52 protein-coding genes and 3 pseudogenes (2 of these 55 only partly in view) are annotated in these 57,078 nt (G+C 67.5%); 24 read left to right on the forward strand and 31 right to left on the reverse strand.

Annotated features, from left to right (window positions below; genetic code table 11):
- Positions 1-388, forward strand: partial view of a glutathione S-transferase family protein gene (locus tag KEC55_RS28005; RefSeq protein ID WP_282508342.1) — the 3' portion only. It extends 236 nt beyond the left edge of the window; the window shows 388 of its 624 coding nt (coding positions 237-624); the start codon falls outside the window, past its left edge; the stop codon is at positions 386-388.
- 81 nt (positions 389-469) lie between these two features.
- Here the strand turns inward: KEC55_RS28005 and KEC55_RS28010 are convergent, their stop codons facing one another.
- Positions 470-1,882, reverse strand: a complete 1,413-nt coding sequence (locus tag KEC55_RS28010) for a serine hydrolase domain-containing protein (protein WP_282508344.1) — start codon at positions 1,880-1,882, stop codon at positions 470-472.
- A 192-nt stretch (positions 1,883-2,074) separates the two neighbouring features.
- Positions 2,075-3,247, reverse strand: a complete 1,173-nt coding sequence (locus KEC55_RS28015; protein WP_282508345.1) for a hypothetical protein — start codon at positions 3,245-3,247, stop codon at positions 2,075-2,077.
- Between the two features lie 289 nt (positions 3,248-3,536).
- Here KEC55_RS28015 and KEC55_RS28020 point away from each other — a divergent pair, with 289 nt between their 5' ends.
- From KEC55_RS28020 to KEC55_RS28040, 5 genes are all read left to right on the forward strand, one after another.
- Positions 3,537-3,956, forward strand: coding sequence for an HIT family protein (locus tag KEC55_RS28020; protein WP_282508347.1), 420 nt, complete (start codon positions 3,537-3,539; stop codon positions 3,954-3,956).
- 253 nt (positions 3,957-4,209) lie between these two features.
- Positions 4,210-4,374: a hypothetical protein gene (locus tag KEC55_RS28025; RefSeq protein ID WP_174917998.1), complete on the forward strand. Its 165-nt coding sequence runs from the start codon at positions 4,210-4,212 to the stop codon at positions 4,372-4,374.
- Positions 4,375-4,530: 156 nt separating this feature from the next.
- The gene (locus tag KEC55_RS28030) at positions 4,531-5,190 is read left to right on the forward strand and encodes a methyltransferase family protein (RefSeq protein WP_282508348.1); all 660 of its coding nucleotides are present in this window, start codon (positions 4,531-4,533) and stop codon (positions 5,188-5,190) included.
- A 377-nt stretch (positions 5,191-5,567) separates the two neighbouring features.
- Complete coding sequence (locus KEC55_RS28035) at positions 5,568-6,005, forward strand: hypothetical protein (RefSeq protein WP_176047635.1); 438 nt, start codon at positions 5,568-5,570, stop codon at positions 6,003-6,005.
- Between the two features lie 759 nt (positions 6,006-6,764).
- Entirely contained in the window at positions 6,765-7,601 is an 837-nt protein-coding gene (locus tag KEC55_RS28040; protein WP_176047634.1) for a bifunctional allantoicase/(S)-ureidoglycine aminohydrolase, read from the forward strand.
- A 154-nt stretch (positions 7,602-7,755) separates the two neighbouring features.
- Here KEC55_RS28040 and KEC55_RS28045 read toward each other — a convergent pair whose 3' ends face one another.
- Positions 7,756-8,682 carry a LysR family transcriptional regulator gene (locus KEC55_RS28045; protein WP_282508349.1) on the reverse strand — a complete coding sequence of 309 codons (927 nt, stop codon included), beginning with the start codon at positions 8,680-8,682 and terminating at the stop codon, positions 7,756-7,758.
- A gap of 119 nt (positions 8,683-8,801) precedes the next feature.
- Here KEC55_RS28045 and KEC55_RS28050 point away from each other — a divergent pair, with 119 nt between their 5' ends.
- The 3 genes from KEC55_RS28050 to KEC55_RS28060 all read left to right on the forward strand — a co-directional run bounded on the left by KEC55_RS28050 (position 8,802) and on the right by KEC55_RS28060 (position 13,451).
- Positions 8,802-10,235: an aldehyde dehydrogenase family protein gene (locus KEC55_RS28050; protein ID WP_282508350.1), complete on the forward strand. Its 1,434-nt coding sequence runs from the start codon at positions 8,802-8,804 to the stop codon at positions 10,233-10,235.
- 475 nt (positions 10,236-10,710) lie between these two features.
- On the forward strand, positions 10,711-12,831 hold the full coding sequence (locus KEC55_RS28055) for a penicillin-binding protein 1A (RefSeq protein WP_282508351.1): 2,121 nt from the start codon (positions 10,711-10,713) through the stop codon (positions 12,829-12,831).
- An 8-nt stretch (positions 12,832-12,839) separates the two neighbouring features.
- On the forward strand, positions 12,840-13,451 hold the full coding sequence (locus KEC55_RS28060; protein WP_282508352.1) for a trimeric intracellular cation channel family protein: 612 nt from the start codon (positions 12,840-12,842) through the stop codon (positions 13,449-13,451).
- 31 nt (positions 13,452-13,482) lie between these two features.
- On the opposite strand, the gene KEC55_RS28065 is transcribed toward KEC55_RS28060, so the two are convergent.
- From KEC55_RS28065 to KEC55_RS28110, 10 genes are all read right to left on the reverse strand, one after another.
- Positions 13,483-13,866, reverse strand: coding sequence for a VOC family protein (locus KEC55_RS28065; RefSeq protein ID WP_282508353.1), 384 nt, complete (start codon positions 13,864-13,866; stop codon positions 13,483-13,485).
- Between the two features lie 105 nt (positions 13,867-13,971).
- Positions 13,972-14,793 carry a heme ABC transporter ATP-binding protein gene (locus tag KEC55_RS28070; protein WP_282508354.1) on the reverse strand — a complete coding sequence of 274 codons (822 nt, stop codon included), beginning with the start codon at positions 14,791-14,793 and terminating at the stop codon, positions 13,972-13,974.
- Positions 14,794-14,812: 19 nt separating this feature from the next.
- A complete protein-coding gene (locus KEC55_RS28075; RefSeq protein WP_282508356.1) occupies positions 14,813-15,901 on the reverse strand; it encodes a FecCD family ABC transporter permease in 1,089 nt (362 codons plus the stop codon).
- Positions 15,902-15,916: 15 nt separating this feature from the next.
- Positions 15,917-16,834, reverse strand: coding sequence for a heme/hemin ABC transporter substrate-binding protein (locus tag KEC55_RS28080; protein WP_282508357.1), 918 nt, complete (start codon positions 16,832-16,834; stop codon positions 15,917-15,919).
- Complete coding sequence (locus tag KEC55_RS28085) at positions 16,831-17,922, reverse strand: hemin-degrading factor (RefSeq protein ID WP_282508358.1); 1,092 nt, start codon at positions 17,920-17,922, stop codon at positions 16,831-16,833. The genes KEC55_RS28080 and KEC55_RS28085 overlap by 4 nt, the downstream gene beginning before the upstream one ends.
- Positions 17,923-17,971: 49 nt before the next feature.
- Positions 17,972-20,239 (reverse strand): TonB-dependent hemoglobin/transferrin/lactoferrin family receptor, encoded by a 2,268-nt coding sequence (locus KEC55_RS28090; protein WP_282508360.1) that lies wholly within the window; start codon positions 20,237-20,239, stop codon positions 17,972-17,974.
- Between the two features lie 239 nt (positions 20,240-20,478).
- Entirely contained in the window at positions 20,479-20,706 is a 228-nt protein-coding gene (locus KEC55_RS28095) for a hypothetical protein (protein WP_282508361.1), read from the reverse strand.
- A 191-nt stretch (positions 20,707-20,897) separates the two neighbouring features.
- Positions 20,898-21,290 (reverse strand): DUF6232 family protein, encoded by a 393-nt coding sequence (locus tag KEC55_RS28100; RefSeq protein WP_282508362.1) that lies wholly within the window; start codon positions 21,288-21,290, stop codon positions 20,898-20,900.
- 124 nt (positions 21,291-21,414) lie between these two features.
- Positions 21,415-21,675: a DUF2866 domain-containing protein gene (locus KEC55_RS28105; protein WP_176047859.1), complete on the reverse strand. Its 261-nt coding sequence runs from the start codon at positions 21,673-21,675 to the stop codon at positions 21,415-21,417.
- A 208-nt stretch (positions 21,676-21,883) separates the two neighbouring features.
- A complete protein-coding gene (locus tag KEC55_RS28110; RefSeq protein ID WP_282508363.1) occupies positions 21,884-23,041 on the reverse strand; it encodes a porin in 1,158 nt (385 codons plus the stop codon).
- 308 nt (positions 23,042-23,349) lie between these two features.
- Between KEC55_RS28110 and KEC55_RS28115 the strand changes: the two genes are divergently transcribed.
- A complete protein-coding gene (locus tag KEC55_RS28115; RefSeq protein ID WP_176047619.1) occupies positions 23,350-24,156 on the forward strand; it encodes a MetQ/NlpA family ABC transporter substrate-binding protein in 807 nt (268 codons plus the stop codon).
- Between the two features lie 147 nt (positions 24,157-24,303).
- Here KEC55_RS28115 and KEC55_RS28120 read toward each other — a convergent pair whose 3' ends face one another.
- The 3 genes from KEC55_RS28120 to KEC55_RS28130 form a co-directional block, all read right to left on the reverse strand.
- The gene (locus KEC55_RS28120; protein WP_176047618.1) at positions 24,304-25,419 is read right to left on the reverse strand and encodes a succinylglutamate desuccinylase/aspartoacylase family protein; all 1,116 of its coding nucleotides are present in this window, start codon (positions 25,417-25,419) and stop codon (positions 24,304-24,306) included.
- Positions 25,420-25,644: 225 nt separating this feature from the next.
- A complete protein-coding gene (locus tag KEC55_RS28125) occupies positions 25,645-26,427 on the reverse strand; it encodes an ABC transporter substrate-binding protein (protein ID WP_282508364.1) in 783 nt (260 codons plus the stop codon).
- 226 nt (positions 26,428-26,653) lie between these two features.
- Positions 26,654-27,574 (reverse strand): LysR family transcriptional regulator, encoded by a 921-nt coding sequence (locus KEC55_RS28130; protein ID WP_282508365.1) that lies wholly within the window; start codon positions 27,572-27,574, stop codon positions 26,654-26,656.
- 102 nt (positions 27,575-27,676) lie between these two features.
- Here KEC55_RS28130 and KEC55_RS28135 point away from each other — a divergent pair, with 102 nt between their 5' ends.
- Positions 27,677-28,012, forward strand: coding sequence for a hypothetical protein (locus KEC55_RS28135; RefSeq protein ID WP_282508366.1), 336 nt, complete (start codon positions 27,677-27,679; stop codon positions 28,010-28,012).
- Here the strand turns inward: KEC55_RS28135 and KEC55_RS28140 are convergent.
- The 10 genes and pseudogenes from KEC55_RS28140 to KEC55_RS28185 all read right to left on the reverse strand — a co-directional run bounded on the left by KEC55_RS28140 (position 27,942) and on the right by KEC55_RS28185 (position 37,273).
- Positions 27,942-28,535 carry a hypothetical protein gene (locus KEC55_RS28140; RefSeq protein ID WP_282508367.1) on the reverse strand — a complete coding sequence of 198 codons (594 nt, stop codon included), beginning with the start codon at positions 28,533-28,535 and terminating at the stop codon, positions 27,942-27,944. The genes KEC55_RS28135 and KEC55_RS28140 overlap by 71 nt on opposite strands.
- A gap of 216 nt (positions 28,536-28,751) precedes the next feature.
- The gene (locus KEC55_RS28145; protein ID WP_059238711.1) at positions 28,752-30,140 is read right to left on the reverse strand and encodes an NCS2 family permease; all 1,389 of its coding nucleotides are present in this window, start codon (positions 30,138-30,140) and stop codon (positions 28,752-28,754) included.
- Positions 30,141-30,679: 539 nt separating this feature from the next.
- Positions 30,680-30,841, reverse strand: a pseudogene (locus KEC55_RS28150) (TetR/AcrR family transcriptional regulator); the annotation flags it as partial.
- 138 nt (positions 30,842-30,979) lie between these two features.
- Complete coding sequence (locus KEC55_RS28155) at positions 30,980-31,498, reverse strand: DUF3455 domain-containing protein (RefSeq protein ID WP_282508370.1); 519 nt, start codon at positions 31,496-31,498, stop codon at positions 30,980-30,982.
- A gap of 138 nt (positions 31,499-31,636) precedes the next feature.
- Positions 31,637-32,599 (reverse strand): cyclase family protein, encoded by a 963-nt coding sequence (locus KEC55_RS28160; RefSeq protein WP_282508371.1) that lies wholly within the window; start codon positions 32,597-32,599, stop codon positions 31,637-31,639.
- Positions 32,600-32,618: 19 nt separating this feature from the next.
- A complete protein-coding gene (locus KEC55_RS28165) occupies positions 32,619-33,734 on the reverse strand; it encodes an alkene reductase (protein WP_282508373.1) in 1,116 nt (371 codons plus the stop codon).
- Between the two features lie 62 nt (positions 33,735-33,796).
- Complete coding sequence (dkgB, locus tag KEC55_RS28170; protein ID WP_282508375.1) at positions 33,797-34,603, reverse strand: 2,5-didehydrogluconate reductase DkgB; 807 nt, start codon at positions 34,601-34,603, stop codon at positions 33,797-33,799.
- Between the two features lie 151 nt (positions 34,604-34,754).
- Positions 34,755-35,705 (reverse strand): LLM class oxidoreductase, encoded by a 951-nt coding sequence (locus KEC55_RS28175; RefSeq protein ID WP_282508376.1) that lies wholly within the window; start codon positions 35,703-35,705, stop codon positions 34,755-34,757.
- Between the two features lie 12 nt (positions 35,706-35,717).
- Complete coding sequence (locus tag KEC55_RS28180) at positions 35,718-36,041, reverse strand: MoaF-related domain-containing protein (protein WP_282508378.1); 324 nt, start codon at positions 36,039-36,041, stop codon at positions 35,718-35,720.
- 29 nt (positions 36,042-36,070) lie between these two features.
- Positions 36,071-37,273: an MFS transporter gene (locus KEC55_RS28185; RefSeq protein ID WP_282508380.1), complete on the reverse strand. Its 1,203-nt coding sequence runs from the start codon at positions 37,271-37,273 to the stop codon at positions 36,071-36,073.
- Positions 37,274-37,374: 101 nt separating this feature from the next.
- Here KEC55_RS28185 and KEC55_RS28190 point away from each other — a divergent pair, with 101 nt between their 5' ends.
- Positions 37,375-38,319 carry a LysR family transcriptional regulator gene (locus KEC55_RS28190; protein WP_282508382.1) on the forward strand — a complete coding sequence of 315 codons (945 nt, stop codon included), beginning with the start codon at positions 37,375-37,377 and terminating at the stop codon, positions 38,317-38,319.
- 83 nt (positions 38,320-38,402) lie between these two features.
- On the opposite strand, the gene zwf is transcribed toward KEC55_RS28190, so the two are convergent.
- Positions 38,403-39,878, reverse strand: a complete 1,476-nt coding sequence (gene zwf, locus KEC55_RS28195; protein WP_282508383.1) for a glucose-6-phosphate dehydrogenase — start codon at positions 39,876-39,878, stop codon at positions 38,403-38,405.
- A 202-nt stretch (positions 39,879-40,080) separates the two neighbouring features.
- On the opposite strand from zwf, the gene KEC55_RS28200 reads away from it, so the two are divergent.
- Both KEC55_RS28200 and KEC55_RS28205 read left to right on the forward strand, forming a co-directional pair.
- Positions 40,081-40,659 (forward strand): TetR/AcrR family transcriptional regulator, encoded by a 579-nt coding sequence (locus KEC55_RS28200; protein WP_282508385.1) that lies wholly within the window; start codon positions 40,081-40,083, stop codon positions 40,657-40,659.
- Between the two features lie 162 nt (positions 40,660-40,821).
- On the forward strand, positions 40,822-41,697 hold the full coding sequence (locus tag KEC55_RS28205; RefSeq protein ID WP_282508387.1) for an SDR family NAD(P)-dependent oxidoreductase: 876 nt from the start codon (positions 40,822-40,824) through the stop codon (positions 41,695-41,697).
- 156 nt (positions 41,698-41,853) lie between these two features.
- Here the strand turns inward: KEC55_RS28205 and KEC55_RS28210 are convergent, their stop codons facing one another.
- Positions 41,854-42,630, reverse strand: a complete 777-nt coding sequence (locus tag KEC55_RS28210; protein ID WP_282508389.1) for a hypothetical protein — start codon at positions 42,628-42,630, stop codon at positions 41,854-41,856.
- A 274-nt stretch (positions 42,631-42,904) separates the two neighbouring features.
- Between KEC55_RS28210 and KEC55_RS28215 the strand changes: the two genes are divergently transcribed.
- The 3 genes from KEC55_RS28215 (at position 42,905) to KEC55_RS28225 (ending at position 46,549) form a co-directional block, all read left to right on the forward strand.
- Positions 42,905-43,801, forward strand: a complete 897-nt coding sequence (locus KEC55_RS28215; RefSeq protein WP_282508391.1) for a LysR substrate-binding domain-containing protein — start codon at positions 42,905-42,907, stop codon at positions 43,799-43,801.
- Between the two features lie 169 nt (positions 43,802-43,970).
- Positions 43,971-45,161, forward strand: coding sequence for a M20 aminoacylase family protein (locus KEC55_RS28220; protein ID WP_282508393.1), 1,191 nt, complete (start codon positions 43,971-43,973; stop codon positions 45,159-45,161).
- Positions 45,162-45,217: 56 nt separating this feature from the next.
- Positions 45,218-46,549 (forward strand): MFS transporter, encoded by a 1,332-nt coding sequence (locus KEC55_RS28225; RefSeq protein ID WP_282508395.1) that lies wholly within the window; start codon positions 45,218-45,220, stop codon positions 46,547-46,549.
- Positions 46,550-46,583: 34 nt separating this feature from the next.
- On the opposite strand, the gene KEC55_RS28230 is transcribed toward KEC55_RS28225, so the two are convergent.
- Positions 46,584-47,504: a LysR family transcriptional regulator gene (locus KEC55_RS28230; protein ID WP_282508396.1), complete on the reverse strand. Its 921-nt coding sequence runs from the start codon at positions 47,502-47,504 to the stop codon at positions 46,584-46,586.
- A gap of 137 nt (positions 47,505-47,641) precedes the next feature.
- Between KEC55_RS28230 and KEC55_RS28235 the strand changes: the two genes are divergently transcribed.
- On the forward strand, positions 47,642-48,415 hold the full coding sequence (locus KEC55_RS28235; protein ID WP_282508397.1) for a transporter substrate-binding domain-containing protein: 774 nt from the start codon (positions 47,642-47,644) through the stop codon (positions 48,413-48,415).
- A 56-nt stretch (positions 48,416-48,471) separates the two neighbouring features.
- Complete coding sequence (locus KEC55_RS28240) at positions 48,472-49,587, forward strand: succinylglutamate desuccinylase/aspartoacylase family protein (RefSeq protein ID WP_282508398.1); 1,116 nt, start codon at positions 48,472-48,474, stop codon at positions 49,585-49,587.
- A gap of 177 nt (positions 49,588-49,764) precedes the next feature.
- Here the strand turns inward: KEC55_RS28240 and KEC55_RS35145 are convergent.
- Positions 49,765-50,710, reverse strand: a pseudogene (locus KEC55_RS35145) (LysR family transcriptional regulator).
- Between the two features lie 142 nt (positions 50,711-50,852).
- Between KEC55_RS35145 and KEC55_RS28255 the strand changes: the two are divergent.
- From KEC55_RS28255 to KEC55_RS28270, 4 genes and pseudogenes are all read left to right on the forward strand, one after another.
- Complete coding sequence (locus KEC55_RS28255) at positions 50,853-51,833, forward strand: amidohydrolase family protein (protein ID WP_176047592.1); 981 nt, start codon at positions 50,853-50,855, stop codon at positions 51,831-51,833.
- Between the two features lie 231 nt (positions 51,834-52,064).
- Positions 52,065-53,414, forward strand: coding sequence for an MFS transporter (locus KEC55_RS28260; protein WP_282508399.1), 1,350 nt, complete (start codon positions 52,065-52,067; stop codon positions 53,412-53,414).
- An 85-nt stretch (positions 53,415-53,499) separates the two neighbouring features.
- The gene (locus tag KEC55_RS28265) at positions 53,500-54,576 is read left to right on the forward strand and encodes a porin (protein WP_282508400.1); all 1,077 of its coding nucleotides are present in this window, start codon (positions 53,500-53,502) and stop codon (positions 54,574-54,576) included.
- A 361-nt stretch (positions 54,577-54,937) separates the two neighbouring features.
- Positions 54,938-55,264 (forward strand): annotated as a pseudogene (locus KEC55_RS28270) (DUF1016 N-terminal domain-containing protein); the annotation flags it as partial.
- A gap of 127 nt (positions 55,265-55,391) precedes the next feature.
- Here the strand turns inward: KEC55_RS28270 and KEC55_RS28275 are convergent.
- Positions 55,392-56,180 (reverse strand): IclR family transcriptional regulator, encoded by a 789-nt coding sequence (locus tag KEC55_RS28275; protein WP_282508401.1) that lies wholly within the window; start codon positions 56,178-56,180, stop codon positions 55,392-55,394.
- A 226-nt stretch (positions 56,181-56,406) separates the two neighbouring features.
- Between KEC55_RS28275 and pcaF the strand changes: the two genes are divergently transcribed.
- Positions 56,407-57,078, forward strand: the 5' portion of a protein-coding gene (gene pcaF, locus KEC55_RS28280; RefSeq protein WP_282508402.1) for a 3-oxoadipyl-CoA thiolase. The gene runs 531 nt beyond the window's last position; only the first 672 of its 1,203 coding nucleotides appear in the window; the start codon lies at positions 56,407-56,409; its stop codon lies off the right edge, out of view.

Here is a 57,078-nt window from a genome sequence, read left to right on the forward strand (position 1 = left end):
CGATGCGCTGTATCCGGCCGAGCCGCAGGCGCGCGCACGGGTCGACCAGTGGATCGACTGGCAGGGCGCGGACCTGAACCGCTCGTGGGTCGGCGCGTTTCTCGGCCTCGTGCGCAAATCGCCCGATCATCAGGATCCGGCCGGCATCGCGCAGTCGATCGCAGGCTGGACGAAACACATGCACGTGCTGAACGCGCAGCTCGAAAAGACGGGCGCGTACGTGGCCGGCAACACGTTCACGCTCGCGGACATTCCGATCGGCCTGTCGGTGAACCGCTGGTTCGGCACGCCGTTCGAGCATCCGGATCTGCCGGCGGTGTCGCGCTACATCGAACGTCTCGCGACGCGCAAAGGCTTCAAGCAATACGCAGGCAGCGCGAATCCGTAAGGCCAGGCAGGTCGCGCGTGAAGCGGCAGTGTTGCGATCGCCGCCGCTTCACGCCTGATTCATCGATCCACGTACCCGCCATCACGCGCCAGGCGCCGGCACCGCATCGAGCACGCGCGCGAGAAACGCCTCGTGATTCCACGCCGATTCCGGCCGCGACAGCCCGAGCCGCACGACCACCAGCTGACGGCTCGGCACCACGCTCACGAACTGGCCTTCATGGCCGACCGCATGAAACGCATCGGCCGGCATCGCGACCGCGTGTGGATCGCGATCGTTGAACGGCTCCGGCACCTTGACCCACAGCTGCGCGCCGAACTCCTGCCGCTCCGACTGCGGCGTCGCGCGCGTCAGGTAGCGCACCCAGCCTTCCGGCAGCAGCCGCTGCCCGTTCCACGCGCCGTCCTGCAGCAGAAGCTGCCCGAAGCGCGCCCAGTCGCGCGCACTCGCATACATGTATGACGGGGCGACGAGCGTGCCGGATGCATCGGGCTCGAACACCGCGCTGCGCATCCCGAGCGGCGCGAACAGCGCGCGGCGCGGATACGCAAGGTAGTCGTCCTCGCTGCCGCCCAGCGCTTCGCGCATCACGCGCGCGACGATCGCACTCGTGCCGCTCGAGTAGTACCACTGCGTGCCGGGCGTCGCGGCGAGCGGTTTCGCCGAAGCGAACCGTGCCATGTCGGGCTGCGTGAACAGCATCACGGCGACGTCGGACAGCGGGTCGTCGTAATCCTCGTTGAATTGCTGGCCGCTCGTCATCCGCAGCAGCTCGTCGAGCGTGATGGCCGTGCGCGGATCGCCGCTGCCGCGCCATTCGGGCAGCAGCGCCGACGCATCGGGCGACAGCTTGTGCTGCGCGACCAGTGTGCCGATCAGCGCGGCCGTGACGGTCTTCGTCATCGACCAACCGGGCAGCGGCGTGTCGGCCGTGAAGCCGGGCGCATAGCGTTCGGCGATCACCTGGCCGCGCCACATCACGACGACCGCGCGCGTGCGCCGCGGCCGTGCCGGATCGGGCTCGTCGAACGCGCGGTCGAGCGCGGCTTGCAGCTTGTGCGCATCGATGCCGGCGGGCGGCGTGGCCGGCGAGGGCGGGTCGGACGGCGGATCGGCGAGCGGCGGCAACGCGGCCGGCAAGGTGGTCGACGCCGCGCCGGGCGAGGCGCCGGGCGCGAGCGTGCAGCCGAGCCCCGGCCGGAAGTCGGCTGCGCGTTCGGCGAAACCGGCGAAGGTCGCCGTCGCGCGATGATGGTCGCGATCGAGCGACGGGCGCACCAGCTTCAACAGCGGATGGACGCCGGCCATGATGTCGACGTCGATCACCGACGCGGCCGGCCGGCCCGACACGAATACGCCGGAGCACAGCGCCTTCGCCGCATAGCCGGTCGCGATCGGCGCGAGCCGGGACAGCATGTAGCCGGTGTAGCCGACCGCGGCAACGAGCGCGAGCGCGACGCCGCGCAGAATCAGCTTCTTGAGGGGGATCGTCATGCGCGAGCGTCCTCGGTTGTCTGCGGCAGGCCAGGAACCGGCAGTGTCGCAGGTTCGGGCAAGCGGTGGCAATCGCGGGAGCGGGCGATGCCGGGCCGTGCCAATCGTGCGCATGTTGCCCGGCGTGTGCGACCCGGTTGTGTCGGTCGCGGAGGGGCGAACGGGCCGCGTGTGGCCCGTTCGGGCGACGTGTCATTGCATGTTGCTGTCCGGTCGCAGGGTCCAGACCGTCGCGGTATTCGTGTTGTCGTCGACGGCCGCGAACTGCGGCTGGCCTTTGCTGCCTTGCCCGAACGCCAGGCCGAATGCCGACCCCGGCGCGGTATCGACCTGCATTTGCGCGACGAAGCGGCCATCCACCGTGAATTCGACGATCTCGCTCGGCTGCAGCGGGTCGGGGTTGACCGCGTCGCCGTTGGCGGTCACGAGATGGCCGTTCGGTGCGAGCGCCAGCGCGAGCGGCCCGTGCAGGTGGGCCGCGTCGAAGTAGATCATCCGTCCGACGCCGCCGTTACGGTTCGTCGACGCGGCGTTCTGGATCGCGAACACCGCGTTGTCGCCGGTGGAGGCGACATACAGGACGTCGCTGTTCGGGTCGTACGCGAGACCGGTCGGGCCGACGACGAGCGCACTGGGATCGGTCCGGTTCACGTAGCCCGACGCGATGATGCGCGAGCCCGGCAGCATCGTGACGCCGTCGCTGCCGATCGCCAGCTCGATCCGCGCGACCGTCCCGTTCAGCACGTTCGACACGAATGCGGTGACGCGCTGGCCGCGATCGATCACGGTCATGTCCCATGGCCCGTCGAGCAGCGTGGAGCTGACCAGTTGCGTGACGAGGCCGCCTTGCGGATTGATGACGAGCAGCGAGCCCGGGGGGACCACGGTCTTGCCGTCCGGCGCCGGGACGTTGCCGACCAGCACGAAGCCGCTGCGCAGCACCGCGAGCGCGGTCGTCAGGCCGAGATTGGTGCCCTGGAAGAACGTCGCCGGCGTATGGCCGGGCGACAGCTTCACGATCGTCGTGCCGGTGCCTTGCGCGTTCGACGCCGCGTTGAAGTTGGACACGACGACGTCGCCCGGTTTCAGCGTGCTCCACGACGGCACGCCGCGCGGCACGAATGCGATGCCGTACGGATTGAGGTCGCCGTTGGCGGGCACGGTCGACGCGGTGACCGACGAAATCGGCAGGATGACGTCGCTGCCGCCGGCCCACGCGAACGCCGACGACAACGCGACGAGCCCGGCGCCGCAAGCCGCGCGGCGTAGCGTGCGGGCCATCGCGCGACAGGCATGCGCGACGCGTGGCGGATGGGCGGCGAAGTCGGTCGGGGCGGGCGAACGACAGGAAGGGAGAGGGTCCATGGCATGTCTCCGGTTGATGATCGCGAGCAGTCATCCGGGCTGCCGGCCTGCGCAGCCGACGGGTGTCCGGTGCGGTTGCGCGCGCTTGCCGAGCGAAACCGCACTCGAAATAAACGGATGGCGACGGCCGGATATTCCATTCGGCGGCACACGTTGCGCGCGAATCGTCGTCGATTGTTCGCCGCGACGATGCCAGCGCCTGACAAGTTGAAATCCGGCCCGCCATCGGTCGATAATCGTCCGGCATTGCACTCCCGGTCCAACTGTCCAACCGATATCGGAAAACGCCATGTCCTATGACAACAACAACCCGTTCGCCAGGATCCTGCGCGGCGAACTGCCTTGCGTGAAGGTCGCGGAAGACGACGCGACGCTCGCGATCATGGATCTGATGCCGCAGGCCGACGGTCACGTGCTCGTGATCCCGAAGGAGCCGGCCGCGCAGATCTTCGAACTGTCCGGCGACGCGGCCGCGGCCGGCATCCGCATGACGCAGCGCGTCGCGACGGCGGTGCGCGCGGCGCTCGAGCCGGACGGTGTGTTCATCGGCCAGTTCAACGGCGCGGCGGCCGGCCAGACGGTCCCACACGTGCATTTCCACGTGATCCCGCGCTGGGAAGGCGCCGAGTTGCGGATGCACGCGCGCGAGATCGCCGACGCGGCGACGCTCGAAACGCTTGCGCAGCGCATTCGTGCGCGTTTCGTGTAACGGGTCGATTGCACTCGGCACGGCAATGGCCCGCCGGCCGGACGCCGCGCCACCTCCGGTTGTTTCAGCGGTCACGCGAGGTAACACGTGTAACCGCTGGCGAAACTCGGCCGGCCGGGCCCGGCGCTAGACTCCGCGCATTGCATCATCGAGCGACAGGAAGGGCGGATTGCCTCTTCGTGCCGACCGCCGCCAGTTGTGGCGGTGCGGCTTCCGCGAGGTGCCATTCGTCTTTCGCGCCGGGAATCGAGCCATGACCAGACTTCTCATCACGCTTGCCCTGATCGGCGGCCTGTCCGGCTGCTACATCGCGCCGCCTTACGGCTATGCGCCCGCGCCGGCCTACTACGGCTATGCGCCTGCGTATTACGCGCCGCCCGTCAGCGTCGGGATCGGCGGCAACTTCCGCATCCGCTGATCCGGCATCGCGCGCGAGCCTCGGCCGCACCGGCGCGGTTCGCCGCCTTGCGCCGGAGGATTCGCGCGGGTTCGCGCGCCGCATGACGGCCGCGCACGGCACTTCGTGCGCGCACTTCCTATACTTCACGGGAAAGCGCATCCCCGCGAGGCCGTCATGACCGTCACCCGCAAGGTCGCCGTCCTGTCGGGCGTCTCCACGCTCGTCTATCTCGGGCTCGCCGTGCTCGGCAGCGGCGGGTTCACCGCGTTCTTCTCGCATTCCCAACTGACCGTCGTCGTGATCGCGACGCTCGTGATGGCCGTCGCCGCGCTGTTCACCGAAGGCAACCTGAGCAGCGGCGAGCGCGAGAATCGCGACAACCGCTGGGTGCTCGCCGCATTCGCGGTGAGCGGGTTCCTGCTCGCGTACCTGCCGGCGCTGACCGACCGGCTGGAGGTCTGGACCTTCGGCGGCGATACGGTGCGCTGGATCGGCGTCGTGCTGTACATCGCGGGCGGTGCGCTGCGGATCTGGCCCGTGTTCGTGCTCGGCAAGCGCTTCAGCGGGCTCGTCGCGATCCAGCCGGGCCATACGCTCGTGACCGACGGCATCTACCGCCGCATCCGCAATCCGAGCTACCTCGGCCTGCTCGTCAATTCGGTCGGCTGGGCGCTGGCGTTCCGCTCGGGTGCCGGCGTGCTGCTGGTCGTGCTGACGCTGGTGCCGCTCGTCGCGCGCATCCGCTCGGAGGAGGCGTTGCTGCGTTCGCAATTCGGCGCCGAATACGATGCCTATTGCGCGCGGACCTGGCGGTTGCTGCCCGGCGTGTACTGACCCCGTCATCTCTCCCTGATCGTCGCCCGGGGCGCGCGCTCACGACGCGTGCCCGATGTGTTGCCACGTGTGTCTCAAACGCGCGACGCCGCGCATGGCGGGACTGTCGCCGCACGGGTCCGGACCGTTGCCGGAGTCAATGCCGGCGCGGGTTTCAGGCGAATTCAGCGGGCCCGTCCGACATCCTTTATTCGTAAACAACTTGTTACCAGAATGTCCACGGCAAGGGGGCGGGACCGGTGCTATTCTTCGCCGCAAGCTCATTGAAATGAATTGGTCCGCGGTTCGGCGAATGCCTGACCGGATGTCGATCGATTCAGATCGTCGTACCGAGCGGACCTTCAATAACCAGATTGTGAACAAGGAAGAATACGGGAATGTGGAAGAAAATCGCCCCCACTCTCGTCGTCGCCGTGCTGACCGGCGCGACGTCGTTGCCGGCACTGGCCGGTGACCTGAACAACGCACTTGGCGGCGCACTCGGCGGGGTAGCCGGTGCAGCAGTCGGTGGTGCAGTCGGTGGTAGCACCGGCTCGGTGATCGGCGGCGCGATCGGCGGCGGCGCCGGCGGCGCGGTGACGTCGAATCGTCGCGAGCGCACCGGTGCGATCATCGGCGGCGCCCTCGGCGGCGGCGCGGGTACCGCGGCAGGTAACGCGATGGGCGGCCGCACGGGCGGCCTGCTGGGCGCGGCCGTCGGCGGCGGCGCTGGCGCGGCACTCGGCGGCAACATGTCGCGCAGCTCGTACGAGCGCGATCATGGCGACCGCGGCTATCGTCACCGCAAGCATCGTCATCACCGCGACTGGGACTGATCGCCGCGGGCGCGGCACGGTGCGCGACCTGCGCACCGGCGCGCCGACGGCGTCGGCACCCGACGCGAGATTCGGCCCGGCAGCCTGCCGGGCCGTCATCGCCGACCTCACCGGCGACCCCTTCCGGCTTCATCAGCCGCTGCCATCCGCCCGATCGACGGGCCGGCCATCACCCTCCCGCAGCGTTTCCCCATTGCTCGACGACCTGACCTGCCGCGTATGAACGCGCCCGGGCAGAATCCGCGTGCGTCATCACGAATCGTTCATCCGTCTGTTCCGGCCTGACGAGCATGTCGCTTCCCGCTCGATTCGCGCGACCGGATGGGTCGTGGCCGCTGTGCAGCCGTCAGGATTTCCCTGATAGCCAGCGCGCCTCGGAACGCCCCTTCGCCGCGCATCGCGGGCGTCGGCGGGTAGTGGGAAATCGAATGGATGTCATCGCAACATTTAATTGGTCGATCTCGATCGACTTCGCTATCGTCAACGATGCCCGCGTACGGAGTCGACCGTGCCGCCGGCCGCGCCTCGCCGCATGATCGCGAGCGCCGCGGCCCGGCCACCGGACCCAACAACCTGGGCCGCCGCGTCCGATGAACCGGACGGACCCGACGCGAAGCCTGGCCGACCGAACGAAGGCGCATGCGCTTTCAAGCCACCCCGGCAACGATGTCCCGCCGCCGCATGCGTGCCCCACGCGCGTGCGAACCGCCCGATGCCGTTTGCACCAGGGGCCGGACCAACCCATTGCCTGGATGCAATATGTCTAAGACAACGTATTACGCGCCGCATGGCGGCCACCCGCCGCAGACGGATCTGCTGACCGATCGCGCGATGTTCACCGAGGCGTACGCGGTGATCCCGAAGGGTGTGATGCGCGACATCGTCACGAGCTGGCTGCCGTTCTGGACGAACACGCGCCTGTGGGTGATCGCTCGCCCGCTGTCGGGTTTCGCCGAAACCTTCTCGCAGTACATCGTCGAAGTGAATCCGGGCGGCGGCAGCGACAAGCCCGAACAGGACAAGAACGCCGAAGCCGTGCTGTTCGTCGTCGAAGGCGAAGCCGAGCTGACGCTGCAAGGTACGAAGCACACGCTGAAGCCGGGCGGCTACGCGTTCATTCCGCCGGGCGCGGACTGGACGCTGCACAACGTCAGCGATGCTGCCGTGCGCTTCCACTGGGTGCGCAAGCATTACCAGGTCGTCGACGGCATTCCGCTGCCGGAAGCGTTCGTGACCAACGAGCAGGACGTCGAGCCGATCCCGATGCCGGGCACCAACGGCGCATGGGTGACGACGCGCTTCGTCGACATGAGCGACATGCGTCACGACATGCACGTGAACATCGTGACGTTCGAGCCGGGCGGCGTGATTCCGTTCGCGGAAACGCACGTGATGGAGCACGGCCTGTACGTGCTGGAAGGCAAGGCCGTCTATCGCCTGAACCAGGACTGGGTCGAGGTCGAAGCGGGCGATTTCATGTGGCTGCGCGCGTTCTGCCCGCAGGCATGCTATTCGGGTGGCCCTGGCCGCTTCCGCTACCTGCTGTACAAAGATGTGAACCGTCACATGAACCTGACGCTGAATCCGGCGCGATAAGCGCTGCGTCCGCAGTCGAACGAGAAAACCCGCCGGTGCATGCCGGCGGGTTTTTTTCATGGGCGGCGGTTGTACGGGGCGCCGGGGCGCGCATGTCGATTGCAAGGCCGTAACCTTGCCGTCGCCCGAACGGTTGCGCGAGCCACCCCGTGCGTCATCCCTTGCGCCCGTCGCGCAACGATGCATCGGTCAGGCGCAGCTCATGCGCGAGGTCGATCAGCGCGCGCAACCGCGCGGGCACGAAGCGATGGCCCGAATAGTAGAGCCGCAACCCGCCGAACGACGGGCACCACGGCACCAGCACCGGCACCAGCGCGCCGGTCTTCAGTTCTTCGTCGATGAACCATTCGGAAATGAAGCCGATGCCCAGCCCGAACAGGATCGCCTGCTTGATCGCTGCCAGTTCGTTGAGCGCGAAGCGCACGGGCAGGTCCATCTGCAGCTTCTGCCCGTTGCGTTCAAGCTCCCAGTGATAGATGCCGCCGTGCGACATGCGCATGCCGATGCTCTGGTGCTCGAGCAGGTCGCGCGGATGGCGCGGCGTGCCGTGGCGCTTCAGGTACTCGGGCGTTGCCACCACCAGCATGCGGATATCGCGCGACAGCGCCACGGCGATCATGTCCTGCGGCACGGCTTCGGCCAGGCGGATGCCAGCGTCGAATCCCTCGGCGACGATGTCGATCAGGCGCGGCTCGCTCACGATGTCGATGCGGACGTCGGGGTAACGCTGCGTGTACGGATGGAACAGCGGCCCCAGCAACAGATGCGCGGCCCCCTGTGGCGCGTTGATGCGCAGCGTGCCGCTCGGCGTGTCGGGCCCGGTGGCGGCTTCCTCGCCGGCGCTCCTGATCTCGGCAAGCGCGGGCGCGATGCGATCCACGTAGCGCTGGCCCGCATCGGTCAGTGACACGCTGCGTGTCGAGCGGTTGAAGAGGCGCACCTTCAGGCGCGCTTCCAGTCCGGCCACGGCGCTGCTCACCGCCGTCGTCGACATGCCCAGCTCCAGCGCCGCGCCGCGAAAGCTTGCGCGGCGCGCGACGGCCAGGACCACTTCCAGCTCGGTCATTCCGGTGCGGTGCATCGATTATCCTGATTTTCTGGATGGGTCATCAGTGATAAAGCGGCTTATCAGAACAGTAATGTATTCCTAGACTGCGTGTCATGACGGCTTGTCGGATACGCACACAAGGAGTACGCACCATGCAACGCATCGAACAGATCTACATCAACGGCGAATTCGTGACGCCGCACGGCGACGAATGGTTTGACCTGCACGACCCGAGCACCGAGCAGGTGATCGGGCAGGTCCGCCTCGGCGACGCGCAGGATGCCGAACGGGCGATCGCCGCGGCCAAGGCGGCGTTTCCCGGCTGGTCGCGTACCACGCGGGCAGAACGGATCGCCGCGCTCGAGCGCATGCGCGACGCCGTCGTTGCGCGGGAAGACGACCTGATGGAGGCAGTCGTGACCGAATACGGCGCGCCGGTCGAGCGCGGCCGCTGGATGGCGACCTTTCCGGCCGACTCAATCCGGCAGGCCGTCACCGCGCTGGAGACGTTCGCGTTCGAGGAGCAGGCCGGCTCGGCCCGCGTGATCATGACGCCCGTCGGCGTGGCCGGCCTGATCACGCCGTGGAACAGCGATGCGGGGTTCATCTGCAACAAGCTGGCCACCGCGCTGGCGGCCGGCTGCACCGCGGTCATCAAGCCCAGCGAGATGAGTGCGATGCAGACGCAGATCATCACCGAGGCGCTGCATGCGGCGGGCTTGCCCAAGGGGGCGTTCAATATCGTCAACGGGCGCGGCGACGTGGTGGGCGATGCGATCTCGCGCAGCCCCGACGTCGCGAAGATTTCGTTCACCGGCTCGTCGGCGGTGGGCCAGCATCTGGTGAGTGCCGGCGCGGCCACGATGAAGCGCGTGACGCTGGAACTCGGCGGCAAGTCGCCGACGGTGGTGCTCGACGATGCGGATTTCGCGAGCATCATGCCGCTCGTGCTGCAGGCGGGATTCATGAACAGCGGCCAGGCATGCATCGCGGGTACGCGCGTGCTGGTGCCGTACCATCGGCTCGCGGAATTCGAAGACGTGATCAGGCAGGCGGTGGCGCGCGTGCGCTCCGGCAATCCGCGCGATGCCGGTACCGACATCGGGCCGATGGTCAGCGCGAAGCAATGGGCGCGTGTGCAAAGCTACATCCGCATCGGGCAGGAAGAGGGCGCGGTGCTGCTGGCGGGCGGTGAAGGGCGGCCCGAAGGCCTGCACGCCGGGTGGTTCGTGAAGCCCACGGTGTTTTCTCGCGCGAACAACCGGATGCGGATCGCGCAGGAAGAAATCTTCGGCCCGGTGCTGACCATCATCCCGTACGAAGACGACGCTGATGCGATCGCCATCGCCAACGATACGCGCTACGGCCTGAGCGCAATGGTGCTGGGCAAGGATCAAGCACGCTGCGAGCGCGTGGCGCTGCAGATCGATTCCGGCCGCGTGCTCGTCAATACGCTGGCCCACGAGCCGCTTGCGCCGTTCGGCGGCTTCAAGCATTCGGGGCTCGGGCGGGAATTGGGCCGATGGGGCATCAGCGCTTATCTGGAACCCAAGACCCTGATCGGGAGCGCAAGCCGGGGTGCGTGAGCAGGCACTCGCATTCGATGCCCCTGTACGCCGTGCAGGGGCGTTTGCGTTTTTCATGCTGCTGCATCACACAGGTATCGCCGGTAATCGGGAGCGCAAGCCGGGTCGCGTGAGCACGCACTCGCATTCGATGCCCCTGTACGCCGTGCAGGGGCGTTTGCGCCTCTCATGCGGCTGCATCCCGCACGTATCGCAGGTGAAAGGGCGCTGCCGGTGCTTGCAAGCCTCGGAGGCGGAACGGGCGCATGCCGCGCGTCCTGACGATGCGCGTACTTTGCCGCGACGACATGCCGCAGGCCCGCACATGCCGCGCGAACGGCCCCCGGGCACGCTTTCCTAAATAAAATTTAGCCAGCCAAACTTTGGCTAAAGAATGTTCCGGTTTCGGGCCATCCCTTCGACAATGCGCGCCTTCCGTGACCGGTCGGCGCCCATCTTGCGCCGGCCGTCGCGAGCACTGAAGAAGGAGCCCGACATGACCGACCACACCGCCAACCCTCCCCCGCAACCCGCGCCGCCGCCGCGCCGCCGACGCGTGTGGCGCACGCTCGCGGGCGCGCTGCTGGGCCTGACGCTCGCGTGCGCGGGCATCGGCGCATGGACGATCAATCGCATCTGGACGCAACTGCCGTCCGTCGAGCATCTGGCCGTCTATCGTCCCGCGCTGCCGCTGCGGATTTTCTCGCGCGACGGCGACTTGCTCGCCGAATACGGCGTCGAGCGGCGCGAGTTCGTGCCGCTCGAACGCATCCCGCCGCTGATGCGTCACGCGTTGCTCGCGGCCGAGGACGCGAAGTTCTACGAGCACGGCGCGGTCGATATCGGCGGCCTCGCGCGCGCGACGTTCGCGAACGTCGTGACGGGGCAGCCGGGGCAGGGCGGCAGCACGATCACGATGCAGGTCGCGCGCAACTTCTACCTGACGCGCGACAAGGTGCTGAGCCGCAAGCTCGCCGAGATCCTGATGGCGGCGAAGCTCGAACGCGAATACAGCAAGGACAAGCTGCTCGAGCTGTACATGAACGAGATCTACCTGGGTGAGCGCGCGTACGGTTTCGCGGCCGCCGCGAACGTGTATTTCGGCAAGCCGCTCGACGCGCTGAGCGCGGGCGAAGCGGCCGTGCTCGCGGGGCTGCCGAAAGCACCGTCCGCGTTCAACCCGGTCGTCAATCCGGCGCGCGCGACCGCGCGGCGCAACTACGTGCTCGGGCGCATGCATGCGCTCGGCCAGCTCGACGACGCGGCTTATCGCTCGGCCGTCGACGCACCGATCGCGCTGGCGACCACGCCGCCGCCGGGGATCATCGCGGCGCCGTACGTGGCCGAGCGTGCGCGCCGGATGATGGTCGAGCGGTTTCATGACGATGCGTACACGCTCGGCCTCGACGTGACGACGACGATCTCGATGCGCGACCAGCGCGCGGCCGAAGCAGCGCTCGAGCGCACGTTGAACCGGCAGCCGCGCGCGAAGCGCGATGCGCGCAACGGGCTCGAGGGCGCGCTCGTGTCGCTCGATGCGGCCACCGGCGACATGCTTGCGCTGGTCGGCGGCGCGGATTTCAATCGCAACGTGTTCGACCATGCGCTGCAGGCGTATCGCCAGCCGGGCTCGAGCTTCAAGCCGTTCGTCTATTCGGCGGCGCTGGAGAAGGGCTACTTCCCCGGCGTGCTGGTCGACGATACGCAGCGCACGCTCACACGCGCGGAAACCGGCGCGCAGCCGTGGCGTCCGCGCAATTTCGGCAACCGCTACGAAGGCTTCATCCCGGTGCGGCGCGGGCTCGTGCGCTCGAAGAACCTGGTCGCGGTCAGCCTGATGCAGGCCACCGACGCGCGCTACGTGCAGCAGCACGCGGTGCATTTCGGCTTCGACGCGCAGCGCAATCCGGCGTCGCTGCCGCTCGCGCTCGGCGCGGGCGCCGTGACGCCGCTCGAACTCGCGAGCGCCTACAGCGTGTTCGCGAACGGCGGCACGCGGATGGAGCCGCGCCTGATCCTGTCGGTGAAGCAGCGTCACGGCGGCGCGATGTACGAAGCGACCGCGCCGTCGGGCGAGCGCGTCGTATCGGCGCGCAATGCGTTCGTGATGGACAGCATGCTGCGCGACGTCGTGCGGGCCGGTACCGCGCGCGGTGCGCTCGCGCTGCGCCGCGACGATGCGGCCGGCAAGACAGGCACGTCGAACGGATCGAAGGATGTGTGGTTCGCCGGCTACTCGTCGGGCATCGTCGCGGTTGCATGGCTCGGCTACGACACGCCACGCCCGATGGGGCGCGCGACTGGCGCGACGTTGGCGCTGCCCGTCTGGCTCGACTACATGAAGACGGCCGTCGACGGACGGACGCCGGTCGATACGACGCCGCCGCAGGACGTCGCCCTCGTCGACGGCGATTTCGTCTACGCGGAATACACGCGCGGTACGTGCACGGCCGACGTGCCGGCCTATATCCGCAGCCGCTTCGCGTGCGGCGGCATGGCAGCGGCCGATGCGCCCGACGCGCCGGGCGACAGCGGCAAGCATGACGAACCGATGCCGGCCGCCGTCGATGCGGCCGAGCGCGAACGCGTGCTCGACCTGTTCCGGACCGACGACTGACGCGCACCATGCATACGCTTTATCTGATTGCAATCGTCGCGGAAGCGATGTCGGGGGCGCTGATGGGCATGCGCCGCGGGATGGACCGCTTCGGGCTCGCGCTCGTCGGCGCGGTGACGGCGCTCGGCGGCGGCACCGTGCGCGACGTGCTGCTCGGCCACTATCCGCTCGGCTGGATCGCGCATCCGGAATACCTGATGATCACGCTGGTCGCGGCGACTGTCGCGTCGTGGGCGGCACGGCATGTCGCACGAATGAAGACGCTGTTCGTCACCGTCGATGCGATCGGCCTTGCGGCGTTCACGATCATCGGCTGCGACGTCGGCGCGTCGACCGGCACCGCGCCGATCATCGTCGTGCTGGCCGGCGCGATCACGGGCGTCTGCGGCGGGATGCTGCGCGACCTGCTGTGCAACGAAATGCCGCTGATTCTGCGCGAGGAGCTTTACGCGAGCGTCGCGTTCGTCACGGGCGCGCTGTATGTCGGCATGCAGCATCTCGGCATTGATGCAGGGTTCGCGACGATCGTCGCGCTGGCAGCCGGGTTCTCGATGCGGATGCTCGCCGTGCGGTTCGGATGGAGGATGCGGACGTTCGGCGCGGCGGACCTGGAGCACTGAATGCTCGCGGTCGCACCTGCCGTGCCGGCATTCAGTCGGGCTGCATCACCTGAAAGACGTTCCCTTCCGGATCGATGCCGTCGACCATCCGGTACGGGAAGCCGTCGAAGCGCTTGATGTCGCGCACGGTCACGCCGTCGCGCGCGAGCCGGTCGCGATGCGCGTCGATGTCAGCGTCGATCCGGAACACGAGTTTCACGTTGTTCGTCGCCGGGTTTGCATTCGACGGCGCGGCCGCATGGCGGAACGTCGGGCCGGCCAGATGCAGCGCGAGTTCGATCGCGCCCGCGTCGAGCACCGCCCATTCACCGTCGATTTCCTCGATGACGGGCAGATCGAAATGGCGCTGATAGAACGCCTTCAACAGCGCGACGTCCTGGACGTACAGGATGATGCGGGTCATCGGAAGCGGCATGGGGGTCTCCTCGAAGGGGATGCGCGAAGCGCGAATGAGGCTGCTTGAAGGTCGAGCGAGCTGATCAACGGCGTGGCAACGGCCGCTCGGCGTGTACCCGCGGCGTTACGCCGGGACCATCACCGGCGGCGCGCCGTCGCCGGTTTCCACCATCTTCACCGCGAATCCATAGCACTGCGCGATATGCGCGGGCGTCATCACGTCGCGCGGTGCGCCGTGCGCGACGATCGTCCCGTCGGCGAGCATCGCGATCGTATCCGCGTGCCGTGCGGCGAGGTTCGGATCGTGGACGATCGCCAGCACGCCGAGCTGCCATTCGCGCGCGACCGCGCGCACGGTGTCGAGCAAACGATGCTGGTGCGCGAGATCCAGCGCGGCAGTCGGTTCGTCGAGCAGCAGGTAGCGCGGGCCGCTTTTCGTCGCCTCGTCGTCCGGCCACAGCTGCGCGAGCACGCGGGCGAACTGCACGCGTGCGAGTTCGCCACCCGACAGCGTGGTGACGTCGCGGCCGACGAGCGCATCGGCACCCGCGCGTTCGAGTGCGCGCCACGCGATGTCGCGATCGTGGTGTGACGTCGCGCCGCTGCGTCGCGCATGCGGATAGCGGCCGAGCAGCACGATTTCGTCGACGCTGAACGGGAAGGCCGGCTGCGCGGCCTGCGGCAGCACCGCGCGCAGGCACGCGAGCCGCGGTGCGTCGATGCGCGCGAGCGGTTCGCCGTTCAGCGTGATGTCGCCTGTCACGCGCACACCGGTCGGCGCGACGCTGCCGGTCAGTTCGCCGGCGAAGGTCTTCAGCAGCGTGCTCTTGCCCGCGCCGTTGCGGCCGAGCAATGCGGTCACGCGGCCGGGTTCGATCGACAGCGACAGGTCGCGCAGGATCGCGTTGTGCCGGCGGGCGACGTCGAGGTGGTGGGCAGTCAGCATGGTCGTCGTGAAGAAAGGATTACCCGCCGAGCGCGCCGCGGCTCTTCCACAGCAGCGCGAGGAAGAACGGCGCGCCGAGCAGCGCGGTCAGCACGCCGAGCGGAATTTCGGCCGGAGCGGCGACCGTGCGCGCGGCGAGATCGGCGGCGAGCGTCAGCAACGCGCCGAGCAGTGCGGCGCCGGGCAGCACGATGCGCTGGTCGGGGCCGCATGCGAGCCGTACGCAATGCGGCGCGACGAGCCCGATGAAGCCGATGATGCCCGCGCATGACACCAGCGCGCCGACCGCAAGCGCGACCGCGACGAGCACGCGCCGCTTCAGCCGCTGCACGGGCACGCCAAGATGCAGCGCTTCGGTTTCGCCGAGCTGCAGGGCGTTCAGCGCGTCGCGTTCGCGCGCGAGCAGCACGCAGCCGATCGCGACGCACGGCATGACGGCCGCCAGCGCGGACCATTGCGCACCGCCGAGGCTGCCGAGGCTCCAGAAGGTTAGCGAGCGCAGCTGGGCGTCGTCGGCGACGAACGTGAGCAGCCCGATCGCCGCGCCGACCAGCGCATTGATCGCGATGCCGGAGAGCAGCAGCAGCGGCAGCGCCAGCCGGCCGCGCGACGCGGCGAGCCGGTAGACGAGCGCGGCGACTGCGAGTGCGCCCGCGAACGCGGCGACGGGCAGCGCGGCCGCGCTCACGTGCGTGGCAAAGAGCGCGGGGCCGAGCACGATCATCGTCGTCGCGCCGAGTGCGGCGCCGCTCGACACGCCGATGAGGCCTGGATCGGCGAGCGGATTGCGGAACAGCGCCTGCATCGCGGCGCCGGTCGCGCCGAAGCCGCCGCCGACCAGCAGCGCGAGCGCGACGCGCGGCGCGCGGATGTCGAACAGCACCGCGCGCGCCTGCTGCGCGGCGGCATCGCCGGTCAGCGCGGCCCAGGCTTGCGCAAGTGGAATGCGATACGCGCCGACACACAGCGCGACGACGGACATCGCGCACACGAGCACGGCGAGCGCGGCCAGTGCGAACGGCGCAAGGCGGCGCGACGTGCCGACGCGCGCGGCGCCGGAGCGCGAGGCGGGCGACGGCGCGGAGAAGGGCGAAGCGTGAGCGGGCATCGGGGTGATCCGGAATCAGGCGAGCGCATCCGACAGGCGTCGGTGCAGGGTCGTGACGGCGAGCGGCAGGCGCGGGCCGAAGCCGAGCAGGAACAGCGCATCGAGCGACACGACGCGCTGTGCGCGACCGGCCGGCGTCGCGCTGAAGCCGGGCGTCGCGAGCAGCGCGGCGCGACCGCCGACGGCGGCAAGCCCTTCATCCGAGATCAGCACGATGTCGGGCGCGGCGGCCGCAAGCGCCTCGGTCGTCAGCGGCTTGTAGTGATCGAAGCCCTGCATCGCGTTGCGTGCGCCCGCGTAGCGGATCATCGCGTCGGCAGCCGTGCGCTGGCCGGCGACGAGCGCCTGGTTGCCGGTATGGTTCAGCACGAACAGCACGCGCGGCGGCTGCGCGCCGCCGGGCACGCGCGCGGCGACCGCATCACGCGCGCCCTGCCAGTCGCGATCGAAGCGTTGCAGCAACGCGGTACCGGCATCGCGTACGTCGAGCGCCTGCGCGATGCCGGTGATCTTCGCGCGCACCGATTCGACGTCGTGGCGTTCGTCGAACGTCGTGACCGTGACGCCTGCGCTTTTCACCTGCGCGATCGCGGTGGGCGGGCCGGCTTCCGCCGACGCGAGCACGAGATCGGGCCGCAGCGACAGCAGCCCTTCGGCCGACAGCGCACGCTGGTAGCCGACTTTCGGCAAACGCTTCGCGGCGTCGGGATACGTGCAGGTCGTGTCGGCGCCGACGAGCCGGTAGCGCGGCGTCTCGGCGCCGCCGAGCGCGAACGCGGTTTCCGCGAGCGCGCCGCCGATCACGACCACGCGCTTCGGCGCAGCCTGCGCAACCTGGGCGAGCACGCTGGCGGGCAGCGCGCCAGCCAGCGCACCGGCCGCCGCGCCTGCGAGGACTGCGCGGCGGCGCGGATCGAACGATCGCGCGCTCACCGTGCGTCCCCGTGTGCGGCTGCCGGCAGCGTTGCGACGAGCGCACGCCAGTCGTCACGTTCGACCTTGCCGGGCTTGCGTTCGCCGAACAGCAGCGCGACGTGGTCGCCCTGCCGGTCGAACAGTTCGAGCGACGTGACGATGCCGTCGCTCGTCGGTTTCTTCACGACCCAGGCGGCGGCGATCAGGTCTTCGCGCACGTGCAGGTTGAAGTTCGGGTCGAGCACGTTGATCCACGCGCCGACTTCACGCACGTTCGCGACGGGGCCCGTATGAATCTGGATCATCCCCGCATTGCCGACGAACACCATGATCGGCTGGCCGCTTTGCGCTGCCTGCTGGAGCACGTGGCGCAGTGCGTGCGCGGTCTCGACCGGATACGCGTATTGCGGATCGGCGAGGCGCAGCGCCTGCATGCGGCTCACGCCGAAGCGCTGCGTGATGCCGAAGAACTGGTGCGTGTCGGTCATCGCGTCCCACGCGGCGCGAAAGCCCGCGACGTCGATCTCGGTGTCGGCGCGCTCGGGTGTCTTCGGGGCGGCGGGCGCGACGTCGAGGCCCGGTTCCTGCGACGGCGCACGCCAGCGTTCGACGAACGCATCGTACGCGGCTTGGTCGCTGTGCGCGCGCAGGTAGACCTTGTGGATCGCATGGCCCTGCGCGTCGAAGAACTGTAGGCTCTTGAGCGGGCCGTGCGCGGTCTCGTCGCGCACCGCGAACGCCGATACCCAGTGACGATAGAAGATGCGCAGGTCGATGTCGCCGAGCGCGAGGCCGACGGGGCCGTCATGGCTCATCTGCGCATATTCGCCGTCCTTCTCGTGGACGGCCGTGTCGTTGCGCGTGAGCGCCATCACACGGCCGAGGCGCGGCATTTCCTCGAACATCGCCGGAAAGCGCGCGTCGAGCCGCACGACATGCTCGCCGACGAACGCGGCGAGCGCCTCGCCTTCGCTGACGCCGAGCGCCTGCGCGACGTCGCGGTTGCGCAGCTGACGCTCGGTCTTGAGCTTGATGAACGCGTCGCGCAGCGCGGCGGCTGCACGGGCCGGGCTGGCCGATTGACCGGGAAGGGCGGATTGCATCATGTCGGACTCCTTCAAGTAACGGTTGGGGTGGTTGCGCGGGTGGCGCGCATCAGAAATCCACTTTCATGCTGACGGCGACCGTGCGGCCGGGCGACGAATACGCATCGAGCACCTGCGAATCGGCCGCGATGCCGCGCACGTCCGACCAGTTCCAGTACTTGCGGTCGAACAGGTTGCGGATGCCGATCGTCGCGCTCACATGCTTGTTGAAGCGGTAGCCGCCGCGCAGGTCGACGACGAACGACGACGGCGGCGTGAAGCACGTCTTGTTCGAACAGTCGGACTTGTCGATGTCCTTGTCGCGTTTCGCGGCCTGGAACAACAGGTCGGTTTGCACGAACCAGCGTTCGCCCGGTTCATAGCGCACGCCGAACACGGCGGAGAACGGGTTGACCGTATTGAGCGGCTGGCTGGCCGCGCCGTCGTTCTGCGTCGAGCCCTTCGTGAACGCCATCGCCGTCTTCAGCGTGATGCCGTTCGGCATCACCCATTCGGCGCGGCCTTCGAGGCCGTGGATGCGCGCGTCGGCGAAGTTCACGTACTGGAACACGAACGGATCGGCCGGCCGGCCGCTGCCCGCGATCGTCGTGCGCGAGATGAAGTTGCGGTAGCGGCCCGTGAACGCGGCCGCGCTGTAGCGCACGACGCCGTAGCCGGTGCCGGCCTTGCCGCGCAGGCCGGCTTCGAACGTGTCGCTCGTCTCTGGCTTCAGGTTCGGATTGCCGATCGACGTGTAGCCGTACACCGGGTTCGAGAAGCTGCTGTTCACCTGGTCGGGCGTCGGCGCGCGGAAGCCGTGCGCGTACTGCACGTACGGAATGACCGCGGGCGTGATCTCGTAGAGCACCGCGACGCGCGGCGACAGTTCGTTCGCGCTCGTCGACACGGCCTTGCCGGTGAACAGCGGATCGTTTTCGGTCGGGCTCAGCCGGTACGTGTCGAAGCGCAGGCCCGGCGTGACAAGCAGGCGACCGTAGCCGATCTGGTCCTGCACGAACGCGCCGAACAGCGTGTAGTCGGTGTCGGGGAACGCCTTGTTCGGGAATGCTTCGCCGACGCCCGGCACCGTGCCGTCGCGCATGTTCGTCACGCGCGACACGCTGCCGTCGACGCCATAGAGCAGCTTGTGCGCAAACGGGCCGGTCGCGAAGCCGCTCTCGGCGAACGCGGAACCGCCGAACGTGCGCTCCTTGTACTGGTTGTCGCGCGAGCGAGAAGGCTGCTTGCCGCGCGTCTCGAACGCGTACTGGTCCTGCTTCGCGTCCTGGTAGTAGAACTGCACGTGCGCGGTCTGGAACCAGCGGAACGCGTCGTCGCGGAAGTCGTAGTCGACGCTGAAGCGGTTGCGCTCGAGCCGGTCGTAGGTCGTGAGGCCGAGCGTGGTCGGCGGGCTGATTGCCGACAGCACATCGGTGCTCACGCGCCGCTGCACTGTTTCGGCAGTGAACTTGATCGTGTCGCGCGTGGTCGGCGTCAGCACGAGCTTGCCGAGCAGCGATTCCGAATAGACGTCCTGCGGGTTCGACGTCGTGCGCAGCGTGCTCGCCGAATTGTTGCTGCCGCGCGTGTCGACCTCGTGGCCGCGCCGGCCGTCGGCGATGATCATCCCCTGGATGCGATCGTTGCCGCCCGCGGCCGACACGGTCGCGCCGATGCTGCGGTCGGCCGAGTCGTAGCTCGGCCGGAACGAGAAGTAGTAAGGCTTGTTGTAGATCGACAGCAGGTCGCGCGGATCCTTCGTGATGAAGTTCACCGCGCCGGTCAGGCCGTCGCTGCCGTACAGCGCCGACGCCGGGCCGCGCAGGATCTCGATGCGCTTGAGCGTGTCGAGATCGGCGTAGTCGCCGCGCCCCGCTTCGAGCGGGCCGAACGAGAACGCGTTCGGCAGGCGGATGCCGTCTTCCATCAGCAGCACGCGATTGCCTTCGAGGCCGCGAATGTTGATGCTCGAATCGCCGTCGCGGCCGCCGCCGAGCGCGGCGCTGCCGGGCCGGTACGCGGTGCGGCGCACCGTGATGCCCGGCTCGTAGCGCAATGCGTCCTTGATGTTGGTGGCCTGCTGTTCCTCGAGATCCTCGTCGGTGATCACCGACACGGACGCCGCCGTGCGGCTCGCAGCGGTGGCGGTACGGGTGGCCGTGACGGTGACGGGGTCGAGCAGCGCCGCGTCGCCGCGCGTGGACGCGGCGACGAGGACGGTGGAAGGCGGGGTGGCGCCTTGCGGCGACGAATCGGCGTGAGCCGTGGCGGCGGACAGGCCGAACGCGCCGAACAGCGCGGCACAGATCGGCCGCCGCGCCAGCGTATAGCAATGCACAGGTGGTCTCCCATTGACGATAACAAGCCCGAAGGCTGGCTGGGTGACGCGTTCACCTGGCTGGCCCGTTTGCGCGCGACAGGCGGCAAACGGCGAATTGAAAGGCAACTGACAACTTTACCAGTGTAAATGAGAATTATTATCAATACAAGAACGAAACGCGGCCCGCGTGAGTGAGCGCTCGCCTGCGCGGCTCGTGCCAGCCGCGGCGGGAATTGCAGGAGAAATATGCGGGCCAGTCAGGCCAGCGCTTCGATGCGGATCAGCAGGTTGCGCGCATGCGAGATGAACGCGTCGTGCGTCGCGCGATCGCTGTGGACATCGAGGCCCGCCTGTTCGGCGAAGACGATCTGCTCGGTGTAGAGGTCGACGAGCGCACGGCGTGCGTCAGGGGGAAGCGCGCGGATCATCGAGACGATCAGCAGCTCCTGCGCGCGAAGCATGCCGGACAGCGATTGAGCGTTCATGCTGGCCTCCTCGGACGATGCGGCGGCGAGCCGCTCTTTCCATACTAGGCGGTCGGCGGTCGCAGCGCAGGTGCGGGACGGGAGATGACGCGCGGGAATACGATTCGACGAGGCGCCCGCACACACGCGCCGAAACGCGCCGCGTGCGTACGGCAACCGCGAATCGAAGCGCGCAGCCGCGGAGAACGGAATCAGCTGGCGGTACTGGCGCTCTTGGCGGCCTGCGCATCGCGCACGACCTGCGCGACGCGTTCGACGAACTCGGCGTCGGTGCTCGACAGCGCTTCACGCTTGCCGTCGGGCATCTCGACCATCAGTCGGTACGTGATGTCTTGCGTGGCCCAGGCGAGGTAGCCGACGACGGCGAGCATCACGCCGACGACGAGCGCGGCGCTCGATGCGCCGATGCCGCCTGCGACGGCGATGGCCGCGCCGATCAGCGAGATCAGCGACGGTACGAGGCGGTTCTTCGGAATCTTGACGACATCGACGTGGCGGATGTCACGCAGTGCGAATACCTGCCCGGCGGCCGATAGGCCGTTGCGCGTGACCATGACGCCACGTTCGTTGAATGCGTTTTCCATCGTGTGTTGCGTGGACGAAAACGCGCAGCGTAGCAGGTTTCGTTGCCGCGTCAAACGAGACCGACTGCCGCACGACGCGTGCGGCATGGCCGAAAGACGGGAAGCGGGTGGCGTGGGAACGCGTTCAGAACTGCAGCCGGCCGTCGCCGTAAAGCCGGCCCGGCATGTGCGAGGCGACGACCTCGGCGATCTCTTCGTCGGTCGATTCGGCCGGCACGATCTGGCGCCGCGCGGGCGCGTCGAGATGCATCGTCCATTCGACGAGACGATACGGGCGGCCCCATGGGCGCTGCATTTCGACCGATACGCGGCAGCTCTGTACCGGCATCGAGTGTTGGCACGTCAGAATCGCGTGCAGATGGCTGAAAACGGTATCTTCGATCATCATGGCCTCCGATCCTGTCTTGTGGGCAATCGATGGTGGCGCCGTCGGCGTGTCTAAAAAAAAAGCCGCCGATGCTCAGGCGGCCAACAGGGGGGGTGAGAGCATCCTCTCAGCCCAGAATTAAGCGAAACTTAAAAGCACATAAAAAAGCGCCCCGCGTGGAGCGGGGCGCTTCTTGCCGTCGTGATCCGCGAGTTAAGCGGATGCTTTAGAACTTGTGACGGATGCCGATACGTGCGGCGATCTGGTTCTTCGAACCCGTGCCCGACGTGTTGAAGTAGCTCGTGCTCGAGCCGATCTGCGCTTGCACGCCCTTGCCCGAAGCCTGCTGGTACACGACCAGGCCGTACACGTCCGTACGCTTGCTGAGTGCGTAGTCGGCGATACCGTTGACCTGGTTCCAGTGCCACGAGTTGCCGCTCTGCGTCGCGTTCGTGTACGTGTACCCGAGGCCGCCCGACAGAGCCGGCGTGAAGGCGTACTTCGCGCCAGCTTCGTAGGCGTTGTAGAACGTGCCGCCCGCGCCCGAAACGGTCGAGAACTGCGTACGCGTCCACAGCAGCCATGCCGTTGCCGGACCCCAGACGTAGCGGCCACCGACGCCGTACGTGCGCAGGTCGCGGACGTTGCCCGTGCTCAGGTTCGCGATCGTCGTCGAGAATGCCGGCGACGACTGGCTCGGGAAGCGGATGTCCGTGTACGCCGCGCCGACCGACAGCGGGCCGTTCGCGTAGTTCAGGCCGAAGCTGTATGCGCGCGACGAGCCTGCGGTCGTCGTCGTGCCCGACGTCGTCGCGGCTGCGCCGGCGAAGTCCGTCGAGTTCGAGAAGCCGTACAACGCGCCGAACGTGAAGCCCGAGTAGTTCGCGCTCTGGAACTTCACGGCGTTGTTGATGCGGCTCGACGTGAGCTGGTCGATGTCGTTCACGTGGTACGCGTAGTTACCCGCGACGGTGTTGCCGCCCGTCGAGTAGTTCGAACCGAGGATGTCGGTCGAGAACGAGTACTGGCGGCCGAACGTGACCGTGCCGTATTGCGACTGGCTCAGGCCGACGTAAGCCTGGCGACCGAAGATCGCGCCACCCTGGCCGAGCGTGCCGTTGCCGCTGTTGAAGCCGTTTTCGAGCACGAAGATCGCCTTCAGGCCGCCACCGAGGTCTTCGGTGCCGCGCAGGCCCCAACGGCTGCCCTGGGCAACGCCGTCGTCATACTTGAACAGCTTGCCCGAGCCGCCGTTGGCGGTCTTGCTGTGGTTCACGTAGCTGATACCGGCATCGATGACGCCGTACAGCGTCACGCTGCTTTGTGCGTGCGCCGTGCCGGCCGTTGCTGCCAGGGCGGCGATGGTCAACAGTTTCTTGTTCAAAGGATTCTCCGAGCGAATAAATGGCGTGTCCAGTTGCGGTTCCGGCGCTCTCTATGGGCGCTTTCACGTACCGGACGCAACTTTATCGAGGGGCCACGTAATGAATATGACAGTGACTGTCATATGAAGAATGTGTGGCGTCGATGCGACACTGAATTCTGCCCGCTTGTATAGTCGGTGGTTATACCGATTCAGACTGAGATTCGATCGGAATCAGGAATATGCACATGAAATAAGCTTGGTTGGTGGCGTTCCGGCCCCATGCCACGATCCGTGTTCCAACAAACGACACGGGACAAGAGGACACCATGCGACGTTCATTCCTGACTGGCCTCGGCGCGCTTGCTGCCGCACTGGCATTCGCGGCGCCCGGCGCGCACGCCGATTCGCAAACGCTGAAGATCGGCACGATGAGCGGCCCCGACGCGCAGATCTGGACCGAAGTGACGAAGGTCGCCGCGCGCGAAGGGCTCGCGATCAAGGTCATCGAATTCAACGACTACGTGCAGCCGAACGCGGCGCTCGATTCCGGCGACCTCGACGCGAACGGCTTCCAGCACCAGCCGTTCCTCGACAGCCAGATCAAGCAGCGCGGCTACAAGATCGTGAACGTCGGGCTCACCTATACGGCGCCGATGGGCTTCTATTCGAAGAAGATCAAGTCGCTGAAGGATTTGCCGGTGGGCGCGAAGGTCGGGATCCAGAACGATCCGTCGAACGGCAACCGCGCGCTGCTGCTGCTGCAGAAATACGGCGTGATCAAGCTGAAGCCGGGCGTCGGCACGAACGGCGTGAACGCGACGCCGCTCGACGTCGCCGAGAACCCGAAGAAGATCAAGATCGTCGAACTCGATTCCGCGCAGTTGCCGCGCGCGCTGCCCGATGTCGACGCCGCGTCGATCAACACCGACTACGCGGTGAAAGCGGGGCTCACGCCGGTGAAGGATGCGATCGCGATCGAGGACCTGCGCGGGCCGTATGCGAACCTGATCGCCGTGCGCGCGCAGGACAAGGACAAGCCGTGGGTGAAGAAGCTCGTCGCGGCCTATGAATCGGACGACGTGCGCAAGTTCATCGACCAGAAGTTCGGCGGCGCGATCGTGCCGGCGTTCTGATCGGTCTTCACGCTGAACGGCCGGCGGCCGAGCGCCGGTCGCCGATGCGTTCTCCGGAAAGCAAATCGCCCGCGCAAGCGGGCGATTTCGTTGGTGCGTGCGGGGAGCGCGCAGTACGCGCCGTGACCCGGCGCGCGGGCCGGCCGCTCAGGCCGACAGCAGCGAGCCCGTGCGGATCGCGGTCGCGCCGGCGATTCGCGCGACTTCCATGCCGGCTGTCGCGAAACGCACGATCTGGCGCGCGTACAGCACACCCGATACGCTGCTCTTCAGCGTGACGACGCGATCGGTCAGCGGGTCGACGATGTCGGCCACGGCCTGGCCAACCTCGATCATCGCGCCGACCGGCGTGCGGAACACGATCACGCCCGATACGGGGGCGACGAGCGGATCGGTGCCCGCGAGCGGCGTGGCCGGATGCGCGAGCGGCGGCAGCGGCGCCGGCGTGCCGTCGACGACGCCGCGCTCGGTCAGGTATTCGACGATCGCCTGCGCATCCTTTTCGGCGAGCTCGTACGACACGTCGCGTTCGCTGCGCAGTTCCACCGTGACGGAAATCGCGCCGTTCGGGATCGGGAAGCGGTCGCCGAAGCGGTTGCGCAGATCCGACCAGCAGAAGCTGTGGATTTCGTCGAACGGATTGCCGACCGAATTCAGCGCGAGCAGCGACGCCTGTGCGTCGAGATAGCGCGACAGCGGCTCGACGTCCGGCCACAGGTCGGGATTCGTGTAGAGGTGCATCACCGCATCGCTGTCGCAATGCAGGTCGAGCACGATGTCGGCGTCGAACGACAGCTTTTGCAGCGCGAGGCGCTGCGAATCGAGCTCGGTGCGCGGCTTCTGCTCGTCGAGCGCTTCGCGCATCGCGGCGCGCACGGCGACGAGGTTGCGCTGCGCGTCGTTCGTGAGGTGGTGTTCGACGCGTGGCAGCACCAGCGCTGCGAGATCGTAGAAATTGCGGTTGAAGTTCTGCATCGAGCCGAGCTCGAAGCGGCCGAGGTGATCGCCGAACACGTGCTGCGACAGGCCGATCGGGTTCGGCACGGGCACGATCACGACTTCGCCGCGCAGCTTGCCGGCCGTCTCGAGCGCGGCGATCTTGCGGCGCAGCAGCGTGGCGACCAGCATGCCGGGCAGTTCGTCCGCGTGCAGCGACGACTGGATGTAGACCTTCTTGCCGCCGCGCGGGCCGTAGTGGAAGCTCGTGATCTGGCGTTCGGTGCCGACGGCGGGGGAAATCAGCGGATGGGTCTGCGTTTGCATGATGAGGGGAGTGCGGCGCAGCCGCGAATGTCCGGTGTGCGTGGAACGACGATTGTACGTTGCCTGCGTCGTCGCCATCAAACCGGTACCGGAACACACGGTTTTCCGTTGAGAATCATCGGGTTGGCGCGGAAAAAATAACATTGCGCCCGCCGCGCGCGCAAAAAAAACGGGCCCCTTGCGGAGCCCGTTCGGTTGCGGCGCGTGGTGCGCCGGCTGGCCGTATTACTTGCCGTAGACGTCGAAATCGAAGTACTTCTTCGCGATCTTGTCGTACGTGCCGTCCTTGCGCATGCCGGCGATCGCACCGTCGATCTTCGACTTCAGGTCGGCGTCTTCCTTGCGCAGGCCGATGCCGGCGCCGTTGCCGAGCGTCTTCGGATCGTCGATATCCTTGCCGGCGAAATCGAAGCTCGCGCCGCGCGGCGTCTTCAGGAAGCCGATCTCGGCCTGCACCGCGTCCTGCAGCGCGCCGTCCAGACGGCCCGAGATCAGGTCGGCGTAGACCTGGTCCTGGTTCTGGTAAGGCACGACGTTCACGCCCTTCGAGGCCCAGTACGTCTTCGCGTAGGTTTCCTGGATCGTGCCCTGCTCGACGCCGACCGACTTGCCCTTCAGCGATTCAGCCGTCGGCATCAGGCCGGCACCCTTCTTCGTGACGAGGCGCGTCGGCGTGTTGAACAGCTTCGCCGAGAAGGCGATCTGTTCCTGACGCGCCGGCGTCATCGACATCGACGACAGCACGCCGTCGAACTTGCGAGCCTTCAGCGCCGGGATCATCCCGTCGAAATCGTTTTCGATCCACACGCACTTTGCGTTCATGCGGCGGCAGATTTCGTTGCCGAGATCGACGTCGAAACCCACAACCTTGCCGTCAGCGCCTTTCGATTCGAAAGGCGGGTAGCTTGCGTCGACGCCGAACCGCACGGTCGACCAGTCCTTCGCATACGCGCCGCCAGCCGATACGGCGAGCAGGGCAACGGTCACAGCCGCAAGAATCTTTTTCACCAGGTGACTCCTCGTTTTGTTCGATGGGTGCGCGGTTGTGCCGCGCCGTAAGCCTTCGGTCCGCCGCGGCTTTGCGTCGGACAGTCCGTTTCGCCCACCCGATGCGGGCGCGCGACGTGCGCAAGATTATCAAGACAAAATACCGGCAGGGCGCCTAGGACAAGCCCCGATACCGGGCCCGGCGGCGGCGCGTTGCGGGCGCCGCCGTTTCAGACACAGGAACGATTCAGCCGAGCGTTTCGTTGACCGCGCGTTGCAGGCACGTGACGAATTGCGTGACGGCGGGCGTAGGCAGCAGGTCGCGCCGCGCGATGATCGACAGGTCGAAGCGCGGCATGCTTTCTTCGAGTTCGGCCGTGCGGATGCCGAGCGGCGCGACCATCTCGGCCAGCGGGCGCGTGAAGCAGCCGATCACGTCCGAGCGCGCGACGAGCCCGAGCGTCACCGCGAACGACATCGGCGAGCGCAGCAGACGTTTCGGCAGCGGCAGCCCGTGCGCCTCGAACATCCCGACCATCACGCTGTGCGGAAACTGCTCGGCGCCGACGGTGACGATCCACTCGGCATCGAGCAGTTCCTCTAGACGGCGCGCATGCGCGAGCGGGTGACCGTCGCGCATCACGATCGTGAATTCGGTCGACAGCAGCGGCGATTGCGTGAAATCGCGGTCGAGCGCGGGCACATGGTGCATTGCAGCGATGTCGAGCGTGCCGTTGCGCAACTGCGCGAGCGCGTCGGGTACCGTCACTTCCTCCAGATGCAGGCTCACGTTCGGCATCGACTGGCGGAAGGCCGTGACCGCATGTGGCAGCGCGGTCAGCGCGATCGACGGCATCGTGCCGACCGCGACGCGCCCCGACATCTCGCCTTTCACGTGCTCGACGGCCTCGACCGTGCGGCGGATGTCGCCGAGCAGTTGCTCGGCGCGCGGCAGCAGCGCCTGACCGCACGCGGTCAGCTCGACGCCGCGCACGCTGCGCGCGAGCAGCTCCGCGTTGAGCGCCGTTTCGAGTTCGCGGATCGTGTGCGTGATCGCGGGCTGCGTGACGCCGAGTTCGCGCGCGGCGGCGCGCAGGCTCTTGAGGTGCGCGGCGGAGACGAACGCCTGGAGCTGCGCGATGTTCAGGGGGTTGCGGATGCGAGTCATCGGTCGGGTCCGGTTGCCGCGAAAGGGGGCGGCGGTTTGATGCTTCAGGATCGCGAACCTCGCCGCGCATTGAGCAGTGCTGCGCCGGGATCGCACGGTGAGGTGACGGCACCTGCTCTCGCGATCGTCTGGATCACGGAGATCGCGATCGCGTTGAGCGGTTACCGGTTCGGTGCGGCGTGGCTGTCGGTGAAGCTTGCGGTCGTCGTCGCGCTATCGGCGTTGCACGGCACGCTGCGGCGCATGGAGCGCGACGATCTCGTCGTCGTGCCGACATCGTGGCTCGGGCCGGCAGCGGTCGCGATTGTGGCTGCGACCGCGCTCGTCGTCGGGCTGGCCGTGATCAAGCCGTTCCGATGGATTGCGCCTAAGCCAGCGTCATCTCGACCGCCGCCAGCGTCCGGCGCCGGATCCAGCCGCTTCCCAGCCGGATCGTGAGCCAGTACGGCGTGAACAGCCAGCGCGCCCGTGCACTCGGGCAATGAACGAAGGTTTCGGTGCGCAGCATGTGCGCACCCGATGCGAGCCCGACGACCTCGAAGCGAAGCACCAGCTTCGCATCGAGCGGGTCGTCGTGGCGCACGAAGGCCGTTGCATCGGCGATCGTGCGCACGTCGGGTGTCGGACGCCAGAAGCGGCCGACGAGGCCGAGCGACAGCGACGTGTCGTCGCGGTGGAGCAGCGTGAACGAGTCGAAGCCGAAGCGTGCGCGTTCGGGGCGGACCGGCCCGTTGCGAAGCACGCCGGCGACGGCGGCCGGGAATTCGCGCACCATCATCAGCGCGTCGATGACGGGATCGGCGCGCATGTCGAGCGATGCGACGGCGTCGATGATGCGCGTGGGCGGCGCGCCGATCGGCTGCGATTCATGCACTTCGTGAAACCCGAACGACGGAATGAACGGCGGCTTGCGCGCCGAGGTCCGGGTGCTCGATTCGGAGACGATGCCGAGCGCGTTCATCGCGGCTCCTGAAGGGGCAAAAGCGCGATCGTAGCACCGGGCGCGGATTTGCGTCGCGCCGTTTCGGCGACGCGCATCATGCTGCGCCGCACGCACAAAAAAAGCCTGGAAACTCGCGTTCCCAGGCTTGGAGACCATCAACGATGATGGTGGAGGAGACGTTGTCGTCCCGATGCGCGCCGCCCTTCTGCAGGCGACGTCGCGCATGTCTCGCGCTCAGATGGCCCAGCCGCCGAGATAGAAGGTGACGAGCACGGCCGCGATGAGCACGGTGCCGACGTTGAGCTTGCGGAATTCGCCGCTGGCGATGCGGCCGATCACGAGCGTCGAGAAGCCGAGCATGATGCCCGTCACGATGTTCGCGGTCAGCACGATGAACACCGCGCACACAAGGCCCGACATCGCATCGACCATGTCGTCCATGTGCAGCTTGCTCACGCTGCCGAGCATCAGCAGGCCGACGTACATCAGCGCCGGTGCGGTGGCGTACGACGGCACGAGGCCCGCGAGCGGCGAGAAGAACATCACGACGAGGAACAGCAGGCCGACGACGGCGGCCGCGAGGCCCGTCTTCGCGCCGGCGGCCACGCCGACGCTCGACTCGATGTAGGCCGCCGCCGGTGCGCCGCCGAGGAAACCGGAGAAGATCGAGCTGATCGAATCGGCGGTCAGTGCGCGGCCGCCGTTGATGATGCGGCCGTTCTCGTCGAGCTGGCCGGCTTGTCCGGCGACGGCGCGGATCGTGCCGGTCGCGTCGAACACGGCAGTCATCACCAGCGCCAGCACGCTCGGCAGCACGGCCATCGACAGGGCGCCCTTGATGTCCATCGCGCCGATCAGCGATGCGTGGCCCGGTGCGCTCAGCGACGGCAGCGCGAAGATGCCGTGGTACTTCACGGCCGGATCGAAGATCAGGCCGAAGATCGAGATCGCGATCACGACGAGCAGGATGCCGCCCGGCACGCGACGCTTCTCGAGGCCGAAGATCGCGGCAAGGCCGACGACCGACATGATGACGGGGAGTGCGGTGATCTGGCCGAGCGAGACCGGCAGGCCGGCGCCCGGGTTCTTGATCACGAGGCCGACATCGTTCGACGCGATCAGCAGCAGGAACAGGCCGATGCCGATGCCCGTGCCGTGCGCGACGCCCGCGGGCAGGTTGCGCAGGATCCACGAACGCACGCCGGTGACCGAGATGCCAGTGAACACGAGGCCCATCAGGAACACGGCGCCGAGCGCGACCGTCGGATGCAGGCCCTTGCCGAGGACCAGGCCGAACGCGGTGAACGCGGTCAGCGAGATCGCGCAGCCGATCGCGATCGGCAGCTTCGCCCACAGGCCCATCAGCAGCGAGCCGAACGCGGTGGTGAGGCAGACCGCGACGAACACGGCGCTCGTGTCGAAGCCCGCCTTGCCGAACATGCCGGGCACGACGAACACGGAATAGACCATCGCGAGGAAGGTGGTGACGCCGGCAACGATCTCGGTGCGTTGCGTGCTGCCGCGCGACGAAATGCCGAAGTACCGGTCGATGACTCCCTTGGTGCCAAAGTCCGTTTCTGCCGAGCCGACGTCGACCGTCGGCTGCACCGGGGTATCACTCATGAGCTTGCTCCTTTATCAGCATGCTGAAACGGCCCGTAGCGAACCGTCGTCAGGGTGTCTCGAATCTAGTTGGGATTTGTCGGCAACGTCGTGGGGACGAATGACGCGTGATGCGTGTCGTTACGTGTGAATCGAAACGATCGCGAGGGTGTCGCGTCGGACGACGCGTGGTGTGGTCGACCCCGTCACGTGTGCTTTGCCGTAGCGAAGGTTAGGCGAGCCGCCCATCACGTCCCATCGGGGGAAGAGCATGCAGCGCATGTCGCAGCGCTTATATCGGCGTGCAACGGGGCTTCGTTGCGACGACACGCGTGTATACGCCTAGTTCGAATCCGTTAAGGCGACTATTTGAATGCGGGGTCGGCGGGCAGGGCGGAAGCGGGTGAGGCATTGAGTCTTACGAATATCTTTCATTGGGGCTGCGCACGCGCGTGAAAACGGCGGCGTACGACGCGATGCGCGGCCGAGCGCCGGCGGCACCCGGATGATACCGGTGCCGCGCGCCGGCTGCGCTCGCGCTCGTTCCGGCCCTCGTCGCGTCAATCACCCGTGAGATGCGCAAGGTACGCGCAGAACATGTCGGCAATCGCGGTCGAACAGGCGTCGATTTTCGCCGGCGTGCGCGCGGTTTCGGCGAACGCCTTGCCGCCCGACGTGAGCGTCGTCCTGATCAGCTCGCAGGCGAGCGCATGCGTGGTGTCGATGCGGGTACGCTGAGTCGCCGGAAAGAAGGTGTCGGTGATTTCACGCGTCCACGCATGAAAGACGGGAAAGCTGAATAAATGGAAGCGTGACGGAAGGCACGGGGGTGATGCCCGGTGCCTGTGAAGCCGCGCACGTCACTTCAGGAACACGTAGCGCGCGAAGTACGGAAAGCGGCCGACCGCATGCTCGGTCGCGCACGTCGCGGCCGGCGGCGTGCCGCCCGCCGTGTCGAGCCGTTGCACGAAGCGCACGCCGGCGAGCGTGCCCGTGGCGGCCGGCGTCGCCGCGAGCAGCAGTTGCGGAATGCTGGCCGGGCTCGCGCTCGGCGCTTCGGCGAGTTTCTTGCCGGTAATGCGGCTGCCGTCCAGCGCTTCCCACGACGGCCCCGCGCCGTGCCGCACGACGAGCGTGCCGCTGCCGTCGAACAGCATCGCTTCCGGGCGCTGGAAGGCCCACGCGAGCCGGTGGTCGGCATCGTATTCGCACGAGTAGATCTGCGCGCCGGTCGCGGTGGTCGCCAGCACCGGCGTGGCCGGCGCCGGCGGCGTGAGGCCGGCGGCCTCGTCAGCCTGCGCGGGCGCGGTGAACGCCGTCAGGGAAAGACCGGCCGCAACGGCCAGCAGCATGTCGCGTGTCGGGGAGCTGCTTGGCATGGCGGGGCGTCCTTTCAGGTCGGGTGACGGTCGTGCGGAGTCGATCCCGTCAACGTTAGACGCCGAATCCGCAGGCTGCAATGCGGAAATGACAATCGCGGCGATAGCGGCCGCGATTGTCGGGGGGCGGATGCGCGATCAGCGGATCGCGACCGGGTTGATGTTGACCTGCGTGGAGCCGACGTACAGCGGCTGGCCGAGCACGAACAGGAATTCCCACGCCTTGTCGCGCACCAGTGCACGGCTGTCGATCAGCTCCAGGTTGTAGATGCCGCGCTTCGCGAGCATGTACTGGTTGATCGGGAATTCGTCCTGCGTGTGCGGATTCGGATAGACCTCCGACGCCCACGTATCGCCGCCGAACGCGACGATTCCCTGGTCGGCCAGCCACTTCGCGGCTGCCATGCCGATACCGGGCTCGACTTCGAGGAACTGCTTGTTGTCCTTGCCGATCAGCTCCAGCCAGCCGGTGTTGAACAGCACGACGTCGCCCTTGCGCAGCGTCAGCCCCTGCTTCTTCAGCACGGCCTGGATGTCGGCGACTGTGAACTCGGTGCCGCCCGGCACGATCGGCTTGCCGTAGTAGGCGGTCATGTCGAGCACGACGCCGCGCGTGACGATCGGCGGCACCTTCTCGACGCCGAGCTTCTTCACGCCGTCGACGGTCACGAAATCGGCCGCCTGGTTGCCGTTGTAGTACACGTTGTCGATGCCGATGTGGCCGATGCCGTTGAGCTGCGTGCCGACGCCGGTCCACGCGTTGACGAGCTCGTCGTTGAACGTGAACTTGTTCGGGCCGAGGCTCTTGCCGGCCTGCTGGCCGACCTGCACGTTGTACAGGCGGAAGCTGCGATGGCGGAACGCCGGCAGGTTCTTGTCCACCGGCACGGCCAGCGGATAGGTCTTGCCGGCCTTCACGAGGCCGACGGCCTGCTTGATGACGTCGGGCGTCAGCAGGTTGGCCGCGCCGATTTCGTCGTTCGCGCCATAGACGGACGGATACCAGTCGGCACCCGGTGCGGACGGCGCGGCGTGGGCCGCCTGCGCGGCCGCGAACGGCAGGATCGCGGCGAGCGCGAGCCGGGCGAGCGTTGCTTTCATGAGGAACTCCTGTGAATCGTTACGCCGCGGCTTGCGCGAGCGTCGGATAGTCGGTCAGGCCCTGTGCGCCGCCGCCGAACAGCGTGTTGCGGTCGTGCGGCGTGAGCGTGGCGCCGGTGCGCAGGCGCTCGGGCAGGTCGGGGTTCGCGACGAACGGGCGGCCGAAGGCGACGAGGTCGGCCCAGCCGGCGGCGATCGCTTCGCGTGCGCGCTCGGCGGTGTACGCGCCGGCGTAGATCAGCACGCCCGGGTAGGCGGCGCGCAGTTGCTGCTTGAATGCGACCGGCATCAGCGGCGCGTCGTCCCAGTCGGCTTCCGCGATGTGCAGGTAGCCGACGCCGAGTTCGCCGAGCAGCGTCGCGGCCGCGAGGTAGGTCGTTTCCGGATCGTCGTCGACGCAGCCGTTCAGCGTGGTCAGCGGCGCAAGGCGGATGCCGACACGCGATGCGTCGCCGGTGCCGTCGATCAGCGCCTGCGTGACTTCACGCAGGAAGCGCAGCCGGTTCTCCAGCGAGCCGCCGTATTGGTCGGTACGCGTGTTCGCGTTCGAATCGATGAACTGGTTCACGAGGTAGCCATTCGCGCCGTGCAGCTCGACGCCGTCGAAGCTGGCCTCGATCGCGTTGCGCGCGGCGGCGCGGTACTGGTCGACGATCCCGCGGATTTCGTCGACGGACAGTGCGCGCGGCTCGGATGCCTGCACGAAGCCCGGTGTGCTGCCGTCTTCACCGGCGACGAACACGTTCACGCCCTTCGCCTGGATCGGCGACGACGAGACGGGTTGCGCGCCGCCGAGCAGGCTCGTGTGGCTCAACCGGCCGACGTGCCACAGCTGCGCGAAGATGCGGCCGTGCGCGGCATGCACGGCGTCCGTCACCTTGCGCCAACCGGCGACTTGCGACGGCGTGTGAATGCCGGGCGTCCATGCGTAGCCCTTGCCGAGCGGCGCGATGTAGGTGCCTTCGCTGACGATCAGGCCCGCACTCGCGCGCTGCGCGTAATACGCGGCCATCAGTTCGTTGGCTTCGTCGCCCGGCTGGCTGGCGCGCGAACGCGTCATCGGCGGCATCACGATGCGGTTCGGCAGCGTCAGCGCGCCGAATTGCAGCGGTTGGAAAAGCGGGTCTTGGGTCATGATGGTGTCCTGTCGGTGCCGCGGCCGGCTGGCCGCGGACGGGTCGAATACGGGGGCGGGGTTTAGTCCCACTTCGGCGCGAGGCCGGCCGGGTCGACTTCGCGGCCGTTGCGTTCGAGCGCGGCGATCAGCGCCATGTCGTCGTCGGTCAGGCGCAGCGTCTGCGCGAGCAGGTTGCTTGCGAGGTTCTCGCGTTTCGTCGACGACGGAATCACCGAGTAGCCGAGCTGCAGCGCCCAGGCGAGTGCGACTTGCGCCGGCGTGGCGTTGTGACGCTGCGCGATCGCGCCGATCACCGGGTCGCCGAGCACCTTGCCGTACGCGAGCGTCATGTACGACGTCACGTGGATGCCTTCGGCGTTCAGGAATTCGACGAGCTTGCGGTTCTGCAGGTACGGGCTCAGTTCGATCTGGTTCGTCGCGATCGCATCCTTGCCGACGGCCGCGATCGCTTCCTTGGTCAGTTCGATGTTGAAGTTCGAGATGCCGATCTGGCGCGTAAGGCCCTTCGCCTTTGCGTCGGCCAGCGCCGTCATGAACGCCTGGATCGACACGCCGTTGCCCGGGGCCGGCCAGTGGATCAGCGTCAGGTCGACGGTGTCGGTACGCAGCTTGCGCAGGCTTTCTTCCAGGCTTGCGACCAGCTTTTCCGGGGCGTAGTTGTCGACCCAGATTTTCGTGGTCAGGAACAGGTCCTCGCGGCGCACGCCCGATGCGGCGATCGCTTCGCCGACTTCGGCTTCGTTGCCGTAGATCTGCGCGGTGTCGATCGCGCGGTAGCCGACGTCGAGGCCGTTGCGGACCGAGTCGATGACAACCTGGCCTTGCAGGCGGAAAGTACCGAGGCCGAATGCGGGAATCTTGCTCATCATGTGCTCCTGGGAGGGGTGGAACGGTTGCGGTATGGGAGTCATTCTGGCGCTTGAGACTGATGAGATAAACGCCTTTAGAGGTCAAAAATATTTGATTTAAATTCAAATATTGATCGTGCCGCGGGCTCGCCGAAGGCCGTTGCCGGCCTTATGCGGCGCGCGTCTGCGCGTTCGTCTTCGGATGGAATTCGGGCAGCACGTCCGACGCGATCTCGGCCATCGTCTCGTCGAGCGGGCGGCGGTTGCGGCGGAAATGCAGGCCGATGTGCCGCACGCCCGCGTCTCGCATCGCCGCGAGTTCTTCCGTCAGCGCGTGGCGGCCGGCACGGGCGCCGAAGCGGTGGCGCTGCAGCGGCTCGTGCGGATCTTCCGCGAGGTCGAGATGGATGAAGCTCACGTATGGCTTGTCGCCGGCCACCGCGCGCCAGTTCGCGGCGCGCTGCGCGTGGTCGGCAGGCGTGCCCGGATACGCGAGGCAGCCGTCCATGTGCTCGCCGATCCACGCGGGCGTCTGCTGCGCGAGACCCGCGACGAGCAGCGGCACCGGCGAACGGGCGGCCGGCAGCACGTCGAGGCCGGGCGGCAGGTGTCCGCGCGCGCCGTCGCGCAGTAGCGCGACCTGATCGCGGAAATTCGCGCCGCGCGTCGCGAAGTCGCGGCCGAACAGCGGATATTCGACCGGCCGGTCGCCGCTCGCGACGCCGAGCATCAGGCGCCCGCCGCTCAGTTCCTGGATCGTCGCGGCCGATTTCAGCGTCAGCAGCGGCTCGCGCAGCGGCAGCACGACGGCCGCCGTGCCGAGCAGGATGTCGTTCGTGATGCCGGCGAGGTAGCCGAGATACGAGAACGTTTCGAACACCTGCGCGGCGTCGCCGAACGACGGGTCGTACACCGGCACGTCGCGCACCCAGAGCGCGCGGAAGCCGAGCGTGTCGGCCAGCTGCGCGAGCTCCGCGTGGATCTCCAGGTCGGGCACGCCGGGGCGGCGGCCCTGGTGCTGGCGCTTCGCGTCGCCGGCCGGCGACCAGTCGTTGTCGAGCGGCAGCTCGATGCCGACGCTGAAGCCGCCGTCGGCGAGTTTGTCGAGTGAAGTGGACATGTCGGGCTCCGTTCAGACCGCGTGCAGGCTGCCTTCGAGGCGGTAGAAATCGAGCGACGACGCGGTGAAGAACGAGCGCGACGTGCCGGCGGCGAAATCGTCGATGTGCACGACCGTCGCGCGGTCGGCTTCCTGCCACGAGATCGCGTAGGTGTCGCCGGCGACGGGCTGCCATGTGTATTCGACTTCACCCTTCGCGCCCGCGTACGGGCCTTCGGTGATCTCGTAGCGCATGTGGAGGCCGTCCTCGTCGTACGCGTTGAGCGCGGTGAGGCCGTCGTAACGGACTTCGAATGTCTTGCCGGCGAACGGCGGACGTTGGGTCGATGCGTTCATGCTGAATGGCTCCTGCAAAAAAGTGACGTTCAATGGGCGAGTTCGACGGGTTCGGCCGTGCGTTCCGGCAGCCCGTGGCGGCGGTCGAGACGGCCGCTCAGTGCGGTGAGCGCGAATGCGCCGAGCGTGACGACGGCGGCGATCCACGGCGTGTGGCCGAGGCCGACGTTCGCGACGATCAGGCCGCCGAGCGACGAGCCGCCGGCCACGCCGAGGTTGAAGGCGGCGATGTTGAAGCCCGATGCGACGTCGGTGGCGTCCGGTGCGAAGTGGCGCGCCTGCTTGACGACGTACACCTGCAGCCCCGGCACGTTGCCGAACGCGACTGCGCCCCAGGCGAGCATCGTCAGCACCGCGAGCCACTTCACGTGGATCGTGAAAGTCAGCGCGAGCAGCACGATCGCGAGCAGCAGGAAGATCCGCTTGAGCGCTTTCACGGGGCCGACGGCATCCGCGAGCTTGCCGCCCCACACGTTGCCGAACGCGACCGACACGCCGTAGCCGACGAGCACGAGGCTGACCTGCGACGGTGTGAAGCCGGCGATCTGTTCGAGCAGCGGCGCCATGTACGTGAACGCGATCAGCGAGCCGCCGTAGCCGACGGCCGTCATCGCGAAGACGAGCAGCAGGCGCGGCTGGGCCAGCACGCGCAGCTGGCGGGCGAGCGGCGCCGGCGGCGTCTGCGGCAGCCCGCGCGGCACGAAGGCGACTGCGCCGAGGAACGCGACGAGGCCGAACAGCGCGACGATCAGGAACGTCGCGCGCCAGCCGAAGTGCTGGCCGATGAAGGTGCCGAGCGGAATCCCGGCGACGAACGCGACGGTCATCCCGCTGAACATCGTCGCGATCGCGCTGGCGGCCTTGTCCTTCGGCACGAGCGTGGTCGCGATGATCGAGCCGACCGAGAAGAACACGCCGTGCGCGAGGCCGGTGAGGACGCGCGCGACGATCAGCGATTCGTAGCTCGGCGCCTGCCAGGCGACGAGGTTGCCGACGGTGAAGAGCGCCATCAGCCCGGCGAGCAGCGTCTTGCGCGGCACGCGGCCGGTGAGCGCGGTGAGCAGCGGCGCGCCGATGGCGACGCTTAGCGCATAGAGGCTGACGAGCAGGCCGGCCGACGGCAGGCTGACGCCGAGATCGGCGCCGATCGTCGGGATCAGCCCGACGATCACGAATTCGGTCGTGCCGATGGCAAAGGCGCTGATGGTCAGCGCAAGCAGGGCGAGTGGCATGATGGGATCCAGGTTCCAGTAAGGATGGATCGCAGTGTGCCGGCTTTACTTTTGCGGAAAAACTGGTCTATAAACCAAATAGTTTTGATTTCAGATCAACAATGAAGATCACGCTCGACGAACTCCAGGCCTTTGCCGCCGTGGTCGACACCGGTTCGATCACCGCCGCGGCCCAGCAACTCGACCTCACCGTGTCGGCGACGAGCCGCACGCTCGCGCGGCTCGAGGAGAAGCTGAAAACCACGCTGCTGCGCCGGACCACGCGCCGGCTCGAACTGACCGAGGAAGGGCGTGCGTTCCTGCAGGACACGCGCGCGATCATCGAATCGGTCGAGAACGCGGAGGAGCAGATGCTCGCGCGGCGCGAGATGCCGTCGGGGCGGCTGCGCGTCGACGCCGCGACGCCGTTCATGCTGCACGTGATCGTGCCGCTCGTGCGCGGCTATCGCGAACGCTTCCCGAAGGTCGAGCTGGAGCTGAACAGCAACGAGGGCATCATCGACCTGCTGGAGCGGCGCACCGACGTCGCGATCCGGATCGGCCGGCTGAAGGATTCGACGCTGCACAGCCGGCGCATCGGCAACAGCCGGCTGCGCATCCTCGCGAGCCCCGCGTATCTCGAAGCGCACGGCCAGCCGCGCAAGGTCGAGGATCTCGACAAGCACTCGCTGCTCGGCTTCACGCAGCCCGAATCGCTGAACGTGTGGCCGATCCTCGGCACCGACGGCGAAGCGTGCCGCATCGAGCCGGACATCTGTTCGTCGAGCGGCGAGACGCTGCGGCAGCTCGCGCTGGAGGGCGCGGGCGTCGCCTGCCTGTCGGATTTCATGACCGCGCAGGATCGCGAAGCGGGGCGGCTCGTGCAGGTGCTCGCGCGCCAGACGCTCGAGGTCGAGCAGCCGATCCATGCGGTGTACTACCGCAATACCGCGATCTCGTCGCGGATCGCGTCGTTCGTCGACTACATGATCGAGGTGCTGGGCGGCGGCAGTGGCAGCAGCGATGCGCCGGCGCGGCGCAAGGCCGCGTGGATGGAGCCGCGGTAGCCGCGGGCCCGTGGGGAAGACGGGGCCGGTGACGCCCCGCGTGATCGGGCGTGCCGCGCGGGCGGCACGCCGTCGTGCAGCCGTTACGCCTCTTCGGCCCAGGACATCCCGTCGCGCGCGAGCAGCGCCGACGAAGCGGCGGGTCCGAACGTGCCGGCCGTGTACAGGCGCGGCCGGTCGCCGAGCTGCTTCCAGCCGTCGAGGATCGGCTCGACCCACGTCCAGGCGGCTTCGAGTTCGTCGCGACGCATGAAGTGCGTGAGGCGGCCGCGGATCACGTCGATCAGCAGCCGTTCGTACGCTTCCGCGCGCCGCTCCGGAATCGCCTGCTGCAGGTCGAGGTTCAGGTTGACCGGCACCATGTTCATCCCGCTGCCCGGTTCCTTCGCGAGCATCTGCAACTGGATCGACTCTTCCGGCTGGAGCTGGATCACGAGGCGGTTGCCGTAATGGCGCGGGCCGGTCGGGATGATCGAGAACGGCATGTCGGCGAACTCGACCACGATTTCCGACTGGCGGCGCTGCAGCCGCTTGCCGGTGCGCAGGAAGAACGGCACGTTCGCCCAGCGCCAGTTGTTGATGTGCGCGCGCAGCGCGACGAAGGTTTCCGCGCGGCTCTCCGCCGGCACGTTGTCTTCCTCGAGATAGCCCTTCACCGGCTGGCCGTCGACCGCGCCGGCCGTGTACTGGCCGCGCACGGTGTCGCGCGCGACGTCCGACAGCGACATCGGCCGCAGCGAGCGCAGCACCTTCAGCTTCTCGTCGCGCACCGCGTCCGGATCGAGCGACACGGGCGGCTCCATCGCGACGATGCACAGCAGCTGCAGCAGGTGGTTCTGCACCATGTCGCGCAGCGCGCCCGTGTGGTCGTAGAAGCCCGCGCGGCTGCCGACGCCCACCGTTTCCGCCACCGTGATCTGCACGCTGCGGATGTTCGGCGCCTGCCACAGCGGCCCGAAGATCGGGTTGCCGAAGCGCAGGACCATCAGGTTCTGCACGGTTTCCTTGCCGAGATAGTGGTCGATCCGATAGATCTGCGATTCCTCGAAGTGCTTGCCGACCGCATTGTTGATCGCCTTTGCCGACGCGAGATCGTGGCCCAGCGGCTTCTCGAGGACGACGCGCGAGCGCGCGTCGACGAGGTGCGCGGCCGACAGGTTGTCGCAGATCGTCGTGAACAGCTCCGGCGACGTCGACAGGTAGAACACGCGGATCGCATCGCCGCGCGCCGCTTCGGCGAGCCGCAGGTAGTCTTCCGGCGCGTTCACGTCGATCAGCACGTACTTGAAGAGATCGAGGAAGCGGCTCCACGCGTCGGCGTCGAACGCCTTCTCGTCGATGAAGGGGCGCGACTGCTCCTCCATGAACGCGCGATAGCCGTCGATGCCCCAGTCGCGGCGGCCGACGGCGATGATGCGCGTCTCGGGCGGAAGGTTGCAGTGCAGGTGCGCCATGTACAGCGCGGGCAACAGCTTGCGGGCGGCCAGGTCGCCGCCGCCGCCGAAGATGATCATGTCGACAGGCCGGTCGGCCGCGGTCTGGGTAGGCTGATTCGTCATGGGAGGTTCGCGGTTTGAAACGGTGAACGTGAAACGAACATCGAGGCACCGGGCGCCGATACGTGAACGCACCAGTACGTGAAAACGCTAATAGTGCACGGTTTTGATGGTTTGCGTATGCGTTCCCCCGGATGTAACAGGGCTTGCATTCCACATGATCGCTCTATTATGATTGAGCGCTCACTCATTAAAGGAATCGAACGTGGCCCGACCGCGCAGCCCCGACAAGCACGAAGCCATCCTCGCCGCCGCCGCCCGCGCGCTCGCCGAGGATGGCGCGACCGCGACGACCGCGCGCATCGCGCGGCTCGCCGGCGTGGCGGAAGGCACGGTGTTCACGTACTTCGAGACCAAGGATGCGTTGCTGAACGCGCTTTACCTCAGCCTGAAGGCCGAGATGCGCGAGGCGATGGTGACCGGGTTTCCGGAGCACGCGCCGGTCGAGCAGGCCGTGCGGCATGCGTGGAACGGCTATGTGTCGTGGGGCGTCGCGAATCCGGACGGGCGGCGCGCGCTGCAGCAACTCGGCGTGAGCGGGCGCATCGACGACGCGCATCGCGCGGCCGGCGCCGAAGGCTTCGGCGGAATCAACGCATTGCTGCGCGAGCAGGTTGCTGCGTCGGGCGCGCTGAACCGCGACGAGGCGTATGGGTTCTGCGCGGCGCTGTTCATGTCGATCGCGGAAACGGCGATGGAGTCGATTGCGCGCGATCCGGCGCGGGCCGATGCATACCGGGAATCCGGGTTTCGTGCGTTGTGGGCCGTGCTGCACGCGGTGTGAGTCGGGCATTGCCGTCGTGGCGGTACGTGCGGTTGCGCGCGGCGGCGGCGGGAAGTGAGTGCTAGGCAGGGCGATGCAGGTCATGAGGGACCGGTACGTCGCCCATATTAATGAGTGAGTAATCATTCATTTTGTGATTTCACCACGATCAAGGAGTGGAAAATGTCGAAAGTCTGGTTGGTAACGGGGGCCGCGCGCGGCCTGGGGCGAGCGATTTCGGAAGCGGTTCTCGCGGCGGGCGACCGGCTGGTGGCAGGCGCACGCGATCCCGCGCGGCTGGCCGATCTGGTCGAGCGTTATGGCGACCGGCTGCTGCCGGTCGAACTCGACGTCACCGACGAAGCGGCGGCCGCGCGGGCGGTCGCGGCGGCACGTGCGGCGTTCGGCCGTATCGACGTACTGGTGAACAACGCGGGTTACGGCCATACGGCGCCGTTCGAGCAGATGGGCGCCGACGACTTCCGCGACCAGATCGAAACGAACCTGTTCGGCGTGGTCAACCTGACGCGCGCGGTGTTGCCGACGCTGCGCGCGCAGCGTGCGGGGCACATCTTCCAGGTGTCGTCGGTCGGCGGGCGCACGTCGATGGCCGGGTTGTCCGCGTATCAGGCGGCGAAGTGGGCGGTCGGCGGCTTCAGCGACGTGCTCGCGAAGGAAGTCGCGCCGTTCGGCGTGCGCGTGTGCACGCTCGAGCCGGGCGGGATGCGTACCGACTGGGCGGCGGAGGCGAAGCGCGGCATCGACGATCTGCTGCCCGACTATCAGCCGTCGGTCGGGACGATGCTCGACCTGCTCGGCGCGTACGGTGGCCACGAGGCCGGCGATCCCGTGCGGATCGCGACGCTGATCGTCGACCTGTCGCGCCGCGACGACGTGCCGCTGCGTCTGCTGCTCGGCGGCGATGCGCTGTTCGTGTGCGAGCAGGCGGAAACGCAGCGCGCGGAAGAAGCGGCGCGGTGGCGCGATGCGACGCTGTCGACGATGTTCCCGGATGCGAAGCTGCCGGACGGGCTGGATGCACTGAAGGCGATCGACTGAGCGTAGACGTTCGCGCTGCTGCCCGGGCCGCGCGAGCGGCTGACCGATGCCGGCGCGTGCGTGCGCCTGGCGAGGGCGTCGTCTATTGGCATCGATAGCGGCGTCGACAGACGTCGACAGGCAGGCGCGACACGCCGTCCCGCCGACGAGTCGGGCTTACTCGATCGGCACGGCGACCGGCACGCGCATCCGGTACAGCGACACGCCCTGGATCGCGAGCGTACAGACGATCGCGAGTCCGTAGGCGGGCGCGAGGTCGAGCCGCGTGAGTGTCAGGCTCAGCACATGGAAGAACGCGGCGAAGCCGAGCAGCCCCGTGGCCATCCCGCGCATCAGCTGTTGCGCGGCCGCGGGGCCGCTCATCCGGTGCGCGAACACCGCGAGGATGATCACCATGAACGGGAACGAAGCCAGCACGCCGCTCGTTTCCGGCCCGACATACGGCGCGATCATCGTCACGCCCACCACGAGGCCTGCAATCAACGCCATGCGCAGCGGCAGGTCCCAGCGCGGCGGATCGAGCCGCGCGGCCCTGACCGGGGCGGCGGGCACGACGCTCAGCACGAGCGCGACCGCGAGGATCGCGATCAGGAACAGGCCGGTTTCCGGCAACGCGCTGGCCTTCAGCAGGAGCGCGACGACGGAAAACGCGGCGGCCGCACCGGCCAGTGCGGCGGGCCAGCCGCGTTTCGCCAGCCTGCAATACGCGATACAGAAGGCGGCCTGCCCGGCGGTCGCGACGAGCGAACCGGCCGTCGCATGCGCGGCGAACGCAGGGCCGTGTTCCAGCGCGAGAAACACCGAAACGGGCCCCGACGTGAGCGGCAATCCGACCAGCAATCCGCCGATCGCTTCACCCCAGCGGCGCGCGGCGAGCGTGGCAGCGGCCAGCAGCAGCGGGGTGGCAACGAGCTTGAAAAGAAGATGATCCATGATGAGCGGCACGACCCGGCATATACGTGCCCCGGACGAAGCGCGCGCCGGGTGTCGCGGCTTCAGGCATGAAGCGCAGCCGCGATTCCGGTCGCGATGCATGACGGAAAAGCGGGGCATGGACGCAAGCGGGACGTCGGCCGGCACGGCCATCGACCTCTGCGTGTGGCTTCGATATTGCGAGCCGCCGCGGGCACTGACAAACCATTTATCGACATACAATGCGTGAGTACAACTCACGCGTCACATCATCGTGTTCGACCGGCTTCCCCCCTTGCAAACGCTGCGCGCCTTCGAGGCGACCGGCCGGCTGTTGAGCATGACGCTGGCCGCCGAGGAACTGCACGTCACGCATGGCGCGGTGAGCCGGCACATCAAGCATCTCGAAACCCATCTCGGCGTCGCGCTGTTCCAGCGCCTGACGCGGCGCATCGTGCTGACCGAGGCCGGCGCTGCGTTCCTGCTCGACGTGAGCCGCACGCTGGGCGACCTGACGAAGGCAGCCGACCGGTTGCGCGCGCACGATAGCCCCGACAGCGTCACGCGGCTGAAGATCAACGCGAGCGTGTCGTTCGCGAACAAGTGGCTCGCACCGCGGCTGCACCGGTTCAAGGCGTTGCATCCGGAACTCGACATCCATCTCGACGTAACCGACACGCATGTGGATCTGAACGAAGGCGAAGCCGATGTCGCGATTCGGTACGGCAGCGGGCGCTATCCGCGCGTGCTGGCCGAGCGGATTCTCGAAGAAACGGTGACACCCGTCTGCAGTCCTGCGTATCGCGCGAAGATGGGCGGGCTCGCTTCGGTGGAGCGCATCGTCGGCTGCACGCTGCTGCACGAGGACCGGATGTTGGCGAACTGGGAGCAGTGGTTCGCGCTCGCCGGCATCCGCAGCGCACGCAGCGATCGCGGGCCGGCGTACAGCCACGGGAGCATCGCGATCGAGGCGGCGATTCGCGGCGAGGGCATCGCGCTCGGGCGCAGCGTGATCGTCGCGGACGACGTCGCCGCCGGGCGTCTTGTCGCGCCGTTCCCTCAGTACGCGCTGCGGGCCGAGCGCGGGCACGATCTGGTGTACCGGATCGGCAGCCGGGACGATCCGAAGGTGTGCGCGTTGCGCGACTGGCTCGCGGACGAGATTCGCGTGTTTCTCGGGCAAACGGGCTGAGTGGCCCCGCGAAAGACGCGGACTCGGTACTAACCCTGATTAAAAAATCTTATTGCGGTGAAAAATTCCGCATCTTATTGAACCGATATCGGCTCGATATAGTGGCTCGCTTTCCCGCACGCACCGTCCGCGTGCGGCTGACACGCTGACAATCAGCAGGAGCTGCTTGATGACCACCGACGTCCGCTTCACCGCAATCGAGGATCTGATGCCCGCCGCCGGCGGGCTGCGCGAGATCCGTCACCACATCCATCACCATCCCGAACTCGCGTACGAAGAGCACGACACGGCCGCGCTCGTCGCGGACAAGCTCGAGCAATGGGGCTGGCAGGTGACGCGCGGGGTCGGCAAGACGGGCGTCGTCGGCACGCTGCGCGTAGGCGACGGCACGCGCAGCATCGGCATTCGCGCCGACATGGATGCGCTGCCGATCGTCGAGGCGACCGGCCTGCCGTATGCGAGCGGCACGCACGGCAAGATGCACGCGTGCGGCCACGACGGCCACACGACGATGCTGCTCGGCGCCGCGCAGCATCTCGCGAAGACGCGCAACTTCTCCGGCACCGTGCACCTGTATTTCCAGCCGGCGGAAGAGCACGGCGTCGACAGCGGCGCGAAGAAGATGATCGACGACGGCCTGTTCGAACGCTTCCCGTGCGACGCCGTGTTCGGCATGCACAACCATCCGGGCGCGGCTCCCGGTGTGTTCCTCACGCGGCGCGGCCCGTTCATGTCGGCCGGCGACAAGGCGATCATCACGATCGAGGGCGTCGGCGGCCATGCGGCGCGGCCGCACCTGACGGTCGATCCGGTCGTCGTCGCGGCGAGCATCGTGATGGCGCTGCAGACGATCGTCGCGCGCAACGTCGACCCCGCGCAGCCGGCGGTCGTCACGGTCGGCTCGATGCACGCGGGCACCGCGAACAACGTGATTCCGAACGGCGCGCGCCTCGAACTCAGCGTGCGATCGTTCAGCCCCGAAGTCCGCGCGCTGCTCAAACGCCGCATCGTCGAGCTGGCCGAGACGCAAGCCGCGAGCTATGGCGCAACCGCCAACGTCGAGTACATCGAAGGCTACCCGGTCGTCGTCAATTCGGATGCCGAAACGGATTTCGCCGCGCAGGTCGCACGCGAACTCGTCGGCGACGCGCACGTGGTCGAGCAGTCCGACCTGCTGATGGGCAGCGAAGATTTCGCGTTCATGCTGCAGCAGCGGCCGGGCTCGTTCGTGCGGCTTGGCAACGGCGAAGGCGAGGACGGCTGCATGGTGCACAACCCGAAGTACGACTTCAACGATCGCAACCTGCCGATCGGCGCGGCGTACTGGACGCGTCTCGTGGAGCGTTACCTCGGGCAGTGAGCGTGGCGGCGGCGCGCGGCCGGCGCTTCCGGCCGCATTGAGAGGAGACGATAACGATGCAGAAAGACCATCTCGCGCTGCACCCCGCGTCGACGGGGGCCGCCGAAACCAGCGCGCCCGGCGCGCCTGCCGTCACGCGGCGCGGCGCGATCGCCGCGGCCGTGATCGGCAACTGGCTGGAGTTCTTCGATTTCACCGTGTACGGGTTCTTCGCGGTGCTGATCGGCAAGCTGTTCTTCCCGTCGAGCGACGCGACCACGTCGCTGCTGCTGTCGGTCGCGACGTTCGCCGCCGGCTTCTTCACGCGGCCGCTCGGCAGCGTCGTGCTGGGCGTCTACGCCGACCGCAAGGGACGCAAGGCCGCGCTGAACCTGACGATCATGCTGATGGCGCTCGGCACGGGGCTGATCGCGATCGCACCGACCTATGCGCAGGTCGGCGTGGCCGCGCCGCTGCTCGTCGTGTTCGCGCGGCTGCTGCAGGGCTTCTCGCAGGGCGGCGAATTCGGCGCGGCGACGACGACGCTGCTCGAACAGGGCGGCACATCGCGCCGCGCGTTCCGCGCCAGCTGGCAGCTCGCGACGCAGGGCGGCGCCGCGCTGATGGGCTCGGGCTTCGCGGCGCTGCTGTCGAACACGATGACGAAGGACGCGCTGGAAAGCTGGGGCTGGCGGCTGCCGTTCCTCGTCGGCGTGCTGATTGCGCCGGTCGGCATGTATCTGCGCCGCCGGCTCGCGGACGACGCACCCGGCGACAGCCATCACGGGATCGAGCGCGGCGTGCTGCACGAGCTGTTCTCGAAGCACACGCGCACGGTGCTGCTGCTGATGCTCACGGTGATGGGCGGCACGGTGTCGACCTACATCTTGACGTTCTACATGCCGACTTACGCGATCCACACGCTCGGCCTGCCGATGAAGCTGTCGATGTTCGTCGGCGTCGCGTCGGGCTGCGTGATGCTGGTGACGTGCCCGTTGTTCGGCTGGCTGTCGGATACGCTCGGCAGCCGGCGCCTGCCGATCTTCGTCGGTCGCGGCGTGCTGGTCCTGCTGCTGTTCCCGGCGTTCTGGCTGATGAACCATCACCCGACGCTGTCGGTGATCCTGCCGCTGACCGCGCTGATGCTGCTGTTCTATTCGCTCGGCTCGGCATCGGAAATGGCGCTGATGTGCGAGTCGCTGCCGCGCCACGTGCGGGCGACCGGCATCTCGATCGCGTATGCGCTCGCGGTGACGATCTTCGGCGGCACCGCGCAGCTGATCGCGACCTGGCTCGTGAAGACGACCGGCAGCAAGCTCGCGCCGGCCGGCTACGTGGCAGCGTGCGTGGTGCTGTCGTTGATCGCGGTCGCGATGCTGCGCGAGACGGCCCAGGAGTCGCTGGACTGACGCGCGAGGCGGGCGGCGGGGCGGCCCCGAGTGCCTACCGCCCGCGCACCATCCGCAGGTACGACGCGAGCATCGCTGCGAGTTCCTGCGCGGCCGGCGTCAGCGGCACGGCCGCGCGCTGCAGCAGGCAGATGTCCTGCGATTCGGCCTGCTCGCGCACGGGCACCTTCGCGAGCGCGCCGGCGAACGGCCCGTGGCGCGTGATGGCCTCGGTTTCGAGCGCGAGGGAATCGGTCTGCGTGACGATCTGCAGCGTCTCGAACATTCCTTCGACAGTGGCGAGAACTTTCGGCGGCGGCTGGCCGTGCGCGTCGAAGTAGGCGAGCAGCCGGTTCACGACCGGGTCGGCGCTCAGGTTCGGCGAGCGCGTGGAAACCCATGCGTAGCCGGCCAGCTCGGCGAGCGATTGCGCGTGCATCGCGGGATGCCCGTGGCGGCAGACGACCACCGGCGCCGATGCACGCAGCGGCGTGACCGCGAGATCGGTCGTGTCAGTTTGCTTCGCGACCAGCGCGATCGCGAAATCGACCGCGCTTTCGCGCAGCCAGCCGACCATCATCCGCGACGTGCCGGTGCGCAGGTGCACGTCGACCTTGTCGAAGCGCGCGCGAAACGCGGTCAGCACCGGCGCGAACGCGTCGATCAGCGGCTCGGTCACGAGCCCGAGCGTGACGGTGCCCTCGTACGCGCCGCTCAGCTGACGGATTTCCCGTTCGACCTGTTCGCATTCACCGAGGATCGAACCGGAGCGCGCGAGCAACCGCTGGCCGACGGCCGTCGGTACGATCCCGCGATTGGTGCGCGTGAGCAGCGTCGCGCCGAGCGTCGCCTCGAGGCTCTGCAGCTGCTGCGTGACGCCGCTTTGCGCGAGATCGAGCGCGCGTGCGGCGGCGCGCAGGCTGCCGTGCTCGACGACGGCCTGGAAGATGCGGAGCTGGGACAGCGTGAACGCCATGGGCAAGCGGCGAGGCCGGTGATCGGAAATACCGATCATGATAAGGCAGTCGATGGTTCCGGCGGCGGCCGGTGCCGCCTACGATCGCAGGCAGTCCGGCTGATGCCGTTTGCCCTTCTTCCTGCCCTCCGTCGACCATGAAACGTTTTCTCGCCCCGCTCGTTTCCCTGTGCCTTGGCCTGGCTGCCACGTCCGCGTTTGCGCTCGACGCGCACGTCGTGCGGCTCGGCATCGACCCGACCTATCCGCCGATGGACGCGAAGGCGCCCGACGGCAGCCTGAAGGGCTTCGACGTCGATCTCGGCAACGAGATCTGCCGCCGCGCGCAGTTGCGCTGCCAGTGGGTCGAGCTCGAGTTTTCCGGGATGATCCCGGCGCTGCAGGCGCGCAAGATCGACGCGATCCTGTCGTCGATGGCAATCACCGAGAAGCGCGAGAAGCAGATCCTGTTCTCGTCGAAGCTGTTCCGCTTCAAGTCGCGGCTCGTCGCGCGGCCCGACCTTGGGCTCGGCAGCACGACCGCATCGCTGGCCGGCAAGCGCGTCGGCGTGCAGTCGGGCACGCAGTTCGAATCGTGGGCGCTCGCGCACTGGGCGACGGCCGGCGTGAGCGTGGTGCCGTACAAGAGCCAGGACGACGTGTTCGCCGATCTCGTGAACGGCCGCCTCGATGCTGCGCTGCTCGGCACGGTGGAAGCCGACTACGGGTTCCTGCGCCAGCCGCGCGGCAAGGGCTTCGCGTTCGTTGGCGCACCGCTCGACATGGGCGATCGCGGCGTCGGCATCGGCATGCGGCAATCCGATACGGTGCTGAAGGCGTCGATCGACGGCGCGATCGCGTCGATGCTGAAGGACGGCACGTACGACCGGATCGCCAAGCGGTACTTCGATTTCAACCCGTACGGCGACTGAGCGCCGTGCAGGCCGATTCATCCGATTCCCCTGTTTTCATCCGTTCGAGATCATCGATGCAGATTCGCACCACGCCGCTCCTGTCGCCGTCGATCGGCACGCAGCGCACGCTGACGAGCTTTCATTTCGGGCCGGCCGATTCCGGCCGCAAGATCTACCTGCAGGCCGCACTGCACGCGGACGAGACGCCCGCGATGCTCGCGGCGTTCGTGCTGAAGCAGCGCCTCGCGCGGCTCGATGCCGAAGGCCGGCTCGCGGCCGAGATCGTGCTCGTGCCGGTGTCGAATCCGGTCGGCCTCAATCATCATCTGCTCGGGCAGTTCATCGGCCGTTTCGACCTCGCAAGCGGCCGCAACTTCAATCGCGGCTTCCTGCCGCTCGCGGAGATCGCCGCGCGGGCGCGCGACCGGCTCGGCGACGACGGCGAACGCAATCGCGCGATCGTGCGCGAATGCGTCGGCGCGGCGCTCGACGACATCGCGCCGCGTACCGAATTCGACGCGCTGCAGCTTGCACTGCTGAAGCTGTCGCACGACGCGGACGTCGTGGTCGACCTGCATTGTTCGCTCGAAGCAGTGATGCACGTGTACACGAGCGATACCGCATGGCCGGACATCGAGCCGCTCGCGCGTTATCTCGGTGCGGAGGTGTCGCTGCTCGCCGAGGATTCGGGCGGACATGCGTTCGACGATGCGCATCACCTGCTGTGGTCGCAGTTGCGGCAGCATTTGCCGGAAGGCACGCCGATGGCGGCCGGCACGGTGGCCGTGACGGTCGAGTGCCGTGGTCAGCGCGACGTGACGTATGAGTACGCTGAACGCGATGCCGGCGCGCTCGTCGACTATCTCGTGTGGCGCGGCGCGGTGCACGGCGAACGAACGCCGCTGCCGCCGCTGGCCGCACCGGCCACGCCGCTCGCGGGCAGCGAGCAGTTCTACGCACCGGTGAGCGGGATCCTCGTGCATCGCGCGGCGATCGGCGCGACGATCCGCGCCGGCGATGCGCTGTTCGATATCGTCGATCCGCTGACGGATGCGATCACGACGATTTCGAGCGGTACCGACGGCGTGTTCTACATGCGCCGCGCGATACGTTTCGTGACGGCCGGCGCACCGCTCGGCCGCGTGACGGGTACGGTGCCGGTGCGCAAGGGGATGTTGCTCGGGGCGTGAGCGGCGTGGTGTCCTACAGGCTCATGGAACAGTTTCGTTCTTGTCAAATTGACCGCGTTGCCACGCATCACTAGATTGTGCTGCGCGGAGTTCGCTCCGTGTTCCGTGAGAAGAACGCTGGAATCAAGTGGAGTTGATACGGGCAGCCCTGGGTTGCCCGTTTTTTTTGTGGTGCGCTTACGGCAACGCACTGAGGCGAAGGTCGTGAAACAGGTCGTAGACGAGCGTGCGCAGCCACTGATGCCCTTCGTCACGCTGGTAGCGTTCGTGCCAGAACTGCGCGATGTCGGCCGGCGCCGTGTCGAACGGTAACGGCACGGCACGCACGTCCTGCAGCCGCGACAGCACGCGGGCGAGGCGGCTCGGAATGCACGCGACGAGGTCGCTCGACGACACGATGCGTTCCAGTCCGAACGAATGTGCGAGCTGCAGCACGACATGGCGTGTGCTGCCGGCATGCGGCGACAGCGCATAAAGCGCCGCTTCGAAGTGCGCGTGGCTGCCGGCCGTCGGCGTGTAGCTCACATGGTCGGCCGCGAAGAACTGCTCGGCTGTGAGCGTCGCCGATCGTCGGATGGTCGTTGCGCACGAGCGCCACGTAGGTTTCGTGGAACAGCCGCTGCTGATGGAAATCGGCGTGCAGCCCGGTGAACATGCCGAGCGCGAGGTCGATCTGCCCGAGCTTCATCATCTGCTGTGCGGCATCGAGCGGCGGATCGGCCGTGACGATCCGGATGCCGGGTGCCACCTGGCGCAGGTGCGCGACGAGTGGCGGCATGAAGATCGCCTGCCCGAGATCGCTCGTGTACAGGCGGAAGGTGCGGGTCGACGTGGCCGGGTCGAATGCGCGGCCGGCCTGCAGCGCGGTGCGCAGCGAGGCGAGTCCCTCGTCGACGCGTGCTGCAATAGCGTCCGCGCGCGGCGTGGGCTGCATGCCGTCGGCCGTTTTGACGAACAGCGCGTCGTCGAACAGCGTGCGCAGCCGCTTCAGCGCGTTGCTGACCGACGGTTGCGTGAGGTGCAGCGCGTCCGCCGCGCGGGTCGTGCTGCGTGTGCGATACAGCACATCGAACACGAGCAGCAGGTTCAGGTCGATGTTGCGCAGATCGGGGTCGTGTTCCATCGCGTCGGTCGGTAGGCGGGTATAGATGCCGTGAATGACGGTATTCAACGCCGCAATTTAACAGGGCGCCGCGGTCCTCCTATGCTGGTTCCGATACGCCGCGCCACAGTGGCGCGGCGGCCCGGACATCACAGGAGGCAGCATGCGGGACAAGATCGCACTCGAGGAGCACTTTGCCACGCCGGACACGATCGGCGATTCCGAACACTACTTTACCGCCGACATCTGGCCGGCGCGACGCCGTCAGCTGCTCGACGTGCAGGAGGAGCGCGTCGAGCGCATGGATGCATGCGGGATCGGCTACGCGATCCTGTCGCTGAACGCGCCGGCCGTCCAGGCGATCACCGACACGGGCCGTGCGATCGACGTCGCGCGGCGCGCGAACGACCTGCTGGCCGAACAGGTCGCGCGCCGGCCGGACCGCTTCGGCGCGTTTGCCGCGTTGCCGCTGCAGGACCCGGATGCCGCCGCGCGCGAGCTGGCGCGTGCGGTGACCGAACTCGGTTTCAAGGGCGCGCTCGTCAACGGCTTCTCGCAGATCGGCCACGCCGACAACGCGACCTACTACGATCTGCCGCAATTCCGGCCGTTCTGGGCCGAGGTTGCGCGGCTCGACGTACCGTTCTACCTGCACCCGCGCAATCCGCTGCCGAGCCAGCAACTGGCGATCGAAGGCCATCCTTGGTTGATGGGGCCGGCGTGGGAGTTTTCACGCGAAACGGGTGTGCATGCGCTTCGCCTGATCGGCAGCGGCCTGTTCGACGAGCACCCAAACCTGACGGTGATCCTCGGTCATCTCGGCGAGCTCGCGCTGCACAACATCTGGCGCACGTCGCACTGGGCATCCCCGAACGGCAAGAATCCGATGGGCGTGAAGGCGAAGCGATCCTTCATCGATACGTTCCGCACGCATTTCTACGTCACGACGAGCGGCAATTTCCGCACGATCGCGATGCGCAACGCGATCGACGAGATCGGCAGCGACCGCGTGCTGTTCTCTGCCGACTATCCGTTTGAATCGATGGAGGAGGCAAGCGCATGGTTCGACGCCGCCGAGATCGGCGACAACGACCGGGAGAAGATCGGGCGGGACAACGCGAAGCGGCTGTTCCGGCTGGACTGAGAGGCGCGGGCGTCGCCGATTCGTCGGAACAATCCGGCGATATGTGGCGGCACGCGGTTCGGCGGTATCGAATGGAGTTCGCAGTGCGAATGAATGATTGAAGTTGATCGGGACGATTGGCAACGGCCGCGGCAGACGGGCGTGCCGCGTCGTCCGCCGCGGCCGATGCCCGATGCACGGACCCGGCGCAGGCCGCCCGGTCCGTCAGGATAAAACGAAGGAGACACCCTCTTGCAACCCACACCCACATTCGACGTGCAGCGCTGGATCGACGCGCTGCCGTTCTCACGCTTCCAGCTGGCGATTGCCTTGCAATGTTTCGCCGTGGTTGCGCTCGATGGTCTCGACACAGCGCTGATCGGCTTCGTCGTGCCCGCGCTGCGCGGCGACTGGCATGCCGGTACGGCAGGCATCACGCTGCTGTTGGCGTCCGGCCTGGTCGGTCTCGCGGCGGGCGCGTTCCTCGCCGGGCCGCTCGGCGACCGGTTCGGCCGCAAGCGCCTGCTGGTCGGCTCGGTACTGTCCTTCGGCCTCTTCAGCACGCTGTGCGCGATCGCGCCGGAGATGCATTCGCTGACGGTGCTGCGTTTCCTGACTGGCGTCGGCCTGGGCGCGGCGATGCCGAACGCGATCGCGATGACGTCCGAGTACAGCCCGCGCGCCCGCCGTGCGCTGGTCGTCACGACGATGTTCTGCGGTTTCACGTTCGGATCCGCGGCGGCGGGATTCATCGCCGCGCACGTGATTCCGCGTTACGGCTGGCATGCGATGTTCGTCATCGGCGGCGTGCTGCCGATCGCGCTCGGGCTCGTGATGCTTGCAGCGTTGCCTGAATCGATCCGTTTCCTGATTTATCGGCGCGCGCCGGCCGCGCAGATCGCAGTGGTGCTGCGCCGCATGTCGCACGATGCGCCGGACGGCGCGCAGTGCTTCGTCGCGGACGAGCCGGCGAGCGTCTCGGCGCGCTCGCCCGTGTCGCAACTGTTCGCGCGGCCGCTGCGGTTCGGCACGCTCGCGCTGTGGTGTGCGTTCTGGATGAACCTGCTGATCGTCTATCTTGTCACCAACTGGCTGCCGAGCCTGTTTCGCGAAGCGGGCTTCGATCTCGCCCAAGCGGCGATCGTCACCGCGATGTTCCAACTGGGCGGCACGGTCGGCGCGATTCTGCTCGGGCGTGCGATGGACCGTTTCAATGCGTACGCGGTGCTGGTGGCTGCCTATCTCGCCAGTGCGCTGTGCGTGTTCCTCGTCGCCTGGCACTACGACGACCTGCCGTCGCTGTGCATCGGCATCTTCGGAATCGGCTTCGGCGTCGCCGGCTCGCAAACCGGGGCCAATGCGCTCGCGGCCGATTTCTATCCGACCGGCAGCCGTGTGACGGGCGTGAGTTGGGCGCTCGGTGTCGGCCGGCTCGGCGCGATCGCGGGCTCGTTCGTCGGCGCGCTGGTGATGGCGAGTGCGATGGGGCTGTCGGGCGTCTTCATGATGCTGATCGTGCCGATCGTCTGTGCCGCCGTCGCGATCGGTGCGATGGGGCTGCGTTACACCCGTGTGGGCGGCTATGCGAAAGCCGTCGAATAAGCGCAAGCGATCGCATTCCCCACGCAACGAGGAGACCCCGATGCAGACGTCGGAACGCCGCGGCCGCGCGGCCATGATTTTAGTCATGCTGAATACTGTGGCAATAAGCGCCGCCCATGCACAGAGCAGCGTGACGCTGTACGGCAGCCTGGACGCCGGCGTTGCGTATGTGAACAATCGCGCGGGCAGCCCACAGGTCGCGATGCTGCAGGGCGTGATGCAGCCCGACCGCATCGGCTTTCTGGGCAACGAGGAACTTGGCGCCGGCTGGCGCGCGGTGTTCCGGCTCGAGAACGGCTTCGCGACCAACACGGGCGCGCTGATGCGCAGCGGCACGCTGTTCAATCGGCAGGCGTACGTCGGATTGTCGTCGGAGCGGGCCGGGACGATCACGCTTGGCCAGCAGACCGCGTTCAACTATGACTGGCTCGCGCCGATGGGCAACGGCTTTCAGTCGTCGAACCTGCTTGCGGCGCATCCGGGCAACCTCGACGGGCTGGTCGAGACGACGTCGGCGCAGGAGAGCAATGTCGTGAAATACCGATCTCCCGCGTTGTCGGGGTTGAGGGTCGGACTGCTGTTCGGGCTCGGTGGCGTGCCCGGCAATTTCTCGAGCGGACGCATTGCGGGGGCCGGTATCGATTACGTGAACGGACCGGTCGGGCTGGCCGCCGCTTACGTCAACGAGCACGACCGCGCGCTCGGCCCGATGCTCGGCGATACGACCGCGGGCCTCGGCCTGTCGACGTTCCGGGGGCGCCCGGCACTGTCGTACGTGGCTGACAAGGTTGAGAACGCGGGCATCGGCGCACGCTACGACTGGGGCAAAGTGCGGCTGCACGCGCTGTACACCTACGTGAGGCTGAAGGCCGGCACGCAGACGGATTCGTACCGCACATTCGACGCGGGCGCCACGTGGCAGGCGACGCCGGCCAATGCCGTGGGCGGGGGACTGTCGACGACGTCGTTCATCGGCCGCCGCTATCTGTCAGCCTCGCTAGGGGATGTGTATGCGTTGTCGAAGCGTACGCAGGGGTACCTGCATGTGATTGCGCAGCAGGCGACGGGGAGCACGGCGGCGCGCGCTGCTATCTTCGCGATCGGCGCGTCGGGCACGCAGCGGCAGCTTGCAATTGTCGCGGGTATTCATCACTTGTTTTGAGCGGGCAGTAGCGAGCCGCTGTCGACGGCGGGTGTACGGCGTTCGCTCAACCGTGGGTTGCCACCCGTTCTGAAACCGTCTGTTCCACCTGACGAACATGCGGAGCGTGACGCTGATGCACTCGCCGAGGTGGCGTGAGGCGGCGTGGAGCGCGGCGAGCACGCGCCGCTCGACCGCGCGTCGGGCACGGTGCTGGTACGAGCTAGCATGGTGCTTGGCGTGTGGGCGGTATGGTGTCCTACCGGTGCAGCGCAATTTCGTTCGTGTCAGATCGACCGGGTCTTGTCCCCTCACTAGATTGTGTTGCGCGGTTATTTTCGTGTTCCGCGGAGGTGACCGCATGGGCAACAGGACGCTTTCCATGACAACCGCGAAAAAATCTGTCGTGCCGGCCGGCTATGCCGGCGTCCACGGTGGCATCGTCGAATTGCTGGAGGCCGCACGCCATGCGGCAGCCCGCAAAGTCAATGCGCTGATGACGGCGAGTTATTGGGAAATTGGTCGCCGCATCGTGGAGGCCGAACAGCAGGGGCGGCGGCGTGCAGGTTACGGCGAGCAGTTGATCGAGCGGCTGGCGAGTGACCTCACCGGACGGTTCGGTCGCGGGTTCAGTCGCCAGAACTTGCAGCAGATGCGGTCGTTCTTCCTGACCTGGCCAATTCGCCAGACAGTGTCTGGCGAATCTTCCCCGGTATTGGTACACCTGTGCCGGCTCGGTGCTGGCGACGATACCGGGCGCCGATGCCGCGCCGCCCGTGTCGAAGAACCGGCGGGGCGGCGACGGATTCATCGTTGCCGAGCGTGACAGCTCGTAATCACCCCCGCCGCGCCACCAGCTCCGACACCGTCTGCGCGGCCTGCTGCAGCGGCCCGAGAAACTCCTTCACCATCTGCTTCGCGGTGTGGCGCTGCGCGTTGCCGCTGATGTTCATCGCCGCGATGATCTGCCCGCGCCGGTTGCGGATCGGCGCGGACAGCGACATCAGGCCCACTTCGAGTTCCTGGTCGACCACGGCCCAGCCCTGCTGGCGCACCTGCGCGATCGTCGCCTTCAGTTCGACGAGATCCGTGATCGTGCGCGGCGTATGCGCGCGGATGCCGCTCTGCGCAAGCGTTTCGTCGAGCGCAGCGTCGTCGAGCGCGGACAGCAGCACGCGGCCCATCGACGTACAGTACGCGGGCAGCCGGCTGCCGATCGACAGGTTGATCGTCATGATCTTGTGCGTCGGCACGCGCAGCACGTAGACGATCTCGGTTCGGTCGAGCACCGCGGCCGAGCAGCTTTCGTGGATCTGCGCGGACAGCTGCTCCATCACGGGGTCGGCCAGATTCCAGAACGGCATCGACGTGAGATACGCGAATCCGAGCTCGAGGATCTTCGGCGTGAGCCGGAACAGCCGGCCGTCGGCCTCGACATAGCCGAGCGTCTGCAGCGTGAGCAGGATCCGGCGCGCGCCCGCGCGCGTGAGCCCGGTGGCCGACGCGACTTCGGTGAGCGTCTGCTCGGGGCGTGTCGCGTCGAACGCGCGGATCACCGCGAGGCCGCGTGCGAACGACTGCACATAGGAGTCGCCGGGTTTCGTCTGAGTGTCTTCGGTTGTCATGAGCGCCAGGAATGTCGTGCAGCCGAGAAGATAGCGCATGGGGCCTGACACGCCAACCGCGCGGCGGACCGCGTGCTTGACAGGTCGTCCCTGCACTCCCTATGATGCGTTGAACGTTCGATACACGATCTTATGTTCGTATATAGAACATTTAAGCGCATCCCGGCGGGCAATGCAAGGGGCGCGCCCTGTTCATTTCCCAGCCTTCCTGGGACCGGAGACACTGATGACCGAAGCTTTTCTGTGTGATGCGATCCGTACGCCGATCGGGCGTTACGGCGGTGCACTGTCCGGCGTGCGCGCCGACGATCTGGGCGCGGTGCCGCTCAAGGCGCTCGTCGAGCGCAACCGCGACGTCGACTGGACGGCGATCGACGACGTGATCTACGGCTGCGCGAACCAGGCCGGCGAGGACAACCGCAACGTCGCGCGCATGTCCGCGCTGCTCGCGGGCTTGCCGCAGGGCGTGCCGGGTTCGACGATCAACCGCCTGTGCGGTTCCGGGATGGATGCGGTCGGCGTGGCCGCACGCGCGATCAAGTCGGGCGAAGCCGCGCTGATGGTTGCAGGCGGCGTCGAGAGCATGACGCGCGCGCCGTTCGTGATGGGCAAGGCCGCCAGCGCGTTCGCGCGCCAGGCCGACATCTTCGATACGACGATCGGCTGGCGCTTCGTCAATCCGCTGATGAAACAGTTGTACGGCGTCGATTCGATGCCGGAGACGGGCGAGAACGTCGCGGTCGACTACAACATCAGCCGCGCGGACCAGGATCTGTTCGCACTGCGCAGCCAGCAGAAGGCCGCGCGCGCGCAGCAGGACGGCACGCTCGCCGAGGAAATCGTCGCTGTCACGATTCCGCAGAAGAAGGGTGATCCGGTCGTCTTCTCGCGTGACGAG

This window comes from Burkholderia cepacia, from assembly GCF_029962485.1.
Taxonomy (GTDB): domain Bacteria; phylum Pseudomonadota; class Gammaproteobacteria; order Burkholderiales; family Burkholderiaceae; genus Burkholderia.

Coding starts and splice junctions, on each gene's coding strand:
- KEC55_RS28140 (WP_282508367.1), bottom strand. CDS start 28,535: ATGAACGCGCTCGGCATCGTCTCCGAATCGAGCACCCGGACCTCGGCG.
- KEC55_RS28255 (WP_176047592.1), top strand. CDS start 50,853: ATGCGGGACAAGATCGCACTCGAGGAGCACTTTGCCACGCCGGACACG.
- KEC55_RS28175 (WP_282508376.1), bottom strand. CDS start 35,705: ATGTCCACTTCACTCGACAAACTCGCCGACGGCGGCTTCAGCGTCGGC.
- KEC55_RS28240 (WP_282508398.1), top strand. CDS start 48,472: ATGCAGATTCGCACCACGCCGCTCCTGTCGCCGTCGATCGGCACGCAG.
- KEC55_RS28060 (WP_282508352.1), top strand. CDS start 12,840: ATGCATACGCTTTATCTGATTGCAATCGTCGCGGAAGCGATGTCGGGG.
- KEC55_RS28160 (WP_282508371.1), bottom strand. CDS start 32,599: ATGAAAGCAACGCTCGCCCGGCTCGCGCTCGCCGCGATCCTGCCGTTC.
- KEC55_RS28190 (WP_282508382.1), top strand. CDS start 37,375: ATGAAGATCACGCTCGACGAACTCCAGGCCTTTGCCGCCGTGGTCGAC.
- KEC55_RS28030 (WP_282508348.1), top strand. CDS start 4,531: ATGACCGTCACCCGCAAGGTCGCCGTCCTGTCGGGCGTCTCCACGCTC.
- KEC55_RS28225 (WP_282508395.1), top strand. CDS start 45,218: ATGCAGAAAGACCATCTCGCGCTGCACCCCGCGTCGACGGGGGCCGCC.
- KEC55_RS28010 (WP_282508344.1), bottom strand. CDS start 1,882: ATGACGATCCCCCTCAAGAAGCTGATTCTGCGCGGCGTCGCGCTCGCG.
- KEC55_RS28185 (WP_282508380.1), bottom strand. CDS start 37,273: ATGCCACTCGCCCTGCTTGCGCTGACCATCAGCGCCTTTGCCATCGGC.
- KEC55_RS28020 (WP_282508347.1), top strand. CDS start 3,537: ATGTCCTATGACAACAACAACCCGTTCGCCAGGATCCTGCGCGGCGAA.
- KEC55_RS28210 (WP_282508389.1), bottom strand. CDS start 42,630: ATGGATCATCTTCTTTTCAAGCTCGTTGCCACCCCGCTGCTGCTGGCC.
- KEC55_RS28205 (WP_282508387.1), top strand. CDS start 40,822: ATGTCGAAAGTCTGGTTGGTAACGGGGGCCGCGCGCGGCCTGGGGCGA.
- KEC55_RS28180 (WP_282508378.1), bottom strand. CDS start 36,041: ATGAACGCATCGACCCAACGTCCGCCGTTCGCCGGCAAGACATTCGAA.
- KEC55_RS28040 (WP_176047634.1), top strand. CDS start 6,765: ATGTCTAAGACAACGTATTACGCGCCGCATGGCGGCCACCCGCCGCAG.
- KEC55_RS28015 (WP_282508345.1), bottom strand. CDS start 3,247: ATGGACCCTCTCCCTTCCTGTCGTTCGCCCGCCCCGACCGACTTCGCC.
- KEC55_RS28065 (WP_282508353.1), bottom strand. CDS start 13,866: ATGCCGCTTCCGATGACCCGCATCATCCTGTACGTCCAGGACGTCGCG.
- KEC55_RS28070 (WP_282508354.1), bottom strand. CDS start 14,793: ATGCTGACTGCCCACCACCTCGACGTCGCCCGCCGGCACAACGCGATC.
- KEC55_RS28265 (WP_282508400.1), top strand. CDS start 53,500: ATGCTGAATACTGTGGCAATAAGCGCCGCCCATGCACAGAGCAGCGTG.
- KEC55_RS28165 (WP_282508373.1), bottom strand. CDS start 33,734: ATGACCCAAGACCCGCTTTTCCAACCGCTGCAATTCGGCGCGCTGACG.
- zwf (WP_282508383.1), bottom strand. CDS start 39,878: ATGACGAATCAGCCTACCCAGACCGCGGCCGACCGGCCTGTCGACATG.
- KEC55_RS28085 (WP_282508358.1), bottom strand. CDS start 17,922: ATGATGCAATCCGCCCTTCCCGGTCAATCGGCCAGCCCGGCCCGTGCA.
- KEC55_RS28025 (WP_174917998.1), top strand. CDS start 4,210: ATGACCAGACTTCTCATCACGCTTGCCCTGATCGGCGGCCTGTCCGGC.
- KEC55_RS28100 (WP_282508362.1), bottom strand. CDS start 21,290: ATGGAAAACGCATTCAACGAACGTGGCGTCATGGTCACGCGCAACGGC.
- KEC55_RS28105 (WP_176047859.1), bottom strand. CDS start 21,675: ATGATCGAAGATACCGTTTTCAGCCATCTGCACGCGATTCTGACGTGC.
- KEC55_RS28055 (WP_282508351.1), top strand. CDS start 10,711: ATGACCGACCACACCGCCAACCCTCCCCCGCAACCCGCGCCGCCGCCG.
- dkgB (WP_282508375.1), bottom strand. CDS start 34,603: ATGAGCAAGATTCCCGCATTCGGCCTCGGTACTTTCCGCCTGCAAGGC.
- KEC55_RS28075 (WP_282508356.1), bottom strand. CDS start 15,901: ATGCCCGCTCACGCTTCGCCCTTCTCCGCGCCGTCGCCCGCCTCGCGC.
- KEC55_RS28145 (WP_059238711.1), bottom strand. CDS start 30,140: ATGAGTGATACCCCGGTGCAGCCGACGGTCGACGTCGGCTCGGCAGAA.
- KEC55_RS28045 (WP_282508349.1), bottom strand. CDS start 8,682: ATGCACCGCACCGGAATGACCGAGCTGGAAGTGGTCCTGGCCGTCGCG.
- KEC55_RS28120 (WP_176047618.1), bottom strand. CDS start 25,419: ATGCAAACGCAGACCCATCCGCTGATTTCCCCCGCCGTCGGCACCGAA.
- KEC55_RS28155 (WP_282508370.1), bottom strand. CDS start 31,498: ATGCCAAGCAGCTCCCCGACACGCGACATGCTGCTGGCCGTTGCGGCC.
- KEC55_RS28035 (WP_176047635.1), top strand. CDS start 5,568: ATGTGGAAGAAAATCGCCCCCACTCTCGTCGTCGCCGTGCTGACCGGC.
- KEC55_RS28115 (WP_176047619.1), top strand. CDS start 23,350: ATGCGACGTTCATTCCTGACTGGCCTCGGCGCGCTTGCTGCCGCACTG.
- KEC55_RS28095 (WP_282508361.1), bottom strand. CDS start 20,706: ATGAACGCTCAATCGCTGTCCGGCATGCTTCGCGCGCAGGAGCTGCTG.
- KEC55_RS28050 (WP_282508350.1), top strand. CDS start 8,802: ATGCAACGCATCGAACAGATCTACATCAACGGCGAATTCGTGACGCCG.
- KEC55_RS28275 (WP_282508401.1), bottom strand. CDS start 56,180: ATGACAACCGAAGACACTCAGACGAAACCCGGCGACTCCTATGTGCAG.
- KEC55_RS28220 (WP_282508393.1), top strand. CDS start 43,971: ATGACCACCGACGTCCGCTTCACCGCAATCGAGGATCTGATGCCCGCC.
- KEC55_RS28130 (WP_282508365.1), bottom strand. CDS start 27,574: ATGACTCGCATCCGCAACCCCCTGAACATCGCGCAGCTCCAGGCGTTC.
- KEC55_RS28235 (WP_282508397.1), top strand. CDS start 47,642: ATGAAACGTTTTCTCGCCCCGCTCGTTTCCCTGTGCCTTGGCCTGGCT.
- KEC55_RS28230 (WP_282508396.1), bottom strand. CDS start 47,504: ATGGCGTTCACGCTGTCCCAGCTCCGCATCTTCCAGGCCGTCGTCGAG.